Below are 57,671 nucleotides of genomic sequence, written 5' to 3' on the forward strand. Positions count from 1 at the left end.
AAAACACTAATCAAGCTTAATGATTAAGATGAATGACACTTTAAAGACAGGTTAATATCACCATGATAACAAACAAGTTTGCATTTCCCGCAGCCATTACATTTTGCGTCATCAACAGAAGGTTGATTCTGTTGATTAAAAAATATTGCCGTGCGCGGACAGGCAATTTCGCACATTCGGCACAAGTCATCCAACCGTCCCAGACACTGGGACAAAATAACCGGACGCAAACCAGTATCCATTGGCACACACTGATCCAGCGCCTCTCTTTCGCAAGCCTGCGTACAAGCACCGCAAAAGTCACATTCAGCATAATCGATAGCCAGCGAAGCCTTTCCTCCCTGGATGCTTATAATGCCGACCGGGCACGCCTGTGCGCAACGTCCGCATCCATCACATTGTTGCTGAAACACCGGTTCGGCAATGGCCTGAGGCGGACGGGCAATCACGCGCGCCAGCAAGTTCGCAGAAGGCTGTGCCGCCTGTTCAATTGCCTGTTTGCCCGGTGACAGCAAGCCGCGGAATAACCCACGGCGGCTGACCGTTCTGCTGCTCATCCAGGCACGATAGTATCTGGCGTCGCGGGAATCGCTCATCAGAAATACAGATCCACGACGGGCGCTTCCAGACTACGTTGTTGTTTCCAGCCCTGTAGTGTGGATTCTGCCAGTACGGCCACTCCGAGATAAAACGGGTGTTCTGCTTTCTGACGGAGTAATTCGAAATAGCGTCCGGCCCACGGCAATAAATGCTCTGTCAGAAATTCATCCAGCAAAGAAGGTGAATTCTCGGCTAACCATGCAGACATCATCAGCAGCAAACCGATGTGATCTTCCGGCTCTGCCTGCTCCAGATGGGGTTCAATACCGTTTTCACGCATCCACTGGCGCAATGCCAGCGTTGAATCGCCAAACAGCACTGATTCTTTGTCCAGATACACCGAGCCCCAAGGTGGCGCGGGTAACGAATAAGGGCCGATAAAAAGACGCTGATACGCGTCATCCAGACTTTCAGACGCGGCCGTAATCTGGCTGAATGTTTCTCCCGCCTGAGTTTTAGCCTCGTCACTCGCACATGGCCATGACTCGGTCCAGACGCTGCTTTCAAGTAACGTAATTAAGATGCTAACTTCAGGAGAGCTCGGCGGATAAAACAGCATCGCGCCTAATACTTTACCGGTTAAACTAATTGATTCTGCTGACATAATTAACTCATTTTGCAGAGGCACATCCTTACTGGCGACGTGCCTCCTGATAAACCTGACTACCTGAAATTAGCCGCCCACTGCCATTCCCACTGTCATATGCAGACCGTAGAAAATCGCCCGACCAATCAGTTCTCCGGCAAACACCAGCACAAAGGCCAGTATCATTGAGGCCAGTGCAGGTCGTTTACGCAGTATAAGCGGACAGAACCAGCAGCCCAGTCCAAGAACAACCAGCACCAGCCGCCACACCGACAACACACCGTATTGTGGGATAAGCGCTGACGCAGCCTGAACGGAACTGCTGATGCCTGCCAGACTGGCGCTTTGCATAACAACAACAGCCATACTCACGACCAGTGACACAAAGCTGATGACCGGCAGCAGACGTAGCGCACAACCATTAATATTAGCACCACGCAGCAGCAGGTAGCCCAGAACCGGTCCGCCAATCAGTACCGTCAGGCCAAAATGAAACGCGGTATACGCATTGTCCCAGGTTGGCACAGTATTGATTGCATACACACGACACATCGCGAAGACGAATCCAACACCTGCCAGCATGGTCACGATTAACCAGATTTTAGCGAGCACGCGTGGCATCTTGTTGATCATCGCCAGCAGCCAGTAAATCCCGCCCAGCGCAAAGAAGAGCGAGCCGCTGCCAATTTCGTTGCTCAGCGGCGACGCGCCCAGCCGGTTAAGCGAATTGAATGCCCGCAGCGGTGACCCCAGATGCAGAACCGAGGCGATGAAAGCGATCGCCATCAACACCCACAAAAAGAACATCGAGAGATGGATCTGGCGGTATTCTTCCCTACTGCGCTGAGTCAGCAACGCAATGGCAAGCACAATAAATGCGCCAACGACACATTGCCCCAGAACCGTAAAGACCATCAAAGGCCATTCATGCCATCCGTTTCCCATCTCAAACCTCCTTCGGGTTAGCCAGATAACCCGTGGTATCGCCTACAGGACGGCAATTCGCATTGGGTTTAATGACGATATTTGGGTGAGTGAAATGTGAAGCCGGCAACGGTGCCACTTCAGCCAGTTCACCGTATTTCGCACGCAGTTCTTCGATTGGCGCCATATCCAACGCACGCAGCGGGCAGGATTCAACACAAATCGGTTTTTTACCTTCAGCAATGCGTTCGTAGCATCCGTCACATTTGGTCATGTGACCTTTGGCTTCATTGTATTGCGGCGCGCCATACGGACACGCCATATGGCAATAACGACAGCCAATACAGATATCTTCGTTTACGACCACAAAACCGTCTTCACGCTTATGCATCGCGCCACTCGGACAGACCTTGGTGCAGGCGGGATCCGCACAATGGTTACAGGAAATTGACAAATAATAGGCGAAGACATTCTGATGCCAGCCATCTCCGTCTTTTTGCCAGTCGCCGCCAGCATATTCATAGATACGGCGGAAACTCACGTCCGGGGTTAAATTTTTGAAGTCCTTGCATGCCAGTTCACAGGTTTTGCACCCTGTGCAGCGGCTTGAGTCAATATAAAAACCATATTGAGTTGTCATGATTTACTCCGTTAAACCTTAGCCACTTGCACAAGGTTGGTATGAGAGGGGTTACCTTTCGCCAGCGGTGAAGGTCTTTGAGAAGTCAGTACATTAATGCTGCCCGCACGGTCGATTTTTTTGCTGTCAGGGGAATACCAGGCACCTTCGCCAAGTGCGACAACGCCCGGCATCATGCGCGGTGTCACTTTGGCGGCTATATGCACTTCCCCGCGATCGTTAAAGATGCGGATCATGTCGCCGTTGGTGATACCACGCTGTGCGGCATCCATCGGATTGATCCACATTTCCTGGCGACAGGCTGCTTTCAGTACATCAACATTGCCGTAAGTGGAGTGGGTACGCGCTTTGTAGTGGAAACCCGTCATCTGTAACGGATATTTACTGGCCAGCGGGTCGTCATAGTTTTCGAAACCGGCGGCATACACCGGTAATGGATCAATAACGTCCTCTTTAGAGAGTTCCCATTCAGCCGCAATCTTGGCCAGTTCAGCAGAGTAAATTTCGATTTTACCGGACGGCGTACTCAGCGGATTGGCCGCAGGATTTTCACGGAATGCTTTGTAAGCCACATGATGCTGGTCGGGGTCACGTTTTTTGAATATGCCCTGTTTGCGGAAGGTCTCGAAATCTGGCAGTTCTGGCAGCGCTTCACGTGACTGCTGATACAGATGACGCAACCATTCTTCCTGCGTACGGCCTTCGGTGAACTGCTGCTCTACCCCCATGCGGCGGGAAAGCTCGCTGGTCATTTCATAGATGTTCTTGCACTGGAAACGTGGCGTAATCGCCTGATCGGCAAAAATCACATAATCCATGTTGCCGCACGAGGCATCGAGACAGAAATCCATCTGCTCAGAGGCCGTGCAGTCTGGCAGGATAATATCTGCGTATTTTGCTGACGAGGTCATGTGGTTATCAATCACCACAATCATTTCACACTGTTTGTCATCCTGCAGAATGTCATGGGTGCGGTTAATATCTGAATGCTGATTGATCAAACAGTTACCAGCGTAGTTCCAGATAAACTTAATGGGCACATCAAGTTTATCCTTGCCGCGCACGCCATCTTTCATGGCGGTCATCTGCGGGCCACGCACAATCGCATCCGTCCACAGGAACATAGAAATACTGGTCTGAACCGGATTTTCCAGCGTCGGCATACGTACAAACGGGATCTCGTAGGAACCTTCGCGGGCACCGGAATTGCCACCGTTAACGCCCACGTTGCCAGTAAGGATCGCCAGCATCGCAATTGCACGGGTTGCAATTTCTCCGTTAGCGTGACGCTGCGGGCCCCAACCCTGCGTGATAAATGCTGGTTTTGCCTGTCCGATTTCACGTCCCAGCTTGACGATTTTATCCACGGAGATGCCCGTGATTTTTGCCGCCCATTCAGGCGTTTTCGCTACACCGTCTGGCCCTTTGCCGAGAATATAAGCCTTGTAATGCGCATTCTCAGGCACACCCGCCGGTAAGGTCTTTTCGTCATACCCGACGCAATACTTATCGAGGAATGGCTGATCAACCAGATTTTCAGTGATCATGACGTGCGCCAGCGCCGCTGCCAGCGCGCCATCAGTACCCGGACGGATCGGCACCCATTCGTCTTCGCGTCCGGCACCGGTATCGGTATAGCGCGGATCCACAATGATCATACGGGCGTTCGAACGCTGGCGAGCCTGTTCGAGGTAATATGTCACCCCGCCACCGCTCATACGGGTTTCACCCGGGTTATTGCCGAACAGCACCACCAGTTTGCTGTTTTCGATATCAGACGGGCTGTTGCCGTCCGCCCAGCCGCCATAGGTATAATTAAGACCCGCTGCAATTTGCGCTGAACTGTAGTCGCCATAATGATTCAGATAACCACCGCAGCAGTTCATCAGACGAGCGATCAGTGTCTTGCCTGGCGGCCATGAACGCGTCATCGTGCCACCCAGCGTACCTGTGCCGTAATTCAGATAAATCGCTTCATTGCCATAGCGATGAATAATGTCTTTAAGGCTGCCCGCCAGGGTGTCAAAGGCTTCGTCCCAGCTGATAGGCTTGAATTTCCCTTCACCACGTTTGCCCACGCGTTTCATCGGATACTTCAGACGGTCCGGGTTATAAACACGACGACGCATTGAGCGCCCGCGCAGACAGGCACGAACCTGATGCAGTCCTTCATAATTGTCATTACCGGTATTGTCGGTCTCGACATAGCGGATCTCGTTATCAACGACGTGCATTCGCAACGGACAGCGGCTGCCGCAGTTAACAGTACAGGCACTCCAGACGATTTTCTCATCTGTAGATTTGGCCGGGGCCTGTAGCTTTTCCGCACGTATTGATTTGAACGGCAACGATATGCCGCCAACTGCGGCTGCTATACCGGCGAGTGTGGTTCCCTTAACCAGGTCACGGCGGCTGATCCCACCGCCTGAATCGGTTTTATTACTGTTTGAATCTGACATTGCTTACTCCGTAACGCCCTTATCTGAAGGACGAAAATTTAACAACCCTGTCATCGGGCCCTGGCTCGTGGCTCGTGGCTTCTTTAGACTTTTTCTATTTGAATCAAATTTGTATGCTGAGGATTACCCTTCGCTAACGGTGAGGGGCGTTGGGTTGTCAGCGTGTTCATACAGGCACCATGGTCAATACGGTCACCACCCATATTGGCCTGATGCCATGCGCCCTGCCCCATAGCCACAACGCCGGGTATGATGCGCGGGGTGACTTTTGCCGCTACACGCACTTCACCGCGGTCATTAAAGACTTTCACTTTGTCACCGTTTTCAATGCCACGGGTTTTGGCATCGATCGGGTTAATCCAGACTTCCTGCCGGCAGGACGCCTGCAAAACATCGATATTGCCGTATGTGGAATGGGTGCGGGCTTTGTAGTGGAAGCCGAACATCTGCAACGGAAACTGGCTACGTTTCGGATCGTCCCAGCCTTCAAAGGTTGAGGCATATACCGGCAGCGGACTAATGGTTTCATCTTTTTTCAGCTCCCATTCGCCGGCAATTTTCGCCAGAGCAGAGGAGTAAATTTCGATTTTACCGGAAGGTGTTTTCAGCGGATTGGCCTGGGGATCCTGACGGAATTTTTTATAAGCCACAAAATGCCCGGCAGGATCCTTACGCTTATATATCCCCATTAGCCGTAGTTCTTCATAAGCAGGCAATGCCGGGTCTTTCGCCAGCATTTTGGCATACAGATATTGCAACCACTCCCGCTGGGTACGGCCTTCGGTGAACTTGTTATAAACATCCGGGCCAAGACGACGCGCGACTTCGCTCATCATCTCGTAGATGCCTTTACGTTCGAACTTAGCGGACGTTGCGGGCTGGATGAAAATCAGATACCCCATATTTCCGGCGTAGTCATTTGGAATAATATCTTCCTGCTCGACGGTCATAAGGTCAGGCAGCAGGATGTCGGCGTACTTCGCCGAGGAGGTCATGAAGTTTTCCAGCACGACGATCATCTCGCACTGCGTGTCATCCTGCAGAATATCGTGGGTTTTATTGATGTCGGAATGCTGGTTGGTGATGGTATTACCGGCATAGTTCCAGATGAATTTGATCGGCACATCCAGTTTGTCTTTGCCGCGCACGCCATCTTTCGTGGCAGTCATCTGCGGGCCACGGGCAATGGCGTCAGTCCAGCTAAAACAGGAAATCTGTGTTTTGACCGGATTTTCCAGCACGGGCATGCGTTCAATGGTGATGGTATAGGTGGATTCACGTGCGCCACTATTGCCGCCATTAATGCCAACATTGCCGGTTAAAATCGGCAACATAGCGATGGCTCTGGACGTCAGTTCACCGTTGGCCTGACGCTGTGGGCCCCAGCCCTGAGAAATATAGGCGGGTTTTGCCTGACCGATTTCGCGAGCCAGTTTGACAATACGATTGGCCGGAATACCGGTAATGCGGGACGCCCATTCAGGTGTCTTTGCCGTCGCATCTTCGCCCAGGCCGAGAATATAGGCTTTGTAATGACTGTTGGCCGGTGCATCCGCAGGCAGGGTTTTTTCGTCGTAGCCCACACAATACGAATCAAGGAAAGGTTGGTCGACCATGTTCTCAGTGATCAGCACATGCGCAAGGCCAGCCACCAGTGCGGCATCCGTCCCCGGACGGATAGGGATCCACTCGTCCTCCCGACCTGCAGCAGTATCCGTATAACGCGGGTCGATCACGATCATACGGGCATTGGAACGCTGGCGTGCCTGTTCGAGGTAATAGGTGATGCCGCCGCCACTCATGCGCGTTTCAGCCGGATTGTTACCGAACAGGACGACCAGCTTGCTGTTTTCAATATCTGACGTACTGTTGCCCTCGTTACTGCCATACGTGTATGGCATGGCGCAGGCGATTTGCGCGGTACTGTAAGTGCCGTAATGACTGAGAAAACCGCCATAGCAGTTCATCAGGCGGGCAACCAGCGAAGCGTAAGGAGAAGAACGGGTGATGTTGCCGCCTACAATGCCGGACGTGTAATTGATATATACCGCTTCATTGCCGTATTTCGCGACAATACGCTTCAGGTTATTGGCAATTTCATCGAACGCCTCTTCCCAGCTAATGCGTTTAAACTTACCTTCACCGCGCTTGCCGACGCGCTTCATCGGATAATTCAGGCGCTCCGGATGATTCATGCGGCGGCGGATAGAACGCCCGCGCAGGCAGGCGCGCACCTGATGATCACCGTAAATATCCTGCCCGGTATTGTCTGTTTCGACCCAGTACACCTCATCATCACGTACATGCAAACGTAACGCACAACGGCTACCGCAGTTGACTGAACAGGCGCCCCACACCACTTTATCTTCGGAGACTAAATGCTTCGCCTCACCCACTCCCTGGGCCAGTGCTTTACGGCTAAAAGGAAGGAATACGCCATCCGCAGCAACGGCCAGCCCTGCCAGCGTTGATGTTTTGATCAGTGTCCGGCGGCTGATACCACTTTTTAGCGTGGTGATTTCTGATTTGATTTCCGACATTTTTCGCTCCGGTAATGAGGCAATACCCACTCAAACAGCATGGATACTACTTATTAGGGGGTACGAAACCTTGTCTGCTATCAAAAAAGGCGGGGTTGAAGAGAAAGAAATACGGAATTCGTAACGTAACGCATGATTTCATGCATAAAAAAAAGCGCCCTAAGGCGCTTTTCGCTATGTTAGTGCAGATATAACGGGATTAACCGATATATTCTAAACCGCCCATGTACGGACGTAATACTTCCGGCACTTCGATACGGCCATCAGCTTGTTGGTAGTTTTCCAGCACGGCGACCAGTGTACGGCCTACAGCCAAACCAGAACCATTCAGGGTATGAACCAGACGTGGTTTTTTATCGGTTTTGTTGCGGCAACGCGCCTGCATACGACGGGCCTGGAAATCACCCATGTTGGAGCATGAGGAGATTTCACGGTATGTATCCTGCGCTGGCAACCAAACTTCCAGATCGTAGGTTTTGCAAGAGCCAAAGCCCATATCGCCGGTACACAACAAAACTTTGCGGTATGGCAAATTCAGCAGCTGAAGCACCTTTTCTGCATGGCCGGTCAGTTCTTCCAGTGCGTCCATTGAATCTTCAGGACGAACGATTTGCACCATCTCAACTTTGTCAAACTGGTGCATGCGGATCAGACCACGGGTATCACGACCATACGAACCGGCTTCTGAACGGAAACATGGCGTATGCGCTGTCATCTTCAGTGGCAGAGATTCTTCTTCAAGAATTTCATCACGGGTCAGGTTGGTCAGCGGCACTTCCGCCGTCGGGATCAGCGCATAGTTACTGCTGCCCGCCTCTTCATCCAGGGGTTTGGTATGGAACAGGTCTTCGCCAAACTTAGGCAACTGACCGGTACCGTACAACGTTTCCTGATTGACCAGATAGGGAACATAGGTTTCCAGATAACCGTGTTGCTCTGTGTGCAGATCGAGCATGAACTGCGACAGCGCGCGATGCATACGGGCGATTTGCCCTTTCATCACGACAAAACGCGCACCCGTCAGTTTAACGGCAGCGGCAAAATCCAGGCCGCCAGCCATTTCGCCCAGCGATACGTGATCGCGCACGGTGAAATCGTACTGACGCGGCGTGCCCCAGCGGCTCACTTCCTGGTTATCGTTCTCATCTTTACCGGCAGGCACGGAGTCATCAGGCATGTTTGGAATAGCAGAAGCGATATCGCGGATGTCATTTTGCAATGCATCCAGTTCAGCTTTCGCTGCATCCAGCTTCTCACCCAGCGTATTCACTTCCAGACGCAGGGGTTCGATGTCTTCGCCACGGGCTTTTGCCTGACCGATAGATTTCGATCGGGAGTTACGTTCAGCCTGTAGAGTTTCCGTTTCTACCTGCAAGACTTTGCGGCGTTCTTCCTGAGAACGCAGCGTTTCCACATCGAGTTTAAAACCTCTGCGAGCGAGTTTTTCTGCAACTGCGTCTAGCTCATTACGCAGCAGATTGGGATCCAGCATGCTAATCCTGTACGTGTCGTTATTGAATGTTAATTTGATGATGCACGCTGTCTGAAATGGCAGCGTGTCAAAGAGTTATCACGGTAACCTTACCGCAACGATAAAATTAGCGGTAGCGTTTTGTCGGGCTATTTTGATCTTGTTCGGCAAGCCATGCCAACTTTTCGCCGATCTTGCCTTCAAGCCCGCGTGATGTCGGGTAATAATACTGCGTACGGGCCATTTCAGGCGGGAAATAATCCTCTCCCGCCGCATATGCATTCGGTTCGTCATGCGCATAACGATACTCAGCACCAAGCCCCATTTCTTTCATCAGTTTGGTAGGCGCATTACGCAAATGTTCCGGCACATCAAAATCTGCCATTTCGCGTGCATCACGCATGGCAGATTTGAATGCGGTGTATACAGCATTACTTTTCGGTGCACAGGCCAGATACACAATCGCCTGGGCAATCGCACGCTCACCTTCAGCCGGGCCAACACGGGTAAAACAATCCCAGGCAGCGAGCGCCACCTGCATGCCCCGTGGATCGGCATTCCCGACATCTTCTGAAGCAATCGCCAACAAACGTCGGGCGACATACAACGGATCACCACCGGCGGTGATGATTCGGGCATACCAGTAAAGTGCCGCATCAGGCGAAGAACCCCGCACTGATTTATGCAATGCAGAGATTAAATCGTAAAAACGATCGCCTTTATTGTCGAAGCGCGCACTGCGTTCACCGGCAATCTCAGTGAGTAATTCCGGCGTGAGTGTCCTGTAACCATTGGCGTCGATTTCCGCCATATCGGCCATCATTTCAATACTGTTCAGCGCCCGGCGCGCGTCGCCATTCACCAGCTCCGAAAGCATCCGGCGGGTTTCCGGCGGAACACGGATTTTCTCATTGGCGTAACCGCGCTCAGAATTACTCAGTGCCTGATCAATCACTTTCTCGATATCTTCAGCCGTCAGTGATTTAAGTAAATACACACGAGCGCGAGACAGCAATGCGGAATTGAGTTCGAAAGAAGGGTTTTCGGTGGTCGCACCAATAAATGTAATGGTGCCATCTTCAATGTGCGGCAGGAAAGCGTCCTGCTGACTTTTGTTAAATCGATGGACTTCATCAACGAACAAAATGGTACGACGCCCGGCATCGCGATTCTGCCGGGCTCGCTCAATCGCTTCCCGAATATCTTTAACACCGGATGTGACCGCAGATATACGCTCAACATCGGCGTTTGCATACCGGCCAATCAGTTCTGCCAGCGTCGTTTTCCCGGTACCCGGCGGCCCCCACAAAATCATCGAATGCAATTGCCCTGCTTCAATGGCCCGCGGCAGAGGTTTGCCCGGCGCTAACAGATGCTGCTGTCCGATATATTCTGCAAGGGTGACTGGCCGCATTCTGGCGGCCAGTGGCTGGAATTCATTTTGGGAAAAATCGAGTGACAGATTACTCAAACTAACCTCACTGACGCTGGTCGTCCACCGTCACACCCTGCGGCGGAGTAAATTTAAACTTGGCATCATCAACAGACGCATTTTGCTCACCTTTCAGGGTATAAGCACTTTTCTGCCCGTCCTGTTCAACGGCAGTGAAGCTTTTGATAGTGCCTGAAGGGGTCACATTGATCGCAAATTGTTTCAGATTACCGGTCGCAGCTTTCGGCGTTAATTCAAAGTCATCGCCTTTCTGTTTCACGTTATATTTTGCCCAGTCACTGCTATCATTACGCGTGATCAGCATGAACGGCGTGTTGCCGGTGGCATTTTTAAGCCAGGTTGCCGTGACTTGTTCAACGAACGGGTTATAGAACCATAGGGTTTTACCGTCGGAAACTAAAATGCTCTCATCCGGCGTAGTCATATGCCAGTTAAACAGGTTTGGACGTTTCACCCACAACTGACCTTCGCCCTGCTGAACGGCTGCACCATCATCGCTGGTTACCGTCTGCGTGAAGCTGGCATGGAAAGTATTGAGCTTACCCAGACGAGATTTGAGATCACTGCTGGCATCCGCTAAAACGGAAGCAGAGGTAAATGCGGTCAGTAAACACCCTACCATTAACAATTTTTTCATTCTTATACTTACCTCAGAAATCCATAAACTTCAGACGATGCCTTTTACACAGGCAAAAGACGTATGGTGCGAACTCTATCCGAGGCTGCGCCCCGGCGGTAGCTCATTCATCTGAAAAACAATAGTTTTACGCATCTTTGCACAAGGGTCGCATTCGCGACCCTTCTTAACAAATGCAGGCAAACCGGCTGGGTTTACTCGTGTGACGGTGGTGCCAACACTTCGCGGTTACCGTTATGACCCGGCGTACTGACAATGCCCTGCGCTTCCATTTGCTCAACAATGCGCGCCGCACGGTTGTAACCGATACGGAACTGACGCTGAACACCCGAAATCGACGCACGGCGTTTATCGACTACGAACGCAACCGCCTGATCAAACAGCGCATCGAGCTCTTCATCACCGTCCAGCCCTAAACCGCCACCCTCACCATCTTCACCACCGGAAACAATGCTTTCGATGTATTTTGGACGACCGCGCGCTTTCCAGTCCTGAACCACCGCATGCACTTCCTGATCGCGGACAAAAGCACCGTGAACACGCACCGGAATCGAGGAGTTTGGTGCCATATACAGCATGTCCCCCATCCCCAGCAGTGATTCTGCGCCGCCCTGATCCAGAATGGTGCGGGAGTCAATTTTACTCGAAACTGTAAAGGCAATTCGGGTCGGAATGTTGGCTTTAATCAGACCGGTAATAACATCGACAGAAGGACGCTGAGTCGCCAGAACCAGGTGAATACCTGCCGCACGGGCTTTCTGGGCCAGGCGCGCAATCAGCTCTTCAACTTTTTTACCGACAGTCATCATCAGGTCAGCAAACTCATCGACCAGCACCACGATAAACGGTTCTTTCTGCAGATACGGCGGCTCAGCAGCCATGCCATCGCCCGGCTTCCAGAACGGATCAGGAATGGGACGTCCCATCGCCTCCGCTTCCAGAACACGTTCATTGTAACCGGCAAGGTTACGCACACCCAGCGCCGACATCAGTTTATAGCGACGTTCCATTTCACCGACACACCAGCGCAGCGCATTGGCTGCATCTTTCATGTCAGTAACGACTTCGGTCAGCAGATGTGGAATACCTTCATACACCGACAATTCGAGCATTTTCGGGTCGATCATAATGAAGCGCACATCTTCAGGTTTAGACTTGTACAGCATACTCAGGATCATGGCGTTAACGCCGACGGACTTACCGGAACCGGTCGTACCGGCCACCAGCAAGTGAGGCATTTTCGCCAGATCGGCGATAACCGGCTCACCTGAAATATCTTTACCCAGCACAATTGTCAGCGGCGACGTACTTTCTTTAAATTTCGCACAGTCCAGCACTTCGCGCAGATATACCGTCTGGCGCTTCTTGTTTGGTAATTCCAGGCCGACATACGGTTTGCCCGGGATCACTTCCACAACACGCACCGCAACCGCAGACAATGAACGGGCAAGGTCACGCGAAAGGTTAGAAATACGTGCAGCTTTCACGCCCGGCGCCAGATCCAGTTCGAAACGGGTAATCACCGGCCCCGGCAATTTCCCCACGACATCGGCTTTAATGCGGTAATCATTCAGACGCGCTTCGATCAAATTTCCCATCTGTTCCAGCGCGAACTCATCCACAGGCTCAGCTTCAGCCGGCGGTGAGGTCAGCAAATCCAGTGATGGCAGCGGTGTGGTCGGTTTCACCAGCGGCTGTTCATTACGCATAAGGAACGGATGGATCAGGCTATCCATATCAGGCTGCGCCGATGGCGAAGACTGTCGTGGAGCCTCATATTCCTGCGCATGCTGTACGGGCTCAGAAGACGTAGCGCGCTGATAAGGTTGTTGTGCAAACGTTGCAGCCTGCGGTTCTTCTTCCACTTGTGCCGGCAATGTAAACAGCGGTTCAGAAGGCGTATCGTCCACCAGGTCAGCCATTGGTGAGAAGCTGAATGCATCATGCTGGCTGAGTTTCATGGCCGCAGCGGCAAAATCATCAGCAACAGCCGGTAATTCAGTCTGCTGATTTTGTGAATGGTGATGCTGTACCACGCCGCTTAGCGGTTCGACATCCTGCTGATAGCGGGCCTGCTCACGCGCAGCAAACGCATTGCGCAATTCGGCTTCCTGCAAGGCAGTTTCTTCATCAGGTTCATTTTCAGTGACCGCATCGCCATAGCGCTCTTGTTGCTGAGCGGCAAACGCCTGCTGCAATGCTGCTTCCTGTAGCGCTTCTACGTCTGCCTGGATCTGTGGATCGCTATGCGTCGCAGACTGTGCCTGTTCCTGCTGTTCTGCCATACGCTGAGAAGGCAGCTTGATGCCATACGAGGCCAGCTCACGGCGTGTAGGTATACGCACCGGATTAGGACGCGGCAACTCAGGGCCAAAGCCTTTTTTCACCTGTGGATTTTCATCGCTCACAGCACTGAAGGCTGGCATAAAGGTGTTACCAGCGGAAGATGCCGTGGACTGCCCTGCCTGTGCAAGGCCGGTCGCCAGTGCTGCGGTGGCCGCCACGCTGGCCGCCTGAGCGGCATCAGGCACTGCTGAACTGAAATCAAACGGAGAACGGGAATGCTCCACGGCAGTTTGCCAGTTGCCCAGACTCGGACCATCTTCCTCTCTGCGCTCAACTGGCGCTGGTGAAGGCGATTGCTGAACGGGCTGCGGATGGCGCGGAACTGGTGTTTCTTCCGGGATCTCGAAATTGTATAACGGCGGAATGGCCGTTGCCGGTGCTGGCTGCGGTGAAATATTAGCAACCGGCGGCTCAGCAGCATAAGGATCCGCTGCCTGTACCGGTTCAGCAACAGCCGCGCTCGCAGCAGGTGCGGTAGCCTCAGAAGAGGCCTGCGCCACAGGTTCATTCACCGAAGGCGCAGAGAACAGCACGTCATCTTCATCAGCTTCGGAAGCGGCGGCAGTTGCAGGAGCCGCTGCAGCAGCGACGGCCGGCGCGACTTTAGCAGCCGGTTTTGCGTCATCGTCTTCCAGTAGCGGAGCGTCCTCCTCGTCGTAATCATAATCATCGTCACGACGGGACCGGTTGGTCACGATATTCGTTACACCCAGCACGGCACCACCGATCTTTTCGGCGATCGTCAACCAGGACCAGCCGGTAAATAAGGTCAGGCCCGCAGCCCAGACGCATAACAGCACCAGAGTCGCCCCCACATTATTAAAGTAAGGTGTCATTGCGGTACTGAGCAAACTGCCGATTACACCGCCGGAAGCGAAGTAATACAGGTCATCAACATTGACGGCAGCAAGACCACAAGACGTGACAATGAGCGCCAGCGTGCCAATAAGGCGCAGCGAAAGGGCAAAATAATCGACGAAATCCTGTTTATCCCGCTGACGGAAAGCCGCCCAGCAGAGACACAGAATAATAGGTGGAATAGCGTAACCAAATACGCCAAAGATGAAGAACAGCGTGTCGGCCATCCATGCACCTACACCACCGCCCCAGTTATGAATTGGCCCATGCCAGGCTGTCTGAGACCAGCTTGGATCAGAGGGGTTAAAACTCACCAATGCCGCCATTAAATAAGCAGCAAAAATCGCTACCACAACCAGCAAAGCCTCCAGAAGACGGCGGCCATTGCTCAGTTTTTTCAGGGTAACTTCTTTATCTTCTGTATATTCCTGGCTCAAGAAAGGCTCTCCAGGTTCCTGTGAACTGAGAAAAAGCAACAGCGCCGAGACTCCCCGGCGCCATAGCTGTATAGATACACAGGAGTGTAGCTAAAATGACAAGGTTTTGCACCAGAACAATTACCGGGTCTTAATGACCAGGCGATTTGTCTGTTTCACTTCTTCCATCACCACGTAGGTGCGGGTGTCGTTAACACCTGGCAGACGAAGTAAAGTCTCACCTAACAGCTTACGGTAAGCAGACATATCAGGTACGCGGGTTTTCAACAGGTAGTCGAAGTCCCCTGAAACCAGATGACACTCCTGAATATCTTCGAGTTTTTGTACTGCCGCATTGAACTGTTCAAACACATCCGGGGCGCCGCGATTGAGGGTAATCTCAACAAATACCAGCAACGATGCGTCCAGATAATGCGGGTTGAGCAATGCAGTATAACCATTGATGAAGCCCTGACGTTCAAGACGACGAACGCGCTCCAGACATGGAGTTGGAGATAATCCCACACGTTTGGAAAGCTCGACGTTTGAAATCCGGCCATCCTTTTGCAATTCGTTGAGGATGTTACGGTCAATACGGTCGAGATCTTTTCCCGGACGTTTTTTGTTGTCTACCATTATTATTGTCTCTCTGCTGTCCTTCCCTGCACCTGCCATACCCCAGCCAACTTCAATGTCTAAGGGTTGTCCCAAGCGAAGACCCGATGATTAAGGTTTACGCATCCAAAAGCCGCGTTGATCCCCTGTCAAAAGGAACACGGCCATAAAACGGATACTCAAAAGAAATAACCTTGTGAAATTAATAGATTGAAAACCACCAACCTGATTCACTAAACCCTGCTGCGACATAAAAACCAAAAAGCAATACCAGGACGGGTCCGTAGCAGCCAATTGCATAAATTCAAGTCACAGACAGGCAGTTAATTTCTTCTTCCCCTGATGTTTTCGCAAATGCACAGCGGATTGTCAAAGTAAAAGAAGCAAAATCAGAAGAACGTGCCAGATTGAAAAGCGGACGCCCCCTTTTTAGCTGTCTTTTATCTATGAACAATAACAACGCATCTCACCCATTATTTCGGCCAAATCCCTACAAACAATCCTGAATTGTGGCTAAATTAACGCGTTCTGATGAACAACGTTCACAACGATCGGTCGCCGGAATGCTGGTTTTTCATCCTATCCATCAAACAGTTATCTGCCTCATCAATATTGGCGAAATCCTTTTTACGCGGGTTACGCAGTAAAAACTATCAGACAAATCGTTAACAACATCTGAGTTTACTTTTTTTACTGCGCCGTTTTCCCTACAATCGGTTTATCGCTTGTCGCCATCGCGGAGATGAATTACGCATGAGTACGGTTAAACACAGTAAGTTATTGATCTTGGGTTCCGGTCCGGCGGGTTATACCGCAGCGGTTTATGCTGCGCGTGCAAACCTCAATCCGGTATTAATTACCGGTGTGGAAAAAGGCGGTCAGCTGACCACCACTACCGAAGTGGAAAACTGGCCAGGTGATCCGGAGGGCCTGACCGGTCCGGGCTTAATGGAACGTATGCATGAGCATGCCACCAAATTTAATACTGAGATCATTTTCGACCACATCAACAAAGTCGATTTGCAGAACCGTCCGTTCCGCCTGACTGGTGACAGCGGTGAATACACCTGTGACGCGCTGATCATCGCAACCGGCGCTTCAGCACGTTATATCGGTCTGCCTTCTGAAGAAGCTTTTAAAGGTCGCGGCGTGTCAGCCTGCGCAACCTGTGATGGCTTCTTCTATCGCAACCAGAAAGTCGCGGTTGTCGGCGGTGGCAACACCGCTGTTGAAGAAGCTCTTTATCTGGCCAATATTGCCTCTGAAGTGCATCTGATTCACCGTCGTGACAACTTCCGTGCAGAAAAAATTCTGGTGGATCGTCTGAATGACAAAGTGGCCAGCGGCAATATCGTTCTGCATACCCATAAGACCCTGAATGAAGTGGTCGGCGATCAGATGGGTGTGACAGGCGCGAGCCTGCTCGACGTGCGCACTGATGAGAAATCGCAAGTGGATGTGGCGGGCGTGTTCATTGCTATCGGCCACAGCCCGAATACCGGCATTTTTGAAGGCCAGCTGGAACTGAAAGATGGCTACATCAAAGTGCAGTCCGGCTCTCATGGCAACGCCACCCAGACCAGTATTCCGGGCGTCTTCGCAGCGGGCGATGTTATGGATCATATCTACCGTCAGGCGATCACTTCTGCCGGAACCGGTTGTATGGCCGCACTGGATGCAGAACGCTATCTGGACGGTTTATCTCAAGCCCCGGATTTATAATTACGCCTGCGGCTAGTTATCGGACCAAGAGTCCATACAAAGAGTAACGAATAAGGCGGCTTAATTGCCGCCTTATTGTTTTCAGTGTTGAGCCAAGCATGTAACATGAGCGCCCTCCCATCCGGATTGCTGCACAGACTGATGCCTGATGAATAAAACACGACAACAAGAACTTATCCGCTGGTTAAAACAACAAAGCTCACGCGCCAAAGGCTGGATCCGTCTGTCTATGATGCTGGGTTTACTTTCCGGTTTGCTGATCCTCGCGCAAGCCTGGCTGATGGCCGGATTACTGCACAGCCTGATCATTGACCACACACCGCGTGATGCCCTGCTGCAAAGTTTCCTGTTAATGGCGCTGACGTTTGTTCTGCGCGCTGTGGTCACCTGGCTGCGTGAACAGGTGGGCTTTATTTGCGGACGTGTTATCCGTCAGGAAATGCGCAAGCTGGTGCTGGATCGTCTCGAGAAGCTGGGACCTGCCTGGATCCAGGGAAAACCGGCGGGCAGTTGGGCCAGCATTATTCTTGAACAAATCGAAGATATGCAGGATTACTATTCCCGTTATCTGCCGCAGATCGCTCTCGCAGGTATTATTCCCCTCCTCATCCTGGTCAGTATTTTCCCGATTAACTGGGCCGCCGGGCTTATTTTGCTGGTGACAGCGCCGCTGATCCCGCTGTTTATGGCACTGGTCGGTATGGGGGCCGCTGATGCGAACCGTCGTAACTTTGTCGCGCTGGCGCGTCTGAGTGGGAATTTTCTCGACAGCCTGCGCGGTCTTGATACGCTTCGCCTTTTCCATCGCGGCACAGCGGAAATCGACCAGATTAAGCGTTCAACTGAAAACTTCCGCGCCCGCACGATGGACGTTCTGCGTCTGGCCTTTTTATCTTCCGCTGTACTCGAATTCTTCGCCTCTATTTCTATCGCCGTTGTCGCGGTTTACTTCGGCTTCTCCTATCTCGGTGAACTCAATTTTGGCAGTTACGGCACGCCTGTGACCCTGTTCGCTGGCTTTCTGGTACTGATACTTGCCCCTGAGTTTTTCCAGCCTCTGCGTGATCTGGGCGCGTTTTACCACGCCAAAGCGCAAGCCATCGGCGCAGCAGAAAGTTTAGTCACGTTTCTGAGCGCAGAAAGTGCCGATATGGGTGACGGCGAGCAACCCTGGCCAGCCGGGCAGACAGTGGCACTGGCAGCCCGCGACGTCATTATTCAGTCACCGCAAGGCAAAACGCTGGCCGGTCCGTTAACGTTTAGCATTCAGACCGGACAACGTATCGCGATTGTCGGCCTGAGCGGCGCGGGGAAAAGCTCCCTGCTCAACGCCCTGCTGGGCTTCCTGCCTTACCAGGGTTCCCTTACTGCCAGCGGTATTGAACTGAAATCATTGCGTAGTGACGAATGGCGTAAACAGCTGAGCTGGGTGGGCCAGAACCCGTATCTGCCCGAACTTACCCTGCGCGCCAACATTCTGCTTAATCAGCCGGAGGTCAGTGACGAACAGCTTCAGTCCGCCATTGAACGTGCGTATGTGAATGAATTTCTACCCTTGTTACCGCTGGGGCTGGAAACTGAACTGGGTGACAGTGCTGCGCGGTTATCTATCGGACAGGCGCAACGCGTCGCCGTTGCCCGCGCCCTGCTCTCACCATGCAGTTTGTTACTTCTCGATGAGCCGACCGCCAGCCTGGATGCGCACAGCGAAAAACGTGTAATGAGCGCGCTGAGCGAAGCCTCAAAAGCGCAGACTTCACTGCTTGTAACGCATCAACTGGAAGATACCCGTGACTACGACGAAATCTGGGTGATGGAGAAAGGCCTGATCGCTGAGCGTGGCACCTTCGCGCAACTGGTGACTCAGAACGGTTTATTCGCCAGTCTGCTTTCCCGGCGGAATAAGGAGCTTTAATGATGAAAACCCTTCTGCCTTATCTCGCCCTGTACCGCCGCCACGGGTTCCGTCTGTCACTGGGTGTCATTCTGGCCATCGTCACCTTACTGGCGAGCATCGGTCTGCTGACGCTCTCTGGCTGGTTCCTGGCAGCCTCGGCAGTGGCCGGTGTCGCCGGTTTATACAGCTTCAACTATATGCTGCCCGCAGCCGGTGTGCGCGGTGCTGCGATATTTCGTACCGCAGGCCGCTATGCTGAACGTCTGGTCAGCCACGACGCGACCTTCCGTGTGCTGGCGCATTTGCGGGTGTTTACATTCACAAAAATTCTGCCGCTGTCACCGGGGGGGATTGCACATTTCCGTCAGGCTGACCTGCTTAACCGCCTGGTCGCCGATGTCGATACGCTCGATCACTTATATCTGCGGGTCATTTCTCCGTTGGTGAGTGCGCTGGTGGTGATCATTCTGGTGACCTTCGGCCTGAGCTTCCTCGACGTGAAACTGGCGCTGACGCTGGGCGCGATTATGCTGGTGCTGATGCTGCTCCTGCCGGTGATTTTCTACCGCGCGGGAAAACCTGCCGGACGTGAACTGACGGCGCTGCGCAGTAGCTACCGGATGCAACTGACATCGTGGTTACAGGGGCAGTCTGAACTGGTGGTTTTCGGCGCTCAGTCGCGGTTCCGCCAGCAACTCAATGATATCGAACAGCGTTGGATGTTGCGCCAGCAGCAGCAGGCAAAACTCACGGGCCTCTCTCAGGCAATGGTGATCGCAGCGGCCGGTCTGACCGTTACACTGATGCTATGGCTGGCTGCCGGTGGTATCAACCAGTTCCCGCAACCGGGCGCACTGATCGCACTGTTTGTCTTCACCCCGCTGGCGGCATTCGAAGCGCTGGGACCTGTAGCCGCCGCATTCCAGCATCTCGGGCAGGTTATCGCCTCAGCTCAGCGCGTCAGCCAGATCATCGACCAGCCCGCAGATGTGACCTTCCCGTCTCAGGGCCCGCTGGCCGGTGAACGGGTTAGTCTGTCGCTGAAAAATGTGACTTTCAGCTATCCGGGGCAACCCTTGCCGGTGCTGAAAAATATCAATCTGGATGTCCGTGCCGGTGAGCACATCGCCCTGCTTGGTCAGACCGGTTGTGGCAAATCCACCCTGCTGCAACTGCTGACTCGCGCCTGGGATATCAGCAACGGTACGTTGGAAATCAACGGTCATCCGGTTGCTGATTATGATGAAGCGACACTGCGCAAAATGATCACCGTCGTCAGCCAGCGTGCGCACGTCTTTAACACCACGCTGCGCGAAAACCTGCGCATGGCATCGCCGCAGAGCACCGACGAACAAATCGCCGATGCTCTGAAACAAGTTGATTTACATGTCCTGCTGGAAAACGAAGGCCTGAATGCCTGGCTCGGTGAAGGCGGACGTCAGCTTTCCGGCGGCGAACAGCGTCGTATCGGGCTGGCGCGAGCTTTGTTACATGACGCGCCACTGTGGTTGCTGGATGAACCCACGGAAGGGCTGGATGCAGAAACGGAACAACACATTTTGGCACTGCTGCACAAGCATTGTCAGAATAAGACGCTACTCTTAGTGACGCACCGTTTGCACGGTCTGGAAGCCCTCGACAGGATATGTGTTATGGAAGAGGGGCAGATTGTGGAACAAGGCGATCACCAGACGTTAACCGCGGCACAAAGTCGTTATGCAAGGTTCCTTGCCCGCGCCTGACGGGGTTGTTTGTGGTTTTACGGCGGACGTGTCCGCCGGATAAGGAGATCTATGCGGTTAGTTAAGCTTGAGGCCAATTCATTGAATTTCCCGGAACCTGAAACCGCATTGCAGGAGCCGAATGGCCTGCTGGCTATCGGGGGCGATCTTACCGCTCCCCGCCTGCTTTCCGCGTACCAGCATGGCATTTTCCCCTGGTTCGAGCCGGGGGAAATGATCCTCTGGTGGTCACCTGACCCCCGCGCAATTTTGGTCCCGGGAGAACGCCACGCCAGCCGCAGTCTGAAACGTTTTATGCGCAAGATGCCGTTTCGTTTCACCCTCAACCAGCAATTTGAGCAGGTGATCCATGCGTGCGCCATGCAGCGTGAAGATGGCACCTGGATCGGGCCGCTGGTGCAGCGTGGTTATCAGGAATTGCATGAAGCCGGACGCGCGCACTCGGTTGAAGTCTGGGAAGGTGATGAACTGGTTGGCGGTTTGTACGGCGTTTCTGTCGGCGGATTATTTTGCGGTGAGTCGATGTTCAGCCGGCGGGAGAATGCCTCTAAGTGCGCGCTTATGCTTTTTTGCCAACATTTTTCCCGCAATGGAGGAGAACTGATTGACTGTCAGGTGCTCAACCCTCACACTGCGTCGCTGGGTGCGAGAGAGATCCCCCGCCGCCAATTTTTGCAGCAGTTATCCGCACTTTCGCAACGCGCGTTAGCACCGGATTGCTGGTTGCCACAAGACTTATCCCCACATGATGAAGACCTGCCGGTGTTCCCGAAGGATAGGGAATAGGTGCGGTCATGGACCATACTTCTTTACATAATGTGGGTTTTTCGGCATTATCTTGCCGGTTAAAAACTATGGTAGTTAGACCTAGAGGATTCGATGGCCAAAGAAGACAACATTGAAATGCAAGGCACCGTACTGGATACGCTGCCAAACACTATGTTCCGTGTAGAATTAGAAAACGGACACGTAGTTACCGCTCACATCTCCGGTAAAATGCGTAAGAACTACATCCGCATCCTGACGGGCGACAAAGTCACTGTAGAGCTGACCCCGTACGACCTGAGCAAAGGCCGCATTGTCTTCCGTAGCCGTTAATAAGCGGCTCACTCATCGCTGATTTTCCGGCGATACCTGAGGATACCCTTTTCGCCCTTCCTGCTGTTGCAAGGGCGTTTTGTGGTATCCGCAATCCGGCGTTTTGTTCCATTATCCTTTCTGAAATCCCTCACTAATTACTGCAATTAAATAAAGAATTTCAGAAAGAAAAAAGGCGATGTTTTCACATCGCCTTTTGTTTTTTCATGCTTTATGAAAAATTAATGCACCGCACCTTCCGGTTTTTTCTTCTGCGCACTCATAAAGTGATAAGTGAGCTTGTCAGCCGCCTTATCCAGTGCCACAGAGACGGAACCGCCATCCACCAGTGAACCAAACAGCAGCTCGTTAGCGAGTGGTTTTTTCAGGTTTTCCTGAACGGTACGGGTCATCGGACGCGCACCCATCGCACGGTCATAGCCTTTCACTGTCAGCCAGTCGCGAGCCTCGTCGCTGACTTCCAGAGAAACGCCTTTCGCATCCAGTTGCGCCTGCAGTTCGACGATAAACTTGTCGACAACCTGCTGGATAACTTCCGTAGACAAATGGTTGAACCAGATAACGTTGTCCAGACGGTTACGGAATTCCGGCGTAAAGGTCCGTTTGATCTCTTCCATCGCATCCGGGCTGTTATCCTGATGCACCAGACCAATCGATTTACGTTCCGTTTCACGCACACCGGCGTTAGTGGTCATCACCAAAATCACGTTACGGAAATCTGCTTTGCGACCGTTGTTATCGGTCAGCGTACCGTTGTCCATTACCTGCAGCAGCAGGTTGAAGACATCCGGATGCGCCTTCTCTATTTCATCAAGCAGCACGACGGCGTGCGGATGTTTAATCACCGCATCCGTCAGCAAACCGCCCTGATCAAAACCGACATATCCCGGAGGCGCACCGATCAGACGGCTGACCGTATGACGTTCCATGTATTCGGACATATCAAAACGCAGCAGTTCGATATCCATCGCTTTCGCCAACTGAACCGTCACTTCGGTTTTCCCCACCCCGGTTGGACCGGCGAACAGGAACGAACCGACAGGCTTGTGATCCTGACCCAGACCGGCGCGGCTCATCTTGATCGCTTCGGTCAGTGCTTCAATGGCCGGATCTTGTCCGAAGACCAGCATTTTCAGGCGGTCGCCCAGACTTTTCAGGACATCACGGTCTGTCGCAGACACAGTTTTTTCCGGAATGCGGGCAATACGCGCTACGACACTTTCGATATCGCTGACATTCACGGTTTTCTTGCGTTTGCTGACCGGCATTAACCGGCTACGTGCGCCCGCTTCGTCAATCACGTCGATGGCTTTGTCCGGCAGATGACGGTCATTAATGTATTTGACCGACAGCTCGACCGCCGCACGCACCGCTTTCGCGGTGTAGCGCACATCGTGATGCGCTTCGTATTTGGTTTTCAGGCCGTTAATAATCTGGACGGTTTCTTCAACGCTTGGCTCAGTAATATCAATTTTCTGGAAACGCCGTGCCAGAGCGCGATCTTTCTCAAAGATATTGCTGAATTCCTGATAGGTCGTCGAACCAATCACGCGGATTTTGCCGCTCGACAGCAACGGTTTGATGAGGTTTGCCGCATCCACCTGACCACCTGACGCCGCACCGGCACCGATAATCGTGTGGATTTCATCAATAAACAGAATGCTGTTTTTATCCTGCTCCAGCTGTTTCAGCAGAGATTTGAAACGTTTCTCGAAATCACCGCGGTATTTGGTACCCGCCAGCAACGAACCAATATCCAGAGAATACAGGGTGCAATCCGCCATTACTTCCGGCACATCGCCCTGCTCGATTCGCCATGCCAGCCCTTCGGCAATGGCCGTTTTACCTACGCCGGATTCGCCCACCAGCAGCGGGTTGTTTTTACGGCGACGGCAGAGCACCTGAATGGCGCGCTCCAGTTCTTTGTCACGGCCAATCAGCGGATCGATACCACCTACGCGCGCTAACTGGTTAAGATTAGTGGTGAAGTTCTCCATACGATCTTCCCCCGCCGACTGTTCTTCGTTAACTGGGTTTTCCGCATTGTTTTGCGCCTGGCTACCCGATTCATCTTTACGGGTGCCGTGCGAGATAAAGTTCACCACATCAAGGCGGCTGACATCATGTTTACGCAGTAAGTAGGCAGCCTGAGATTCCTGTTCGCTGAAAATCGCGACCAGAACGTTGGCGCCGGACACTTCACTGCGGCCAGAAGATTGCACGTGGAATACCGCACGTTGCAGAACGCGCTGGAAACTCAGCGTAGGCTGGGTGTCACGTTCCTCTTCACTGGCAGGTAAGGTGGGTGTGGTTTGCTCGATGAAGGCTTCCAGTTCCTGGCGCAGGGCCACTAAATCAACTGTACAAGCTTCGAGCGCTTCACGGGCAGCAGGGTTGCTGAGCAACGCCAGCAACAGGTGCTCCACGGTCATAAACTCATGCCGGTGCTCACGGGCTCTTGCGAAAGCCATGTTGAGACTGAGTTCAAGTTCTTGATTGAGCATAGGCACCTCCCAAATAGATTGCCTTAATCAGGCTTTTTCCAGCGTACACAGCAACGGATGCTCATTCTCCTTGGCGTACTCATTTACGTGTGCGACCTTGGTTTCCGCGACTTCGGCAGTATAAACGCCGCATATCGCTTTACCTCTGTAGTGCACCTGGAGCATCAGTTGCGTTGCACGTTCAATATCATAAGAAAAGAACTTTTGCAGAACGTCAATCACAAATTCCATTGGAGTGTAATCGTCGTTGTTTAATATAACTTTATACATAGATGGCGGTTTTACCTCATCCTTTTGCTTATCCGCCGCCAAATGTTCAAAATTTAGCCAGTCTTGATTATTACCCATTGCCTGTTCATCACCTGTGAAGATCGTATTGGAAGCCAAATACACAAACGGGAAGACTTTCTGCAGAGCCTCGCGCTGTTATTACCGTATTTTACCATCTCTGGCCTCACCTTGCCGCTGCACAAAATGTCTACGTACGTCAGACAACGCCGGGCAAAACTTAACAAAATATGTCAATAGCGTTACCTGCTTCAAACTTTGGTTATCTGCTCCCCCGCGACAAATGCCGTTTCCTTGACGTCTAACTCTATTCCACTAGAGTGTAAATTCGTGAGCTGAACGGAGTTTAAACCGGCCTGAACAGACGCTTATCCGCCGTGTTCCGGCCTTCGGGCTCACTCAACTGGCTTTATCTATTTACTACCAGACTAGTCATGAGAGGGATGTAGAAGCATGCAGACGGGTACTGTTAAATGGTTCAATAATGCTAAAGGCTTTGGCTTCATTTGCCCGCAAAATGGCGGTGAAGACATCTTCGCTCACTACTCCACAATCCAGATGGAGGGTTACCGGACTCTGAAAGCCGGCCAGCAGGTCAATTTCGACGTTCATGAAGGCCCAAAGGGGAATCATGCCAGTCTCATTATTCCAGTGGAAAGTGAAGTGGTCGCCTGACCGGTTCAGCATCACGCATCAGATAACGCTTCAACTGCAAATGCCGGTCACTTACTGACTGGCATTTTTATTTATGGGGGAGAATGCTTCCGGCTTCAAGTCCTGAGCGTGAAAAAAAGTACATTTTTTAGACACAAATTGCTAAGACACATCATATGAGGATGTAAATCTAAACATCATCTCAACAAATTACATGCAATTTCTCCATAATTCCCACCGTTGTATACCTGTTTATTCTTGGCCTGATGAAATAGCCACCACAAAACTCTGGCTCACGACAACAGGTATTTCCATGACTACTTTCAGCTACCCTTCTGTAGAAAAGGCGCCACTTACCGGCCTTCAGTTAATGAAGGCATTGCTCACCCGTCAGATAACGCCGGGGCCATCATGGGAATTACCACGCTATCGCCTCAAATTCCTCTTCCGCACGCTGGCGCACCCGCGCAGAACGCTTGGGATGCTTGATTATCTGGCACAGCATCCGCAGCGCGACGAAATCCTGACCGCCATGCCCAGCCTGCCTTGTAAGCTGCACAGGGCGTATCAGTCGGCAAATATCACGCCGCAACAGGCGATGAAACGCATCACTGATCACTACGATATGATTGGTCATTGCCTGCCCGACGCTATTAATCACGGTTATCTGAATAAAAAGCCGATGGCGATCGCCACGCTGACAGGCAAAGAGGGGCAACATTTTTTTGTCGCCTTTAATGCCATCAGCCGTCTCGATAAAGAAGGCGAAGCCACCCTGACATTTAATACTCCGCAGGGTGAACCGATTGCGATCGTGACGTTTTCGTTTATTGAATATCAGGGGCGTCCTACGCTGTTTATCGGCGCGTTACAGGGGCCACGCGCGCACGTGGATCATCTGGAGATACAAACAGCGACCAAAGCCTGCCACGGTTTATTCCCTAAACGTCTGGTGATTGAAGCGCTGACCACACTCGCAGACGTCACCGGCATGCAGCAAATCGTGGCGGTGGGAAATCACACCCATATTTATGAAAACCCGCGCTACAAAAAACGCAAAGGCATGGTGTTTGCCGATTACGACAGTTTTTGGGAAACGCTGGATGCTAAACCGGGCGATGACGGTTATTTCCATTTACCTTCACAGATTGCCCATCGCCCGCTGGAAGAAATCGCCAGTAAACGACGCTCGGAATACCGTCGCCGTTACCAGCTGTTAGACGATCTGGAAACGCAGATCCGTCGCACTTTTTCCAGCGGACATGGCAACCCCGTGATAACCGAAAACAGCCACGCCGCTTAATCCGCCCTGCCGCGTGCCAGCCATGCCACGCGGGAAAACATTTGCCGCAGCAGCGGAGGAATAGACGAGGTTCCCCGCAACGAGGCCGCAAGTGCCACATCAATCGCCAGATCTGGCTTCGAACTGCGGTGAATGGCTTTATCGATAATTCTTCTCGGCGACATCGGCACATTGTCCGGTATCGCCGCATTCTTGCGGTAAACGTCTTCAAAACCCTCGCGATACAAAAAGTGTTCGATATCCTGCGACGGCAACGCCGTCAGGCGATATCGCAGCGTATCATTGTGGTTTTCCACGTTCGCAATCACTGTCGCAGCATATTTGCGACCGGCTTCGTCACCGTCGACCAGCGCATGCCATTCGATGCCCATTTGCCGCGCAAAACGCAGCAGAGGCTTCAGGCCACATTGTGCAAACTCAATAACCTTTATCCCTTCCGATTCAAAATGATAACCACACTGACGCGCCAGCTGGTTCAGCAACCAGACTTCGGTCTCGCCTTCCACCAGCAGCCAGCAGCGGGCGAATAAAGACGAGGGACGGTTAAAACGGATATGGAAAGCGATGCGGCGGCTGTCTTCCATACTCAGCCCTTCAGGACCGATGGCGTAAGCCGCGACGCGGCCGGACTCACGCACCAGTCTGCATATTTGCTCAACGGGCACCAGCGACAACAAATCGCCGGAGTTGGTGGTGGTGATACGCTGCAACGGCAACTGATCCAGTAATCCCCAGGCCACCGATAGCATGATCGGATGCAAACGGGTTTCGGGGTCTTCAATGAGTAACAGTGGCCGGGCATCCGGATGCAGCACCACCGAGCCTTTCGCCTGTAACAATGTCGAGAACATGCCAAGCAGCATCACCCGCATACTGCGGCTGTTGGGTTCGGCAATCATGCGATTGATGTTATCCAGCGAACGCCATGCGCGGCGGCTCTCCGCCCGGCCATGACGCTTTTGCTGCCAGGGTGCGCTGCTGGACGTCCCCTGCTCGGCAAAATAGTGTTCCAGCAACTGTCGCATCGCCGACAGGCCACTGCGCAGTTCACTGTTTTTCAGCGTCTGCGGGCTGTGAACCAATTCGCGCGTCAGTTCATCAAGCTGTTTTGCCAGCTCTTCATTATTGACTGCCAGCCGCGGCGCCAGTGTTTCGCTGCGCAGACGGCGAATAAAGCGCGCATCGCGTAAGCGTAATACCGGGTTCAGGCGGATCAACGCCTGCGCAAGCGGATCAATCGTCGTCAGATTTAAAGGCTGACCGTTGGACGACAGAAAACTGCGCAGCGTCATCACGCTGCCATCGTCGTCCAGCTCTCCTTCAAGACGATAATAGATACGGTTCAGTTTATCGGCACATTTCACCCAAAGCGGTGAGAGCGGATTAAAGCGCGGCGACATATGATGACCGGCCTGGTTCTCGCAAAATGTAAACACCACGTGCAGGTACTGTGATTTGGCCTCCTCTTCGCCTGCCGGGAAATAGAAATCCTCCTCTTTAAAGCAGTACAATTTAGATTCGGGGGAAAGCAGCAGAGTTAACGCATCGAGCAGGCTGGATTTCCCCCAGGCGTTCTCGCCGATTAACACGGTGTTGGTCAGAAAGGATTCGGCCTGCCCCTGATGGGCAGAACCGGTAATCGATGCGCCACGTTGCGCGGGCTGCGTCAGCGTCAAAGACAGGCGGTTAATCCCGCGAAAACCGACAATATCAACACGTTCCAGATACATCAGACGCCTCCTGTGTGCTCAAAACTTTCCTGAGCATGGCGTTAAAAATCGGTTCAGGTCAAGCTCGCAGAGATATCTCTGCGTGCCGAAGCTGCTTTACAGTCAGATAACTTTTCGTTAGCGTGGCGGGCGGCATTTTATGTGCTGCGCGCCACTCATGGGATCTTACTTTTCAGGGACTTTTGCATCATGTACTCCGGGCTGTTAATTATTCTTTTGCCGCTGATTGCCGGCTACCTTATTCCGCTCAAAAACCGTGCCCTGTTGCATCTTGTTAACCAGTTACTGAGCTGGATGGTGTACGTCATCCTGTTCATTATGGGCATCAGTCTGGCTTTCCTGGACAATCTCAGCACCAATTTGCTGCTGATTTTCAAATATGCCGCCGTCTGTTTCCTGTGCATCTTCGTGATGAACTACGCCGCGCTGTGGTTGCTGGAACGCCGCAAGCCCTGGAAAACGCAGTATAAACAGGAAAAATTGCCGTCCCGCATTCACATGGCACTGGAATCACTGAAACTGTGCGGCGTGGTGGTCGGGGGTTTTGCGCTGGGTCTGACACAATGGCACTGGCTTACCTTCGCGTCGCAGGCCAGCGAAATCGCGTTGTTATTCCTGCTGGCGCTGGTCGGTCTGCAACTGCGCAACAGCAGCATGACCCTGCGCCAGATTATCCTGAACCGTCGCGGCATGATGGTAGCAATCGTGGTGGCCCTCAGCGCCCTGATTGGCGGTGCACTTGCCGCACTGCTGCTGGGTTTACCGCTGAAAACCGGGCTGGCCATCGCCTCCGGTTATGGCTGGTATTCGCTTTCAGGCATCGTTCTGACAGATTCTTTCGGACCGGTGATTGGCAGCGCGGCCTTCTTTAACGATCTTGCCCGCGAACTCTGCGCCATCATGCTGATTCCGACACTGGTGCGCAGCAGCCGTTCGACGGCTCTCGGCCTGTGCGGCGCGACATCCATGGACTTTACCCTGCCGGTGTTACAGCGCAGCGGCGGACTGGATATGGTGCCTCCGGCCGTGGTGCACGGCTTTATCCTCAGCCTGATTGCCCCGGTCTTAATGGCCTTTTTTTCTGCCTGATCCCTGCCCGTCCCGCTGCCATCCCGCAGCGGGAACCGCCCGGCAAAACTTGCGGTAAATCAACTCCGCGTCACTTTGTCTTAAAAATCCCTTCATTTCTGTCTCAGCCAGCTCTAGGCTTGCATCAAAACAAGCATTTCAAATGCAACTTTAAAAGGACCTCATTATGTTTTGTGTGCAATGTGAACAAACAGTCCGTACCCCGGTGGGCAATGGTTGCGCGTATGCGCAAGGTATGTGTGGCAAAACAGCCGAAACTTCTGATTTACAAGACTTACTGGTCGCGGTGTTAGAAGGTTTATCTGCCTGGGCACTGACCGCACGCGGGTATGGCATCATTGATGAAGAGATCGACAGCTTCGCACCCCGCGCCTTTTTCTCCACGCTGACCAACGTAAACTTCGATTCTGAGCGTATCGTCGGTTATGCCCGTGAAGCCGTTCTTTATCGCGAATCGCTGGCTACCCGCTGCCGTCTGATGGATGCGGAAATCACCATTAACCATCCGCTGGCCGCACTGGAACTGGTGAGCGATAATCTCAGCGAGCTGCAACAGCAGGCACAGCAATTTGCGCTCAACGGTGACAAAGCGCAGATCGGTGATGACATTCACGGCCTGCGTATGCTGTGCCTGTATGGCCTGAAAGGTGCAGCGGCGTATATGGAGCACGCGCATGTTCTGGGCCAGTCTGATAGCGCCATTTACGCCGAATATCATCGCCTGATGGCGTGGCTGGGCACGCAACCGTCCGACATGGGCGAGCTGCTCGCGAACGCGATGGCAATCGGCAAAATGAACTTTGGCGTGATGGCCATTCTGGACAAAGGCGAAACCGATGCTTACGGACATCCGCAACCGACGGCGGTCAATGTCCGTCCGCTGGCAGGTAAAGCGATTCTGATTTCCGGTCACGACCTGAAAGATTTGCAGATGCTGCTCGAGCAAACCGTCGGCACCGGTATCAATATTTACACCCACGGCGAAATGCTGCCGGCGCACGGTTATCCCGAACTGAAAAAATTCCCGCATCTGGCCGGTAACTACGGCAGCGGCTGGCAAAATCAGCAGGTGGAGTTCGCCAAATTCCCCGGCCCTGTCGTCATGACCTCGAACTGTATTATTGACCCGAATGTCGGGAATTATGGTGACCGCATCTGGACCCGCAGCATTGTCGGCTGGCCGGGTGTGCAACATCTGGAAGGCGAAGATTTTGCGCCGGTGATTGCGCAGGCATTGCAGCTTCCGGGCTTCCGCTACAGCGAGATTGAACAGGAAATTACCGTCGGATTCGGCCGCCAGACGTTACTCAGCGCAGCAGACACCGTCATCGATCTGGTTGCCGCAAAAAAACTGCGCCACATCTTCCTGATCGGCGGGTGTGACGGCAGTCGCGGAGAACGCAGCTACTTCACCGATCTGGCGCTTAGCGTACCGCAGGACTGCCTGATCATGACGCTGGCCTGCGGCAAATACCGCTTCAACAAACTGGATTTCGGTACGCTTGAAGGCCTGCCTCGTCTGCTGGACGTCGGCCAGTGTAACGACGCCTATTCCGCCATTATTCTGGCCGTGAATCTGGCTGAGAAATTAGGCTGCGGTGTGAATGATTTACCGCTGAGTCTGGTGCTGTCGTGGTTTGAACAGAAAGCGATCGTGATCCTGCTGACCCTGCTGTCGCTTGGCGTAAAAAATATCGCCACCGGCCCGACGGCACCGGCCTTCCTCACCGATAACCTGCTGGCGATCCTGAATGAAAAATTTGGCCTGCGCGCAATCACCTCGGTTGAGCAGGATCTGAAAACCATGCTGCCGGAGTAAGCTGAAATGAATTTTCCCTTATTTCCCGATCAGCCGACCGCGTTGTGCCAGAACCGCATGCAGGTGTATTCCGTCACACAGGAAACGCCGGATGTCCGCACGCTGTCGCTGATTAATCACGATGTGTATTCGTACCGTCCCGGCCAGTTTGCTCTGGTGAATATTGGCCAGAGTGGTGACGTACAGCGTGCCTATACACTGTCTTCCACACCGGGCAATAGCCGCTTTATTCAGCTGACGGTGCGCCGCATCGGGGGCGGCGTAGGTTCGCCATGGCTGACGCAGCAGGTGAAAGCCGGTGATTATCTCTGGCTGAGCGATGCGCTGGGGGAATTCACCTGCGATACGCCACAGCCTTTGTTGTTGCTGGCGGCTGGCTGTGGCGTGACGCCGGTTATGTCGATCACGCGCGATATTCTGGCGCATCATCCGGCGCAAAGCGTGCAGGTGTTTTACAGCGTGCGCAGCCCGCAGGACATCATTTTTGCCGAAGAATGGCAGCAACTGGCCGCAGCGTATCCGCAGCTTAATCTGATTCTTCTTGTGGAACAGGATGCAAAACCCGGCCAAATCGCCGGTCGCCTGAGCCAGGATCTACTGCAAAGTCAGGTGCCGGATATCCGTGAACGTCGGGTAATGATTTGCGGCCCTGCGCCTTATATGCAACTGGCCGGAGAATGGGTGAAACAACTGGGCGCAACGGCAGAGAATATCGTCAAAGAGCAGTTTCAGGCACAGCAAACTGAAGTGTCTGCCGACCAGCAACTGACGCTGACCCACCTGACACCGTTACAGAATTACCGCGTACCGGTGGGAACGACATTGCTGGCAGCCATGGAACAGCACAGTTTGCCGGTCACCGCAGCCTGCCGTGCAGGCGTCTGCGGCAGTTGTAAAACCCGGATACTTTCCGGTGATTACCAGACCACCAGCCGCATGACACTGACCGACGAAGAGGTCGCTCAGGGTTATGTGCTGGCCTGTAGCTGTCAGCTCCAGGGCGACGTCACCCTCGCCTGATCTCCCGCAGTAACTCACTGCCCGCTCATGACTTTTTACAGTCTGCGCGGGCAGATTTACAATTCTTCACCTCCCTCCTCCGCATATTTTTGTATGGTTTAAGGCTGAACATTCAAGGATGTAATCAGTGGACTATGCTTAATCCACTTATTTGAAAATTAGCCCTAAATCATTCGAGTTGGATCAAGGCGGCAACTGAGTGAATCGCCGGGAGCATACATAAGTATGTGACCGGGTTCGCGAAAGCAGCCAACGCAGAGGCAGCTCGAAGGATGACGGGCGCACCGGAGGGACTATGAAACAAAGCGTAGCAGCATACCTGGCGAAAACTCTCGAGGCAGCAGGCGTAAAAAGGATCTGGGGCGTCACCGGCGATTCCCTGAACGGGTTAAGCGACAGCCTGAACCGCATGGGTACCATCGAATGGCTGGGTACGCGCCATGAGGAAGTGGCCGCATTCGCCGCCGGAGCCGAAGCACAAATCACCGGCGAACTGGCGGTGTGCGCCGGTTCTTGTGGCCCGGGCAACCTGCATCTGATCAACGGCCTGTTCGATTGCCATCGCAATCATGTGCCGGTTGTCGCGATTGCCGCGCATATCCCGTCGAGTGAAATCGGCAGCGGTTACTTTCAGGAAACCCACCCGACCGAATTATTCCGTGAATGCAGCCATTACTGCGAACTGATCAGCAATCCCGAGCAACTCCCTCAGGTACTGGCGATCGCCATGCGCAAAGCCATTCTCAACCGTGGCGTATCAGTGATTGTGCTGCCGGGTGATGTGGCGCTCAAGCCTGCGCCGGAAGATGCTAAAGTCAGCTGGTATCCGCCTGTGCTGCCAAAAGTCACGCCACAGCCTACAGAACTGGAAAAGCTGGCGGAACTGCTGAACGGCGCGACCAACATTACGATGATGTGTGGCAGCGGCTGCGCGGGTGCGCACGATGAAGTGATCAGACTGGCTGAAACCCTGAAAGCGCCGGTGGTGCATGCACTTCGCGGCAAAGAACATATCGAATGGGATAACCCGTACAGCGTCGGTATGACCGGGCTGATCGGCTTCTCTTCCGGTTATCATGCCATGCTCAATGCCGACACGCTGATCCTGCTCGGCACGCAATTCCCGTATCGCGCGTTTTATCCAACCGATGCCAAAATCATTCAGATTGATATCAATCCGGGCAGCATCGGTGCACATTGCCATGTGGATATGGCGCTGGTCGGCGACATAAAATCCACCCTGACCGCCCTTCTGCCGCAGTTGCAGGTAAAAAATGAACGCAAGTTCCTCGACAAGGCGCTGAAGCATTACGAGGAAGCGCGCAAAGATCTCGACGGGCTGGCGACGCCGAACGACAAGCAACCGATCCACCCGCAATATCTGGCGCAGCAGATTAGCCGCTTTGCCGCTGCCGATGCGATTTTCACCTGCGACGTCGGCACGCCGACCGTCTGGGCGTGTCGTTATCTGCAAATGAACGGCCAGCGCCGTTTGCTCGGCTCGTTCAACCACGGCTCGATGGCCAACGCCATGCCGCAGGCGATTGGTGCGCAGGCCATTGACCGCTCACGTCAGGTTGTGGCGCTGTGCGGCGACGGCGGATTTGCCATGCTGATGGGGGATTTCCTGACGCTGGCGCAGCAAAAGCTGCCGGTGAAAATCATTATTTTCAATAACAGCGTACTGGGCTTTGTCGCAATGGAAATGAAATCCGGCGGTTATCTGACGGATGGCACCGAGCTGAAAAACCCGGATTTCGCCGCTATCGCTGAAGCTGCTGGCATCAAAGGTATTCGGGTTGAAAAATCCTCCGATATCAACACCGCCTTGCAGGATGCGTTCGCCTACGAGGGGCCGGTGCTGATCGATGTGATCACCGCCACTGAAGAACTGGCGATGCCACCGCAGATAAAATTCGAACAGGCAAAAGGCTTCAGCCTGTACATGCTGCGCGCGGTGATCAGCGGCCGGGGCGACGAAGTGGTCGAACTGGCAAAAACCAACTGGCTGCGATAACCCCGACAGGGCTATAGTGCATGATTAAATAATCATACCTGCCCCCTTAAGGGGCATTCACCCAGAAGGAAGCCACGTTGATCGATTTACGCAGTGATACCGTAACCCGCCCCAGTGAAGCTATGCGTCAGGCCATGGCCCGCGCTGAAGTCGGCGATGATGTCTACGGCGATGACCCAACGGTAAATGCTTTACAGGACATGGCGGCAAAGTTGTGTGGCAAAGACGCGGCGCTGTTTTTACCAACCGGTACGCAGGCCAATCTGGTGGCGTTGCTGACGCACTGCCAGCGTGGCGAAGAATATATTGTTGGTCAGAAAGCTCACAATTATATGTATGAAGCAGGTGGAGCCGCGGTGCTCGGCAGTATCCAGCCTCAGCCGCTGGACATGGATGCTGACGGTTCTATCCCGCTGGATAAGATCGCGGCAGCCATCAAGCCCGATGATATCCATTTTGCCCGGACCCGTCTGCTGAGCCTGGAAAACACCCACAGTGGCAAAGTGCTTCCGCTGGATTATCTGCAAAAGGCGTTCGCCTTCACCCGTGAAAAAGGGCTGGCACTGCACATTGATGGCGCGCGTATCATGAATGCGGCAGTGGCACTGAACGTGGAATTACGTGAGATCACTCAGTATTGCGACACGCTGACCATCTGCCTGTCGAAAGGTCTGGGCTCACCGATTGGTTCCCTTCTGGTCGGCAGCAAAGATTACATCCAGCGTGCTAACCGCTGGCGCAAAATGACCGGTGGTGGTATGCGCCAGTCCGGTATTCTGGCCGCAGCAGCAATTTACGCGCTGGAAAATAACGTTTCACGTCTGCAAGATGACCACGACAATGCACAGTGGCTGGCACAGGAACTGCGCAAAATCGGCGTAGAAATCGCTGAACCCGGTGCCCAAACCAATGTGCTGTACATTAAACAAAGCGCGGAACTGGCAGCCAAAATGGGGCCGTGGATGCAGGAGCGCGGTGTGATCATCAGTGCGGGGCCGGTCACACGCGTGCTGACGCATATCAATATCAGTCGTGAAGATCTGCAAAAAGTCGTGGCGCTGTGGCAGGAATTCCTGCATCAGCACGCCTGACAATCCGGTTGACGGCGATAGCCTGCGCGGGTATCGCCGTACTTTCTGCTTTATCTCCCTTACACTGACCGAGCAAATGGAAATGCCAATCACGACACACACTGGCCGGATCGTCGTTCTCGGTGCCAGCGGGTATATCGGACAACATCTGACGGCGCATCTGAGCCAGCAAGGTTTCAAGGTCACGGCCGCCGCACGCCGTATCGAATGGCTGCAACAGCAAAAATGGCCAAACGTCCGCTGCTGCTTCGCGGATGTCTATCAGAGTAAAACGTTGGCTGCCGCCTTTGAAGGCGCTGACGTGCTGGTGTATCTGGTTCACGCCATGGCAGAAGATGATGATTTACTGGAAAAAGAACGGCAGGCGGCGCAGCACACTCTGCTGGCACTGAAAGATTCCTCCATTAAGCACATTGTTTATCTCGGCTCAATGCAGCCGGAAGGCAATCATTCAGCGCATTTGCAGGCGAGAAAACTCACCGGCGATTTGCTGCGCATGAGTACTATTCCGGTGACGGAAATGCGCACCGGCATCGTGATTGGTGCCGGTTCTGCCGCGTTCGAAGTGATGCGTGACATGGTGTACAACCTGCCGGTGCTGACGCCGCCGCGCTGGGTTCGCTCAAAGTCGTCGCCCATTGCACTGGAAAATCTGCTTAATTATTTACAGGGGCTGGTGACACTGCCCGCCACTGAAAATCAGATTCTGGAGGCTGCGGGGCCGGAATACATCAGCTATCAGACGCTGTTTAAACGCTTTATCGCGATGAGCGGTAAACGCCGCTGGCTGCTCCCCGTTCCCCTGCCAACATCTTTTGTTTCGGTATATTTTCTCAGCCTGATCACCTCCGTGCCGACGTCACTGGCAAAAGCGCTGATCCAGGGGCTGAACCACGATTTACCGGCCGACAGTGAGAAACTGCAAAAGCTGATCCCGCAAACACTGATCCCCATTGATGAGGCGATCCGCAGTACGCTGGAAAAAGAACAGCAACAGATCATGGATTCACCGGACTGGGGATACGATCCTGACGCCCGTGCGCGCTGGCGTCCAGGCTACGGTTATTATCCGAAACAGGCGGGTTTCACGTTGGAAACGTCGGCGTCAAAAGCCGCATTATGGAAAGTCATTCAGCAGCTTGGGGGCGCTGAAGGGTATTTCTATGCCAACGGTTTGTGGAAAACGCGGGCACGGATCGACGATTTACTCGGCGGCGGCGTGAAATACGGCCGTCCGGATCGTGATTTCCTGAAACCTGGCGATAAAATTGATGGCTGGAAAGTGATCGGCCTGAAACCTCAGCGCGAACTGGCGCTGTTATTCGGCATGAAAGCGCCGGGGCTCGGTCGTTTAACGTTCACGATTACCGACCACGGTGAAAGCCGCAGCCTGGATGTGCGCGCCTGGTGGCATCCGGCAGGGTTCAGCGGCCTGCTTTACTGGTTCAGTATGATGCCCGCTCATCAGTTTATTTTTCGTGGTATGGCAAAACGCATCGCCAGCCTTGCCCGGCAGAAAGACCGTTGCGGACGCTAAAGAGGGTCATTTAATCTGCTTTCAGACACAGCTTTCCCCCTTTCCCATTGCAACCCGCACAATTTCACGAAAGAATGGCACCCTTATTGCTGAGGGGTGCCAGAACCCCGACGCTGACAACAATTTTTCTCTATTTATGAAGGCATTGGCCTGTATATGAAGGTTTTGGTTACCGGTGCGAGCGGCGGTCTTGGAAGAAATGCCGTTGAGTTTCTGCGAAATAAAGGCATCAAAGTCAGGGCGACGGGACGGAATGCCGCCATGGGATCGCTTTTGCAGAAAATGGGCGCAGAATTTATTCACGCCGATCTCACCACGCTGGTGTCTGCTCAGGCCAAAGCCCTGCTGGCAGATATCGATACCGTCTGGCACTGCTCAGGGCTGATGTCGCCGTGGGGCAGTGAACAGGAATTCGAGCTGGCGAATGTGCGCGCCACACGGCGTCTGGGCGAATGGTCCGCGGCATATGGTGTGGAAAACTTCGTGCATATTTCGTCACCGGCGATCTACTTCGATTTTCACCATCACCGTGATATTCAGGAAGACTTTCGCCCGCACCGTTTCGCCAACTCCTTTGCACGCAGCAAAGCCGCCGGTGAACAGGTGATCCACACGCTGGCATTGTCGAATCCACAAACGCATTTCACCATTTTGCGACCGCAGGGCATTTTCGGCCCGCACGACAACGTCATGATGCCGCGTTTGCTGCAAATGCTGAAATATGGCGGAACACTGATGCTGCCACGCGGCGGAGAAGCGCTGGTGGACATGACCTACGTTGAGAATGCCGTGCATGCAATGTGGCTGGCGACGCAGTCGCAGGCAACAGAATCAGGTCGCGCGTTCAATATTACAAATCAGCAACCGCGTCCGCTGTGTACGTTGGTGAAACAACTGATGGAAAATCTGGATATCAAATATCGCATCCGTTCGGTACCGTATCCGCTGCTGGATATGATGGCGCGGGGCATGGAGCGCATCAGCAAAAGCTCGCAGAAAGAACCGGTGCTGACGCATTACAGTGTGGCAAAACTCAATTTCGATCTCACGCTCGACACACAGCGTGCGCAGAAAGAACTCGGTTATGTGCCGGTGATTTCACTCGATCAGGGGATTATCCGCACCGCCGACTGGTTACGCGATCACGGTAAACTTCAGGGGCTGCACGGCATCGGTCCGAAACGCGACTGACCGTACAGGTCAGTCGCTGGTTTCAGTCGTTCTTCTCCGGAAACTGCTGTAACAGCGCCCGGACGATCGCTTCAGTTTCAGCATCCGCATGGCCGCGATAATCACTCTGGCGGAAATGCATCTGGAATGCCGCAATCACCCGACGCTGCTGACGCGGCGTCATATTATCTTCCACTGAATATCCGTACGCTTTCAGCAACACCAGCAACTGCGCCTGATCGACAGGCTGTTGCGGATTACGTCCCGCCAGATACTGATTCACCCGCGCCGCATCCGGCCACGCGCCAATCCCACGTTCGGCCATTTCCTGCCAGGGGAACAGCGGACCGGGGTCATCTTTGCGCTGCGGCGCGATATCGCTGTGCGCCACCACATTGCGCGGTTCTATCTGATAACGCGCGACAATCTCCTGGCTCAGATTAGCCAGTAAATCTATTTGCGCAGGCGGGAACGGATAGAATTTTTTGCCGAGCAAATAGTTGCTGTAGCCTTTGTTCTCCAGTTCGATGCCCACCGACGTATCGTTAAGATTGGTACGCCCGCGCCAGCTGCTGGCACCGGCATGCCAGGCGCGCATATTTTCAGGCACCAGTTGCCACGCCACCGGTTTACCCGCTTCAAGTGGCGGTTGCGCCGGGATCAGATAATGTGCGCTGACGTGCTCATCTGTAAGCGTATTTAATGCGTTGTCGAAATCTTCAGCGGTGTAATGGATCACCAGAAAACGGATCCGCTGATCTGCGCCCTGCGCCTGTCGCGCCGTTTCCAGCCGGAATGGCGCATCCGCGCCCTGCTGGCTGGCGTGCTGACAACCGGCCATCATGAGTAATGCGACGGTGAACAGACCCCGTTTCACACGCTGACAGATCATTTGCGATGCACAATCACTGCGGTGCCGGACACGCTGACCATCAGCATGCTGCTGTCTTTGCCCACGGTTTCATAATCGATATCAATACCGACAACCGCGTTCGCACCGCGCTCTTTCGCCTGTTCTTCCAGTTCACGGAAAGCAATTTCACGCGCCTTGCGCAGCTCTTTTTCATAAGCGCCGGAACGCCCACCGACGATATCGCGCACACCAGCAAAGAAATCACGAAAAATATTTGCCCCTAAAATCGCTTCGCCCGTCACTACGCCGCAATATTCAGCGATGGTGAAACCTTCGAGGGTCGGAGTGGTTGAAATTTGCATGCGTATTCCTTATCAGTTGTCGTCCAAATCCTGGCAATAATGTCATTAATAGCATAAACCCTGCGTGAGAGATCAAGGTATTACCTTTGACTGATTTCTCTTCGTCATGCATTAAGCCAAATCGGTTTTATACTGTATGGTAAAGAACGTCATGGTGAAAATGTTCAATCTTTCAGTAAGGAATACAATGAAAAAGAAAACCCTTGTCGCCGCCATCCCGCTGGTACTGATGTTAAGTGCCTGCACCACGGTAGAACCTGCATATAAGGACATTGGCAGCCGCACCGCACCCTGTGTCGATGGCGGCCCTGACAGCGTTGCTCAGCAATTCTATGATTTTCGCATTAAACAAGGCGGCAGCGGATTACCCAATTCCAGCCAACTGGCCGCATACCGACCTTATCTGAGCACCGCATTGTATGATGCGCTGCTGAAAGCGCAGTCACATCCGAAAGTCGATATCGCCGCCTCACCGAACGAGAAAACGGGTGCTGGTTCAGGCGATGGTGACATTTTCTCCAGCCTGTTTGATGGACCGACGTCTGCCTCCGTAGACAGCGCCTCCACCATACCGAACACCGACGCCAGTAACATTCCCCTGCGCGTCACCTTCACACATGAGAAAGACAAAGGCGCATCGACAAGCTGGAAAGATGAAGTGCTGATGGTGCGTGAAGGCCAATGCTGGACGGTTGATGATGTGCGTTATATGGCAAACCTCGATTTCGCTTCAAGTGGCACACTGCGCCAGGTTTTAGAACACCAGTAAGCCATTCCTTTCTCTAAAATAGCGGCTGCATAATGTGGGTCAGTGATGAATTATCGTCATTGACCAACATCCCCGTCACAGCGGTTTAACAATATGATGTGCTACACTTTTGCATTCCTGCGGTAACACATAATTTTTAAGCCGCGATCGTTGCATAACTATGCTGCGGAAGTTACCATCTGCGGCATCAATGGCTATTCACTATTTGCGCATGAGTATTCAACTTAATAGCATCAACTGCTTCTACGGCGTGCATCAGGCGCTTTTTGACATTCAGCTCGACTGCCCTGCCGGTGAAACTCTGGTTTTACTCGGCCCAAGTGGTGCAGGCAAAAGCTCCCTGTTACGTGTTCTGAACCTGCTGGAAATGCCGCGTTCAGGCACTTTGCAGATCGCCGGTAATACCTTCGATTTCACCCGCAAACCGGATGAAAAAGCCGTTCGCGAATTGCGTCAGAACGTCGGCATGGTTTTCCAGCAATACAATCTGTGGCCGCACCGCACGGTGCTCGACAACTTACTGGAAGCGCCTATGCGAGTGCTGGGGCTGACCAAAGACGTTGCGCTCGCGCGTGCCCAGAAATTGCTGACCCGTCTGCGTCTGACCGATTACGCCGATCGTTTTCCGTTGCATCTTTCCGGTGGCCAGCAACAGCGTGTGGCGATTGCCCGTGCGCTGATGATGGAGCCTCAGGTTCTGCTGTTTGATGAACCTACCGCCGCGCTTGACCCGGAAATCACCGCCCAGATCGTCAGCATTATTCGCGAACTGGCCGGCACCGGCATTACTCAGGTTATCGTGACCCACGAAGTTGAAGTTGCGCGTAAGACCGCCAGCCGCGTGGTGTACATGGAAAATGGCCGCATTGTCGAGCAAGGCGATGCCTCCGTTTTCGCACAGCCGCAAACCAAAGAGTTTGCCAGCTACCTTTCCCACTAAACTGTATTTCTATCAATACATTGATTGATGTTTCTACGGAGTTTGCGATGAAAAAATTAGTAATTGCCGCGGTTCTGGCTACCGTCAGTTTGTCTGCCAGCGCTGCTGATACCATCCGTTTCGCGATGGAAGCGTCTTATCCTCCGTTTGAGTTTGTAGACTCCAGCAATCAGATCCAGGGCTTTGACGTCGATCTGGCGAACGCCATGTGTAAAGAGATGCAGGCAACCTGTACGTTCACCAATCAGGCGTTCGACAGCCTGATCCCGAGCCTGAAATTCCGCCGTTTTGACGCGGTGATTTCCGGTATGGACATCACGCCTGAACGTCAGAAACAAGTGGCTTTCACCAACCCGTACTACGATAACTCTGCTATTTTCATCGCCCATTCTGGTCAGTTCACTGACGTTGCTGCGCTGAAAGGCAAACGTGTCGGTATGCAAAACGGCACGACTCATCAGAAATACCTGATGGATAAGCACCCTGAAATCACCGCCGTACCTTACGACAGCTATCAGAATGCCGTACTGGACCTGAAAAACGGTCGTCTGGATGCCGTATTCGGTGACACCGCCGTGGTGAATGAATGGCTTAAACAGAACAAAAATCTGGCCGCTGTGGGTGACAAAATCACTGACCCGACTTACTTCGGTACCGGCCTGGGTGTTGCGGTTCGTCAGAACAATACCGAATTGCTGACTAAACTGAATGATGCTCTGGCAAAAGTGAAAGCAGACGGCACTTACAAAACGCTGTATTCAAAATGGTTCCAGCAATAAGTTTGCCTATCAATGACTGAATTCCAACCTTTAGCAAGCGCCGCCGGGATGACCGTCGGCCTTGCCGTTTGTGCGCTGATCCTCGGCCTGGTGCTGGCGATGATTTTCGCAGTCTGGGAATCCGCGCCGTGGAAGCCGCTTAGCTGGCTGGGCACCGCGTGGGTTACCGTGCTGCGCGGTCTGCCGGAAATCCTGGTGGTACTGTTCATCTATTTTGGTTCCTCACAGCTGCTGATGGTGCTGGCCGATGGCTTCAGCATCAATCTTGGCCTGTTCGCCATACCGATCAAGTTGCCGATTGAGAACTTCGAAGTCAGCCCGTTTGTGTGTGGTGTGATCGCCCTTTCCCTGCTGTATTCGGCTTATGCATCGCAGACATTGCGCGGCGCACTGAAAGCCGTGCCGCAAGGGCAATGGGAGTCCGGTCAGGTGTTGGGCATGAAAAAGTCGGCGATTTTCTTCCGCCTGATCATGCCGCAGATGTGGCGTCATGCGTTGCCGGGGCTGAGTAATCAGTGGCTGGTGCTGCTGAAAGATACCGCACTGGTATCCCTTATCAGCGTGAACGACCTGATGCTGCAAACCAAAAGCATTGCGACCCGTACGCAGGAGCCATTTACCTGGTATGTGATTGCGGCGTGTATCTATCTGCTTGTTACCCTGTTCAGCCAGTTCGTGATTAAACGTATCGAACTGCGTACCACACGCTTTGAACGGAGTGCATCCTGATGTGGGAATATTTACCTGAAGTCCTGAAAGGATTGCACACCAGCCTGACACTGACCGTGGCGGCACTGATTGTTGCACTGTTACTGGCGATGATTTTCACCGTCGTTCTGACGCTGAAAGTGCCGGTTGCCAGCCAGATCGTTAAAGGTTACATCACGCTGTTTACCGGCACACCGTTGCTGGTGCAAATCTTCCTGATTTACTACGGACCGGGCCAGTTTCCGTCGATCCGCGAAATTCCGTGGTTATGGGAAGTCCTGTCGCAGCCGTGGCTTTGCGCGATGTTTGCATTGGCGCTGAACAGCGCGGCATATACCACACAGTTGTTTACCGGTGCGGTACGCGCTATTCCGTCCGGCCAGTGGCAGTCGTGCGAAGCACTTGGCATGTCGAAGCCGCAAACCTTGCGCATTCTGTTGCCGTACGCCTTTAAACGCGCGCTGTCATCGTATTCCAACGAAGTGGTGCTGGTGTTTAAAAGTACCTCGCTGGCCTACACCATTACGCTGATGGATGTGATGGGTCACAGCCAGCTGATGTACGGTCGTACGTATGACGTGATGGTATTTGGTGCGGCCGGTGTGGTTTATCTGTGCGTGAACGGGTTGCTGACCCTGATGATGCGCCTGATTGAGCGTCGTGCACTGGCATTTGAACGCCGTAACTGATAGCCAGAGAAGAATCTGAAGGGACGAGAAATCGTCCCTTTTTTTGTGCCGGAAAAAACATCCCCCTGTTTCAATTTATAATTTTTTAATCAAATTTATTGCATATAAATTCATTTAGTGGCACTTTGTTCTCAGGTTTCACTTCCTGCCAGTTACCCGATTAAATTAATAAAATCAGTAAACTGTACCATGAAGGGAATGTCATTTTTTGAACAGGAATGTATTGCATGAAAAAGCTGATCCTCGCCGCCCTCTTGTCTGCCACGGTTTTCACTGCCACCGCTGCGGACACCATTCGTTTCGGCACATCCGCCACGTATCCGCCGTTTGAATCTATCGGCGCTGACAACCAGATTATTGGTTTTGATATCGACCTGGCGAACGCGCTGTGTAAGCAAATGCAGGAAACCTGTACCTTCACCAATCAGCCGTTTGATGGTCTGATCCCGGCACTGAAATTCCGTCGTTTCGATGTGATTATTTCCGGTATGGATATCACGGAAGAGCGCAGTAAACAGGTGACGTTCACCCAGCCTTACTACGCTAACACGGCGATGATTATCGGGCCGAAAGGCAAGTTTGCTTCTATTGCGGATCTGAAAGGTAAGCGTGTTGGCCTGGAAAATGGCACCACGCACCAGAAATACCTGATGGAAAAGCATCCTGAAATCACTACCGTCGGTTACGACAGCTATCAGAATGCGATTCTGGATCTGAAAAGTGGTCGTCTGGACGGGCTGTTAGGCGACACCGCCGTGCTGAACGGCTGGCTGAAATCCAACCCGAATCTGGGTGAAGTCGGCGAGCTGATTAAAGATCCGCAATACTTTGGTACCGGCGTCGGCATGGCGGTGCGTCCTGATAATAAGGAACTGCTGGCGAAGCTGAACACAGCGCTGGAAGGGATCAAAGCTAACGGCGAATTTAAAAAGATCAATGACAAGTGGTTCCCGGCTCACTGATTCCCCGTCATCCTTTTTTAACAGCCGTCTGGAAAGGCGGCTGTTCTGCGTAACATCTCCCAAATATGCAACGAAGCAGAACTTATTACATCGAAAAAGTGACATTCATCACACTACATTCATGGAATGACTTTTACACTGTTCAACCGTAATCACTGCGAGATCGAATGTTTATGCACGCACGTTTTCACACCGCCTTTGCGGCACTCCCTGAAAATTTATCCTCCGCGCTTGAGCCGTTTTTGCGTCATGATGACTTCCCGGCAATGCTCACTGCGGCTGATGTTGCGCAGATAAAACAGGCGACCGGACTGGACGATGACGCGCTGGCATTTGCCCTGCTGCCTCTGGCCGCAGCCTGTTCCGTTACGCCTATCTCTCATTTCAATGTCGGTGCGGTTGCACGCGGAATTTCAGGCAATTTGTATTTCGGTGCCAACATGGAATTCGCCGGTGCGCCGATGCAACAAACGGTTCACGCTGAGCAATCCGCAGTCACGCACGCCTGGCTGCGTGGTGAAACCCGTCTGGCCTCCATCACCGTGAATTACACCCCTTGCGGGCATTGTCGTCAGTTTATGAATGAGCTGACCAGCGGCACAGCGCTGGATATCCATCTGCCCGATCGTGATGTAGCAACACTTGGCGATTATCTGCCGCACTCCTTCGGCCCAAAGGATCTGGACATCACCACCCTGCTGATGGACCAAGTGAATCACGGTTACACACTGGAAAGCACCGACTCCCTGGCACTCATGGCACTGGATGCCTGCAATCAAAGTCATGCGCCTTACAGTAAGTCGCACAGTGGTGTGGCGCTGGAAACCCATAACGGCAAACAGTTCGGTGGCCGTTACGCCGAAAACGCCGCATTCAATCCGAGCCTGCCTCCTTTGCAGGCCGCGTTAATCCTGCTGAATATGTCAGGTGAAGATTGCCTGAAAGTGCGCCGTGCAGTACTGGTCGAGCAAAAAGATGCGTTGATCACGCAAAACGATGCCACGCGTGCCACGTTAAAAGCACTGGGCTGCAAAGATATCACCACGCTGACCTGCTGATAGTGTGAGCCGGTTAACACTAAAGACTCTGTTTCCGGAGTCTTTAGTTACATAACATTGTCATTACATTTGTCATTTGAAATCCTTATTTCCTCTCTGTTACCCTCACCGCTCCGAAATATAAAAAACAACATTCTGAAAACCGGAAGAGTAAAACGATGGAACTTGAATACGAAAGTAAACGCCCCCTGTACATTCCCCACGCTGGCCCGATCCTGTTAGAGTTTCCGTTACTGAATAAAGGCAGCGCTTTTACTGAAGAAGAGCGCAGCAACTTTAACCTTCACGGTTTACTGCCGGAAGCGGTGGAAACCATCGAAGAACAGGCTGACCGTGCCTACCGCCAGTTTCAGAATTTCAAAACCGACATCGATAAACACATCTATTTGAGAAACATTCAGGACACCAATGAGACGCTGTTCTACCGTCTGCTGGACAACCATCTCAGCGAAATGATGCCGGTGATTTATACCCCGACCGTCGGCGAGGCCTGCGAACACTTTTCAGATATCTACCGCCGCGCCCGTGGCCTGTTCATCTCTTATCCGAACCGCGCCCACATCGATGACATGCTGCAAAACGCCACCAAACAACACGTAAAAGTGGTGGTGGTGACTGACGGCGAACGCATTCTCGGTCTGGGCGACCAGGGCATCGGCGGCATGGGCATTCCGATCGGTAAGCTTTCCCTGTATACCGCCTGTGGCGGCATCAGCCCGGCGTATACCTTGCCGGTGGTTCTGGACGCCGGTACCAACAATCCGCAGTTACTCAACGACCCGCTGTACATGGGCTGGCGTCATCCGCGCATTACGGGTGAAGAATATGAAGCGTTTGTTGATCAGTTCATTCAGGCCGTAAAAATCCGCTGGCCAAACGTGCTGCTGCAGTTTGAAGATTTCGCACAGAAGAATGCCATGCCGATCCTCGAACGCTACCGTGATGAACTGTGCTGCTTTAACGACGATATTCAGGGCACAGCGTCCGTGGCGCTGGGTAGCCTGATTGCCGCCAGTAAAGCCGCCGGGGGCAAACTGAGCGATCAGACAGTCGCCTTCCTCGGTGCGGGTTCTGCCGGTTGTGGTATCGCAGAACAAATCGTTGCGCAGATGAAATCTGAAGGTCTGAGCGAAGAAGAAGCCCGCGCCAAAGTCTTTATGGTCGACCGCTTTGGTTTGCTCACCGATAAACTGCCTAACCTGCTGGATTTCCAGAGCAAACTGGTGCAGAAAAGCAGCGCACTGGCCAGCTGGGGCATGGAAAGCGACAGCGTTTCCCTGCTGGATGTGGTGCGTAACGCCAGGCCAACCGTGCTGATCGGCGTTTCCGGCCAGCCGGTGCTGTTCACCGAAGAAATCATCCGCGAAATGCACAAACACTGCGCACGTCCGGTGGTGATGCCCCTGAGCAATCCGACGTCCCGCGTGGAAGCCACACCTGCCGATATCCTGAACTGGACCGACGGCGCCGCGCTGGTCGCCACCGGCAGCCCGTTTGCACCGGTGAGCCACAAAGGCAAGCTCTACCCTATCGCACAGTGCAACAACTCCTTCATCTTCCCGGGGATCGGGCTGGGTGTGATTGCCTCGGGCGCCACCCGCGTTACCGACGGTATGCTGATGGCCGCCAGCAGAACACTGGCAGAGTGTTCGCCGCTGGCCACAGAAGGCACAGGCTCGCTGCTGCCGGACGTTGACGATATTCAGGGCGTGTCTAAATGCATCGCGATGGCCGTCGGTAAGGCCGCGCAGTTGCAGGGCGTGGCGATGGTAACGTCAGAAGATTCTCTGTCGAAAGCCATTGAGCATAACTTCTGGGCACCGCAGTACCGAAGTTATAAGCGCACGTCTTTCTGATCCGACGGTAGTAAAAGAAGTCCGGCTATGATCCAGACCAATGCCTTAAGCATTGGTCTTTTTTTTCGTCCAAATTGCAGTACGTCGCGCAGATTAAGAAGTAATTCACTGAAAAGTGCTGAAAAAAGCTGCGAAGCCTGTGGATGCAGAGTCCAACGTATTGCGAACCCCGAACAGGTAAAGTAGCCTTGGATCCGATTTCCATCCGGTCATAACAGGGATACCTATGATTAAGCGACTTATAGCTGGCGTTTTCGGCATCATTATTCTGATGCTGGCTGTCGCTATTGGGCTTGATCAGTGGATAAGCTTACGTACCCAGCCCTACATTTATGACGAAGTACAAACCCTGCCGCACCGTCAGGTCGGCGTGGTGCTCGGAACAGCGAAGTATTACCGCACCGGCGTCATTAATCAGTATTACCTGTACCGGATTCAGGGCGCGATTAATGCCTACAACAGCGGCAAGGTGAAATATCTGCTGCTGAGCGGTGACAATGCACAGCAAAGTTATAACGAGCCGAGCACCATGCGCCGCGACCTGATTGCCGCCGGTATTCCCGCCAGCGATATCGTGCTCGACTACGCCGGATTCCGTACGCTCGACTCCATCGTGCGTACCCGCAAAGTCTTCGACACTAACGATTTCATCATTATCACCCAGCGTTTCCACTGCGAGCGGGCGCTGTTTATCGCGCTGCACATGGGCATTCAGGCACAATGTTTCGCCGTACCATCGCCAAAAAATATGCTCAGCGTGCGCAGCCGCGAGATCTTCGCCCGCCTCGGCGCGCTGACGGATTTGTATCTGCTTAAACGCGAACCCCGCTTCCTTGGCCCGCTGATCCCTATTCCTGCGGTACACACCATTCCGGACGATGCCCAGGGCTACCCGGCGGTAACACCGGAACAACTGCTGGCATTACAACAGCAACTTGAAGCCGAGAAGAAAGCCGCTATCGCCAAAGCCGCGGCAGATAAGGCAGCAGCGGATAAAGCTGCTGCGGAAAAAGCGGCCGCAGACGAAGCGGCCAGAGTCAAAGCGGAGCAGGAAGCCAATGACGCCGCTCAGGATGAAACCGAGGATGCCGCACCGGCACCGCAACCTGAACCACCGAAACCGGTGGGCAGAAATCCTTTCCAGCAGTAAGAACCGGACTGCGCCTCCCCTGCGAAGGGGAGGGTTGGGGTGGGGTATTAAGGTCAAAAGCAAGATTTAAAGTGAGCTTTGACAAAGAGTTAGCCTTTAAAACCCCCTCCCAACCTCCCCCTTCGCAGGGGGAGGAGCAAAGACCACTCCCTCCCCTTCGCAGGGGAGGGAGTTGATCGAGCCCCGAATTTAATACAGCAAAAAGGCCGCATAAGCGGCCTTTTATTTGTCTTTCCGATCACTTATTTCTTCTTGGCGTATTTCAAAGAGTCCAGCGCCACCGCAAAGATGATGATGCTGCCCTTGATAATGTACTGCCAGTAAGGGTTCACGCCGATGTAGGTCAGGCCGTAGTTGATGACGGTGAAAATCAGCACCCCTGTCACCACCCCTGCCACAGAACCCACACCACCGGCGAATGACACGCCGCCGACCACACAGGCTGCGATGGCATCGAGTTCATACATAAAGCCGAGGTTGTTGGTCGCACTGCCGATACGCCCCGCTTCGAGCAAACCGCCGAACGCGTAGAACACACCAGACAATGCATAAATCATAATCAGGTTTAACGGGACGTTAACGCCGGAAACTTTCGCAGCTTCAGGGTTACCCCCGATAGCAAAGATGTTTTTACCGAAGCGGGTTTTGTTCCACAACACCCAGACAAAGGCGATCGCAATCAGCGCGTAGAACGTAATGTAGGAAAGCTTCAGACCACCTAAATGGATAAAGCCTTGTGCAAACTGGGAGAAGCCCGGGTCAAAGCCTGCCACCGGTGAAGAACCAACATAATCGTAATACAGGGAGTTAATCCCGTAGACGATAATCATTGTGCCCAGCGTGGTAATAAACGGCGTTACGTTCAGGTAAGCGATAATAATACCGTTCAGCAAACCAATTAATGCACCAACAATACACACGGTCAGAATAACCAGCGGAATGGGCACCACTTCCAGATTCGGGAATACTTTGTTGACGTTGTCCATCGCCTGCAACATGGTGGCCGCAACAACCGCTGCTAACCCGACCTGACGCCCGGCTGACAGGTCAGTACCCTGGGTGACGATAAGCCCTGCCACGCCCAGTGCGATAATAACGCGCACAGATGACTGAGTCAGAATGTTACTTAAGTTGACGAGACTGAGGAAGCTCGGATCCTGGATGATAATAATGGCCAGTAAGACCAGCAGGACCACATAAATCCCGCCCTCTTTTAAATAAGTGAGCACACTTTTCTTATTTAATGCTTTCATAATAAGAACCCTTAAAAATTAGAGATGCAAGGAAGCCAGGCGTAATATTTCGTTCTGCGAGGTATTTTTAGTTTCAACAATACCCGCAACCTGTCCATTACTCATAACCAATATTCTGTCAGTAATACCCAGCAACTCCGGCATTTCAGAGGAGATAATAATGATCCCCTTCTCTTTTTTCGCCAACTCGGTGATTAACTGGTAAATTTCAAACTTAGCGCCAACATCAATGCCGCGCGTCGGTTCGTCCAGCATTAATATCTCAGGGTTGGTTAATAACCAGCGCCCGATAATAACTTTTTGCTGATTACCGCCCGACAATGAACCAATGCTGGTTTTATGTCCCGGCGTTTTCACCCGCATGGAATCGATAACCCATTGGGTATCGCTTTTCATCCGGGCAGTGTCGAGTAAACCGGCTTTATTTTTATATTGACGAATATTAGAAATCAGCGAGTTAAAGCCGATGTCCAGATATGCATAAATACCGGTGGAACGACGTTCTTCCGTCACCAGTGCAAAACCATGGTTAATGGCTTCATTGGCACTGTGATTATTAATTTTTTTGCCGTGTAATTTAATGGTTCCGGCGACTTTCTCGCGGATACCAAATAACGTCTCGACGATATCTGTACGTTTTGCACCGACTAAACCGGCAATTCCGAGGATTTCCCCTTTGTGTAAATCAAAGGAAATATCACGAATGGAAGGCTGGCGCAGCGAGGTCAGATTACGGACTTCGAGGATAACTTCACCCGGTACGTTCTGGCGGTCAGGGAAACGCTGGCTCAGTGAGCGGCCGACCATCATGGAAATGATTTTATCCATGTCCAGGCCTTCCAGCGGCTGAGTAATAATCCACTGACCGTCGCGCAGAATGGTTATCTCATCGCACAGCTGGAAGATTTCTTCCATCTTATGCGAGATATACACAATGCCGCAGCCACGATCTTTCAGCTTACGGATGATGGTGAACAGATGGTTCACTTCCTTTTCCGTCAGCGAGGACGTCGGTTCGTCCATAATGACGATTTTTGCATTGTAGGAAAACGCCTTAGCGATTTCGATCATCTGCATCTGCGAAACGGACAACTTACCGACCTTGTCGCGCGGGTCGATATCAATATCCAGTTCGTCGAAAATCGCCTTGGTGTCTTTGTACATTTTGTCCTGATCGACAAATAGTCCTTTGGTCGGATAACGTCCCAGCCACATGTTGTCCATGACCGTACGTTGCAACACCAGGTTTAATTCCTGATGGACCATCGACACGCCTTGTTCCAGCGCTTCTTTCGAACTTTTAAAATTAACTTCCTGTCCCTGAAAAAGAATGGTACCGGAATCTTTGCTGTATATCCCGAAAAGGCATTTTAATAATGTGGATTTACCGGCGCCATTTTCACCCATCAGGGCGTGAATAGAATGAGGACGCACTTTTAAATTCACATTATCTAACGCCCTGACGCCAGGAAATGATTTATTGATACCACTCATTTCCAGAAGGAATTCGTCCGGTTTTGATGTTGTGTCAGATAACGTATTATCGGCCATAGTTATACCTGGCTAAAGATAAAAATAAACGGGTGTATTAATACCTGATGTCAGCCCTGCGTATGGCCGGTATACGCACCACACGCAGAGCGACATGACGTCCTGTCAGATAAGCATTAACGTCTAATCATACTTAGTCTTTATTTACGGCTTAACCGCAATTATTTTTGCCACTGCTTAGCTTTGTTTTTTATTGCTGTCTGTCTTTACTGCTGCCGCTGCATTCTTATTTCACGAAGGAAGACAGGTTGTCTTTATCCACAGCGACGTAAGGAATACGCACGACTTTGTTTTCGATTTTCCAGTTAGTCCCTTCGGCCGCTGGTTTACCGTCAGCCAGATTTCTCGCCAGATCAAACGTGGCTTTCGCCTGATTGTTTGCATCGTTCAACACGGTACCGGCCATTGCGCCAGATTTCACCAGTGCCAGCGCTTCTGACAGGGCATCCACACCAAATACCGGAATGCTGGTTTTGTTATGGGATTTCAGCGCTTCTACAGCACCCATTGCCATCGCATCGTTGTTGGCGATAACCACTTCGATTTTGTTAGCGTTAGGACCGGATAACCACGCATCCATCTTGTCTTTCGCCTGTGCGGTATCCCACATGGCGGTATCAAGCTGCAGTTGTTGAGTTTTCAGGCCTTCTTTGCCATTCAGGGTGCTAATGACGTACTTAGTACGCGCTTCAGCGTCCGGATGGCCCGGCTCGCCTTTGATCAGCACGTATTGGATCACGCCGTCTTTGTTCAGATCCCAGGCCGGGTTAGCTTTCCAGTGTTTAGCAATCAGCTCACCCTGGATCACGCCGGATTCTTTAGAATCAGTCCCGACATAATAGGCTTTGTCGTAGCTGTCTAAATCTTTACGGGAAGGTTCTTTGTTATAGAAAACGACAGGAATGCCAGCACCGCGGGCTTTTTCAATGATGACCGGGGCAGCAGCCGGGTCAACCAGGTTAATGGCCAACGCTTTAACACCCTTCGCCAGCATAACGTCAACCTGGTCGTTCTGGGTAGACTGGCTGTTTTGCGAGTCATTCATCAGCAGTTGCACATCTGGAGTGGCTTTCGCATCTTTCTCAATGGCTTTACGAACTTCGGACATGAAGTTGTCGTCATATTTGTAGATGGTGACACCGATTTTAGTATCAGCAGCATGTGCGGCAAAACCAAACATCATGCTTGCAGCCAGAGTCGCCAGGGTGAAGACCTTCTTATTCATTTGTATCTCCGGTTATGTAGGGTGTTACAGAATTTGGCACCGGAAATCCCTGCGGGAGCAGTACAGCTCCACGTCACGATTGTGGGTGCCTGCCATCCTTGACTTATAACGTCCTGACTCGCTGTGAAACAAGTCCGGTAAACCGGACCCAAATTGAATCATATTGAAAACGAATGAATCATAATGCGCCCGATGTTAATAAACTGTGAAAGTTCTCACAGATTGAAAACGGTTACATCGCGTTATTTGATCAATAAGTGACGGGTGCCACATTTTGCCAGGGAGCTACCGAGTGGCGTCTGACCAGCGTAGGCATGAAGCAATGCGAAACGCCCGTAGCTAACTGTTCTGCCGCACCTTTTAAAGCCAGTTCAGTGGCAAGCGTCGCCATGGAAACGATCGGATAACGCACGGTGGTCATTTTCGGGCTGGTATAGCGGGCAATCGGAATGTCATCAAAACCGATCAGCGAAAAGTCATCGGGAATGTTAATTCCGTTTTCTTTCAACACGGCCATCGCCCCCGCAGCCATCGAATCGTTGTAGGCGAACACCGCGCTGAGGTGCAGATTACGCCCGAGCAGTTCCACCATCGCCGCTTCCCCGCCCTGCAGATCCGGCGAACTTTGCGCCCGCCATGCAGCAGGTGGCGCATCTCCGCTCTGATGTGCCTGCGTCATTGCCTGCGAATAGCCCTGGTAGCGCTGCAAATCGTCTTCGATACCATGACTTGAACCGATGTAACCAATGCGCTGGTGCCCCTGGGACAGCAACAGGCGGGTTGCCATTTCCGCGCCACTGACGTTGTTAAGCCAGACACAGCGGTGCTCGTAGCCCGGAATGACACGGTTAATCAGCACCATGCCCGACACCTGATCCATAAATCGCGAAAGCTCGTCATCCCCCAGCGCCTTGGAATGCACAATGAGTGCGTTACAGCGCTGACGAATCAGGACTTCAATGGCGTACCTTTCTTTTTCAGCAATATGATAGCTGTTGCCTATCAGGACGTATTTCTGATGCTGCTGCGCGACGGTATCAACGGCTTTCACCAGCGCGCCAAAGAACGGGTCTGAAACATCCATCACCACCACGCCGATGGTATCGCTGCTTTGCGTCGCCAGTGCCTGCGCATTGGCATTGGGCCGGTATCCCAGCGTGGCGACGGCCTGTAACACCTGCTCGCGCGCTTCTTTGCTGGCAATAGACGGATTGTTCAGAACACGTGACACGGTGGCGACAGAAACCCCCGCCAGCCGGGCGACATCACGAATTGTGACCATGCGTCGCTCCGTGATCAGTCAGGGAATGGTACGGAGGAATACGGAAATTTTTGACCCAGGAGGTAAAGAAACCAGACAAAGAGAAGCGAGGTGAAGTGCGCATGGCGTTTCCTTTTTTAGTGTAGTGGTCATCGGAGAGGCACGACCGCTATCCTAAACATTTTGCGAAAACGCCTGCGTGAATCTCGTCACAGGAAAGAAAACGTTTACATACAAATATGCAACCTTCATCCCAAATCCATCATTTAGGATGATATATCAACGTCAGGTTCAGGCAGCTTTTAGTTCTTCACCCGCTGCTTTCGCCGTCAGTTGACGCCAGAGCCACTCCACCGGCCCCTGGCGGAAATGACGCAGCCACAGCAATGTCACCAGCACATTGCACACCCAGACCAGCGGCACCAGTGCGACCAGTTGCAGGCGGTCAAAGTGCTGATAGAAGCCGAAAACATTGAAGAAGGTGATGCAGATGAGCGTCTGTAACAGGTAATTGGTCAGTGCCATGCGGCCAGTCTGCGAAATCCAGTGCGTTATGCGCCAGCGGGAAATCAGCGGCCAGAAGCCGTAGCACAGCGCCAGATAGCTCACCGCCTGCATCAGCGAGCCAATTTCACGCGGCACCTGCAACAGAAAACCGCTCCAGCGGTAGTCCCAGCCGGTACGGTATTGCAGATAAATCGCCGGGATCTGAATCAGCAATGAAAGCGGTAACAGTACGGCTGCGACCTTGCGGTAATGCGAGACGCGAAACGCACCTTTGAGCCATCCGCTGCGCATCAGGCCGGAGCCAATCAGCATGGCGCCCGCCAGTTCCCAGCCGTATTGCGCGCCAATCGCCAGCAAACTGGATGACAGTAAATCGAGCCGGTTGCGGATAGCTTCCCAACCCCCTTTCAGCCGCCAGTATTGTTCATACTGAATTTCCGCCGGTTCCGGAAGCCAGAAACTACCGGGCTTTGGCGAGGTAATAAATCCCAGCATCGCCAGCACGGCCACACCGATCAGATACAAAATGATGCCCGTTGAAATCAGCGACTGACTGCTGCGCCCTTCCCGCACCATCCTCCAGCACACCAGACCAATCAGCCCGTATGACAGCAAAATATCACCGTCCCACATCAGGGTGGCATGAAGAAAACCGCACAGTAATAAAATCGACAGCCGGGCCTGGATCCAGTGTTTGCCGCGCGGCAGCAATAAAAACAGACCGCCGCCAAACAGCATGGCGAACATCATCAGGAATTTGCCTTGCGCCAGCGCGTCGAGCACCGCCCAGGTCCAGGTATCAGAAGCTGAAGGCGTTCCGGCAAATGCCGGATTCAGGTAAGCGGCTTTCGGTAAACCGAAGGCGCTGATATTGAGCAGAAGAATGCCAAAAATGGCGAGACCACGGGCAAAGTCGAGCGTGGCAATACGTGAGCGCACCCTGACATTCCTTTTGAAGATTATTGAGATATTTAAGAATAAGGGAAGAAAATCAGGGTGGCTACCATCCAAGTAAATGAAGTTGCAGCATGGCAGCCAGCGAGAAGAGCCCGATGAGCTGACTGATGTCAGTGATTCGGGTCTCCGAACGCAGCGAACACCGCTGCGGCTTTAGTTACGACGGATGGCGGACGGTTCTTAAAAATTCTTGTCGCGTATTCTGGCTGGATTTGAAAAGACCACCGAGCGAAGTCGTCGTTGTTGCGCTGGTCGCGTCACGCACACCGCGCGCTTTCACGCAGTAATGCACCGCATCAATGGAAACCGCGACATTGGTGGTGCCGAGCAGGGTTTGCAGGGCAACCAGTATCTGCTGGGTCAGACGCTCCTGAACCTGCGGGCGCTGTGAGAAGAACTGCACGATGCGGTTGATTTTCGACAGGCCGATTACGGTGTCTTTCGGGATATACGCCACAGTCGCTTTGCCGTCGATGGTCACGAAATGGTGTTCGCAGGTGCTGGTCAGGGTGATATCGCGCACGGTGACCATTTCATCCACTTTCATCTTATTTTCGATGACGGTGATTTTCGGGAAGTTGGCGTAATCAAGTCCGGAGAAGATTTCATCCACATACATCTTGGCGATGCGGTGCGGCGTTTCCGCCAGACTGTCATCGGAAAGATCCAGATTGAGAAGCTGCATGATGCCGGTCATATGTTCCTGGATCCGCTGCTTGCGCGTTTCATTGTCGATCGGCAAAGCTTCACGCAGAGGGGTTTCCAGACCACGGGCTAACAGGGCCTCGTGAACCAAAATGGCTTCTTTACTCAGGATTGGCATTCTTTCTTCTCCGGCAGATGTAATCACTTTGACGCAGATCACGCTAAAATGAGGTGGCTTACTGTAGTGGAGAGCCGGTTCAGAATCCAGTGAATGTGCTTCATGATGGATGAAATAGCTGCAACTTATCGTTTATGCCGGAAGACCAGCGCACCCGCAATAATGAAACCGGCCAGCGCGACATACAGCGCAGGCTCCAGACGATGGGTCAGCGCGGTAGAAATCGCCGACAGAACCGGTCCGAATAACTGGCCAACAGCGTAACCGGTCGTCAGCAATCCGGCCATATAACGGCTGTGATTGGGTGCAAGCTCGCGGCTGTATTGTAAGGCCAATTGCACCACGCTGAGGAAACCGCCGCCGGTCAGTAGCGCGCCAAGCACCAGACCACTGACGCCCGGCACCACTTCCGCGCACAAAATCCCCAGCCCCTGAATCCATAGTGTCAGCGCCAGGCGGGTATGCGTAGTCAGACAATGGCGGGTAAGAATACCGATGATGATGCCGATAACCGCAGCGCCGCCAAACACCGGCCAGACAAACTGCGCGAACAGACTGTCAGGAAAACGTGCACTCGCCATCTGAGATAAAAACGTCGCGGGCAGGATATAGCCAAAGCCCGCCAGACTGTAACTCCACACCAGACGTTTCAGCGCAGGCGTCATCACCAGCGGCTCAGTCGCCATGTGCGAACGGTGCAGGTCGCCTTTGCGCGGCAGATTCGGCGTGATAATTGCCACGAAAATCAGCGCCAGCACGCCGTAAACACACCAGGCCTGCGCTGAGGTGAGCTGCAAACTGTGAATACCCACCGCTAGCATGCCGCTGAGGAAAATCCCCGCGCCCGGCCCGGCAAACACCGCGGCACTCATTGCCGGACGGCCATAATGCGCCAGCCGTTCGTTACACCACGCTGATACCATGACCATCGCCCAGCCGCTGGTCCAGCCGATCAGGAAGCGCACAATACTGTGCAGCACTTCGCCGGAAATTACCGCCGACAGCAATGTCAGGATCACGCCGCCCCACACGCCCAGCCACAAACGGCGTTCAAGATGTTTGCTGGCACGCATGCCATCAAACGCACCACACAGATAACCGAGATAGTTGAACGCGGCGACCAGCCCCGCGCCGGTCAGGCTGAACTGATGTTCAGCTATCATTAAAGGAACCTGCGGCGTAAAGGCAAAACGCCCGATACCCATCGCGACGACAAAAGCCAGAAAACCACTTAGCGCAATACGAAAAGCCATAACTGCTCCGTCAAAAGAAACCGCAATGCAACATATTAGAAACAGTGAGTAAACATACTCAAACCTGTCGCCGAAAACAGCAGATTTCTTAAAAGAAAGTTAATTGGAAGTTGTCGCTATGATGCCTTATGAGTACAATCACGGAAACTGAATAATACAAACCAACTTGTTTACGATTAGAGAACACAGGAACCCATCATGGATCTCACTCAGTTACGGATGTTTTGCTGCGTAGCGGAAACCGGTTCGCTGGCGCGTGCGGCAGAGCAACTGCATCGTGTCCCGTCGAACCTGACCACCCGCCTGCGCCAGCTCGAACTCGAACTGGGCACCGATCTGTTTATCCGCGAGAAGCAACGCATCCGCCTGTCCGCCATGGGCCATAACTTCCTCAACTATGCCGAGCGCATTCTGGCGCTGAGCGACGAAGCGATGAGCATCATGCATGCCGGTGAACCGGCCGGGAATTTCGCGCTGGGGTCGATGGAA

The 57,671-nt window shown here is 52.9% G+C and carries 47 protein-coding genes (1 of these 47 only partly in view); 24 read left to right on the forward strand and 23 right to left on the reverse strand.

Annotated elements, in window-relative coordinates; all coding sequences use genetic code 11:
• Nucleotides 1–23 precede the first annotated feature (23 nt).
• The 11 genes from napF to lrp all read right to left on the reverse strand — a co-directional run bounded on the left by napF (nucleotide 24) and on the right by lrp (nucleotide 15,566).
• Entirely contained in the window at nucleotides 24–596 is a 573-nt protein-coding gene (gene napF, locus DXU84_RS05875; protein WP_112151144.1) for a ferredoxin-type protein NapF, read from the reverse strand.
• The gene (gene dmsD, locus DXU84_RS05880; RefSeq protein WP_013574784.1) at nucleotides 596–1,204 is read right to left on the reverse strand and encodes a Tat proofreading chaperone DmsD; all 609 of its coding nucleotides are present in this window, start codon (nucleotides 1,202–1,204) and stop codon (nucleotides 596–598) included. The genes napF and dmsD overlap by 1 nt, the downstream gene beginning before the upstream one ends.
• Nucleotides 1,205–1,273: 69 nt before the next feature.
• On the reverse strand, nucleotides 1,274–2,131 hold the full coding sequence (locus DXU84_RS05885; RefSeq protein ID WP_013574783.1) for a dimethyl sulfoxide reductase anchor subunit family protein: 858 nt from the start codon (nucleotides 2,129–2,131) through the stop codon (nucleotides 1,274–1,276).
• 1 nt (nucleotide 2,132) lies between these two features.
• Nucleotides 2,133–2,750 (reverse strand): DMSO/selenate family reductase complex B subunit, encoded by a 618-nt coding sequence (locus DXU84_RS05890; protein ID WP_013574782.1) that lies wholly within the window; start codon nucleotides 2,748–2,750, stop codon nucleotides 2,133–2,135.
• An 11-nt stretch (nucleotides 2,751–2,761) separates the two neighbouring features.
• Nucleotides 2,762–5,209, reverse strand: coding sequence for a dimethylsulfoxide reductase subunit A (dmsA, locus tag DXU84_RS05895; RefSeq protein WP_112198016.1), 2,448 nt, complete (start codon nucleotides 5,207–5,209; stop codon nucleotides 2,762–2,764).
• Between the two features lie 83 nt (nucleotides 5,210–5,292).
• Nucleotides 5,293–7,749: a selenate/tellurate reductase subunit YnfE gene (ynfE, locus tag DXU84_RS05900; RefSeq protein ID WP_153375081.1), complete on the reverse strand. Its 2,457-nt coding sequence runs from the start codon at nucleotides 7,747–7,749 to the stop codon at nucleotides 5,293–5,295.
• Between the two features lie 199 nt (nucleotides 7,750–7,948).
• Entirely contained in the window at nucleotides 7,949–9,241 is a 1,293-nt protein-coding gene (gene serS, locus DXU84_RS05905; RefSeq protein WP_013574779.1) for a serine--tRNA ligase, read from the reverse strand.
• Between the two features lie 106 nt (nucleotides 9,242–9,347).
• Nucleotides 9,348–10,691: a replication-associated recombination protein A gene (locus DXU84_RS05910; protein WP_013574778.1), complete on the reverse strand. Its 1,344-nt coding sequence runs from the start codon at nucleotides 10,689–10,691 to the stop codon at nucleotides 9,348–9,350.
• A 7-nt stretch (nucleotides 10,692–10,698) separates the two neighbouring features.
• Nucleotides 10,699–11,310, reverse strand: coding sequence for an outer membrane lipoprotein chaperone LolA (gene lolA, locus DXU84_RS05915; RefSeq protein WP_013574777.1), 612 nt, complete (start codon nucleotides 11,308–11,310; stop codon nucleotides 10,699–10,701).
• A gap of 194 nt (nucleotides 11,311–11,504) precedes the next feature.
• Entirely contained in the window at nucleotides 11,505–14,951 is a 3,447-nt protein-coding gene (locus DXU84_RS05920; RefSeq protein ID WP_013574776.1) for a DNA translocase FtsK, read from the reverse strand.
• Nucleotides 14,952–15,071: 120 nt separating this feature from the next.
• Nucleotides 15,072–15,566 (reverse strand): leucine-responsive transcriptional regulator Lrp, encoded by a 495-nt coding sequence (lrp, locus tag DXU84_RS05925; protein ID WP_013574775.1) that lies wholly within the window; start codon nucleotides 15,564–15,566, stop codon nucleotides 15,072–15,074.
• 732 nt (nucleotides 15,567–16,298) lie between these two features.
• Between lrp and trxB the strand changes: the two genes are divergently transcribed.
• The 5 genes from trxB to infA all read left to right on the forward strand — a co-directional run bounded on the left by trxB (nucleotide 16,299) and on the right by infA (nucleotide 22,004).
• Complete coding sequence (gene trxB, locus DXU84_RS05930; RefSeq protein ID WP_015689578.1) at nucleotides 16,299–17,267, forward strand: thioredoxin-disulfide reductase; 969 nt, start codon at nucleotides 16,299–16,301, stop codon at nucleotides 17,265–17,267.
• A 148-nt stretch (nucleotides 17,268–17,415) separates the two neighbouring features.
• A complete protein-coding gene (gene cydD, locus DXU84_RS05935) occupies nucleotides 17,416–19,182 on the forward strand; it encodes a cysteine/glutathione ABC transporter permease/ATP-binding protein CydD (protein WP_013574773.1) in 1,767 nt (588 codons plus the stop codon).
• Between the two features lie 2 nt (nucleotides 19,183–19,184).
• The gene (gene cydC / locus DXU84_RS05940; RefSeq protein WP_041689066.1) at nucleotides 19,185–20,906 is read left to right on the forward strand and encodes a cysteine/glutathione ABC transporter ATP-binding protein/permease CydC; all 1,722 of its coding nucleotides are present in this window, start codon (nucleotides 19,185–19,187) and stop codon (nucleotides 20,904–20,906) included.
• Nucleotides 20,907–20,957: 51 nt separating this feature from the next.
• Nucleotides 20,958–21,692: a leucyl/phenylalanyl-tRNA--protein transferase gene (gene aat / locus DXU84_RS05945; protein WP_013574771.1), complete on the forward strand. Its 735-nt coding sequence runs from the start codon at nucleotides 20,958–20,960 to the stop codon at nucleotides 21,690–21,692.
• 93 nt (nucleotides 21,693–21,785) lie between these two features.
• Complete coding sequence (gene infA / locus DXU84_RS05950) at nucleotides 21,786–22,004, forward strand: translation initiation factor IF-1 (protein WP_002211347.1); 219 nt, start codon at nucleotides 21,786–21,788, stop codon at nucleotides 22,002–22,004.
• A gap of 221 nt (nucleotides 22,005–22,225) precedes the next feature.
• On the opposite strand, the gene clpA is transcribed toward infA, so the two are convergent.
• On the reverse strand, nucleotides 22,226–24,508 hold the full coding sequence (gene clpA, locus DXU84_RS05955) for an ATP-dependent Clp protease ATP-binding subunit ClpA (protein ID WP_013574770.1): 2,283 nt from the start codon (nucleotides 24,506–24,508) through the stop codon (nucleotides 22,226–22,228).
• A gap of 27 nt (nucleotides 24,509–24,535) precedes the next feature.
• Nucleotides 24,536–24,856, reverse strand: a complete 321-nt coding sequence (gene clpS, locus DXU84_RS05960; RefSeq protein ID WP_013574769.1) for an ATP-dependent Clp protease adapter ClpS — start codon at nucleotides 24,854–24,856, stop codon at nucleotides 24,536–24,538.
• A gap of 393 nt (nucleotides 24,857–25,249) precedes the next feature.
• Between clpS and cspD the strand changes: the two genes are divergently transcribed.
• On the forward strand, nucleotides 25,250–25,471 hold the full coding sequence (gene cspD / locus DXU84_RS05965; protein ID WP_013574768.1) for a cold shock-like protein CspD: 222 nt from the start codon (nucleotides 25,250–25,252) through the stop codon (nucleotides 25,469–25,471).
• Nucleotides 25,472–25,763: 292 nt separating this feature from the next.
• The gene (locus DXU84_RS05970) at nucleotides 25,764–26,753 is read left to right on the forward strand and encodes a VirK/YbjX family protein (RefSeq protein WP_153375083.1); all 990 of its coding nucleotides are present in this window, start codon (nucleotides 25,764–25,766) and stop codon (nucleotides 26,751–26,753) included.
• Here DXU84_RS05970 and DXU84_RS05975 read toward each other — a convergent pair.
• Nucleotides 26,750–28,483, reverse strand: a complete 1,734-nt coding sequence (locus DXU84_RS05975; RefSeq protein ID WP_013574766.1) for an ATP-dependent endonuclease — start codon at nucleotides 28,481–28,483, stop codon at nucleotides 26,750–26,752. The two genes, DXU84_RS05970 and DXU84_RS05975, sit on opposite strands and share 4 nt — an antisense overlap.
• A gap of 189 nt (nucleotides 28,484–28,672) precedes the next feature.
• Between DXU84_RS05975 and DXU84_RS05980 the strand changes: the two genes are divergently transcribed.
• From DXU84_RS05980 to DXU84_RS06010, 7 genes are all read left to right on the forward strand, one after another.
• Nucleotides 28,673–29,572: a lysine exporter LysO family protein gene (locus tag DXU84_RS05980; RefSeq protein ID WP_013574765.1), complete on the forward strand. Its 900-nt coding sequence runs from the start codon at nucleotides 28,673–28,675 to the stop codon at nucleotides 29,570–29,572.
• A gap of 166 nt (nucleotides 29,573–29,738) precedes the next feature.
• Nucleotides 29,739–31,391, forward strand: coding sequence for a hydroxylamine reductase (gene hcp / locus DXU84_RS05985; RefSeq protein ID WP_112151151.1), 1,653 nt, complete (start codon nucleotides 29,739–29,741; stop codon nucleotides 31,389–31,391).
• Between the two features lie 6 nt (nucleotides 31,392–31,397).
• Nucleotides 31,398–32,411, forward strand: coding sequence for an NADH oxidoreductase (hcr, locus tag DXU84_RS05990; protein ID WP_153375085.1), 1,014 nt, complete (start codon nucleotides 31,398–31,400; stop codon nucleotides 32,409–32,411).
• Between the two features lie 295 nt (nucleotides 32,412–32,706).
• Nucleotides 32,707–34,428, forward strand: coding sequence for a ubiquinone-dependent pyruvate dehydrogenase (gene poxB / locus DXU84_RS05995; protein ID WP_153375087.1), 1,722 nt, complete (start codon nucleotides 32,707–32,709; stop codon nucleotides 34,426–34,428).
• Between the two features lie 77 nt (nucleotides 34,429–34,505).
• Nucleotides 34,506–35,519: a low-specificity L-threonine aldolase gene (gene ltaE, locus DXU84_RS06000; RefSeq protein ID WP_153375089.1), complete on the forward strand. Its 1,014-nt coding sequence runs from the start codon at nucleotides 34,506–34,508 to the stop codon at nucleotides 35,517–35,519.
• An 82-nt stretch (nucleotides 35,520–35,601) separates the two neighbouring features.
• Nucleotides 35,602–37,056, forward strand: coding sequence for a DUF2867 domain-containing protein (locus DXU84_RS06005; RefSeq protein WP_112151154.1), 1,455 nt, complete (start codon nucleotides 35,602–35,604; stop codon nucleotides 37,054–37,056).
• Nucleotides 37,057–37,212: 156 nt separating this feature from the next.
• A complete protein-coding gene (locus DXU84_RS06010) occupies nucleotides 37,213–38,247 on the forward strand; it encodes an NAD(P)-dependent oxidoreductase (protein WP_013574759.1) in 1,035 nt (344 codons plus the stop codon).
• Between the two features lie 22 nt (nucleotides 38,248–38,269).
• On the opposite strand, the gene DXU84_RS06015 is transcribed toward DXU84_RS06010, so the two are convergent.
• Nucleotides 38,270–39,118 carry an N-acetylmuramoyl-L-alanine amidase gene (locus tag DXU84_RS06015; RefSeq protein WP_153375091.1) on the reverse strand — a complete coding sequence of 283 codons (849 nt, stop codon included), beginning with the start codon at nucleotides 39,116–39,118 and terminating at the stop codon, nucleotides 38,270–38,272.
• The gene (locus tag DXU84_RS06020; RefSeq protein ID WP_013574757.1) at nucleotides 39,115–39,441 is read right to left on the reverse strand and encodes a heavy metal-binding domain-containing protein; all 327 of its coding nucleotides are present in this window, start codon (nucleotides 39,439–39,441) and stop codon (nucleotides 39,115–39,117) included. The genes DXU84_RS06015 and DXU84_RS06020 overlap by 4 nt, the downstream gene beginning before the upstream one ends.
• Nucleotides 39,442–39,628: 187 nt before the next feature.
• Between DXU84_RS06020 and DXU84_RS06025 the strand changes: the two genes are divergently transcribed.
• From DXU84_RS06025 to sanA, 9 genes are all read left to right on the forward strand, one after another.
• The gene (locus tag DXU84_RS06025) at nucleotides 39,629–40,210 is read left to right on the forward strand and encodes a lipoprotein (RefSeq protein WP_153375093.1); all 582 of its coding nucleotides are present in this window, start codon (nucleotides 39,629–39,631) and stop codon (nucleotides 40,208–40,210) included.
• A 211-nt stretch (nucleotides 40,211–40,421) separates the two neighbouring features.
• A complete protein-coding gene (gene artP, locus DXU84_RS06030) occupies nucleotides 40,422–41,150 on the forward strand; it encodes an arginine ABC transporter ATP-binding protein ArtP (protein WP_015689572.1) in 729 nt (242 codons plus the stop codon).
• Nucleotides 41,151–41,197: 47 nt separating this feature from the next.
• A complete protein-coding gene (gene artJ, locus DXU84_RS06035) occupies nucleotides 41,198–41,929 on the forward strand; it encodes an arginine ABC transporter substrate-binding protein (protein ID WP_013574754.1) in 732 nt (243 codons plus the stop codon).
• Nucleotides 41,930–41,941: 12 nt separating this feature from the next.
• Nucleotides 41,942–42,658 carry an arginine ABC transporter permease ArtQ gene (gene artQ / locus DXU84_RS06040; RefSeq protein ID WP_013574753.1) on the forward strand — a complete coding sequence of 239 codons (717 nt, stop codon included), beginning with the start codon at nucleotides 41,942–41,944 and terminating at the stop codon, nucleotides 42,656–42,658.
• Complete coding sequence (gene artM / locus DXU84_RS06045) at nucleotides 42,658–43,326, forward strand: arginine ABC transporter permease ArtM (protein ID WP_112151156.1); 669 nt, start codon at nucleotides 42,658–42,660, stop codon at nucleotides 43,324–43,326. The genes artQ and artM overlap by 1 nt, the downstream gene beginning before the upstream one ends.
• Nucleotides 43,327–43,553: 227 nt before the next feature.
• Nucleotides 43,554–44,288 (forward strand): arginine ABC transporter substrate-binding protein, encoded by a 735-nt coding sequence (locus DXU84_RS06050; RefSeq protein ID WP_013574751.1) that lies wholly within the window; start codon nucleotides 43,554–43,556, stop codon nucleotides 44,286–44,288.
• A gap of 173 nt (nucleotides 44,289–44,461) precedes the next feature.
• Entirely contained in the window at nucleotides 44,462–45,346 is an 885-nt protein-coding gene (gene cdd / locus DXU84_RS06055) for a cytidine deaminase (RefSeq protein WP_015689569.1), read from the forward strand.
• A 158-nt stretch (nucleotides 45,347–45,504) separates the two neighbouring features.
• Nucleotides 45,505–47,202 carry an NAD-dependent malic enzyme gene (locus DXU84_RS06060; protein ID WP_153375095.1) on the forward strand — a complete coding sequence of 566 codons (1,698 nt, stop codon included), beginning with the start codon at nucleotides 45,505–45,507 and terminating at the stop codon, nucleotides 47,200–47,202.
• Nucleotides 47,203–47,428: 226 nt separating this feature from the next.
• Nucleotides 47,429–48,352 carry an outer membrane permeability protein SanA gene (gene sanA, locus DXU84_RS06065; RefSeq protein ID WP_013574748.1) on the forward strand — a complete coding sequence of 308 codons (924 nt, stop codon included), beginning with the start codon at nucleotides 47,429–47,431 and terminating at the stop codon, nucleotides 48,350–48,352.
• A 242-nt stretch (nucleotides 48,353–48,594) separates the two neighbouring features.
• On the opposite strand, the gene mglC is transcribed toward sanA, so the two are convergent.
• The 7 genes from mglC to DXU84_RS06100 all read right to left on the reverse strand — a co-directional run bounded on the left by mglC (nucleotide 48,595) and on the right by DXU84_RS06100 (nucleotide 57,182).
• The gene (gene mglC, locus DXU84_RS06070; protein ID WP_013574747.1) at nucleotides 48,595–49,605 is read right to left on the reverse strand and encodes a galactose/methyl galactoside ABC transporter permease MglC; all 1,011 of its coding nucleotides are present in this window, start codon (nucleotides 49,603–49,605) and stop codon (nucleotides 48,595–48,597) included.
• A gap of 18 nt (nucleotides 49,606–49,623) precedes the next feature.
• The gene (gene mglA / locus DXU84_RS06075) at nucleotides 49,624–51,156 is read right to left on the reverse strand and encodes a galactose/methyl galactoside ABC transporter ATP-binding protein MglA (RefSeq protein WP_112151158.1); all 1,533 of its coding nucleotides are present in this window, start codon (nucleotides 51,154–51,156) and stop codon (nucleotides 49,624–49,626) included.
• A gap of 226 nt (nucleotides 51,157–51,382) precedes the next feature.
• Nucleotides 51,383–52,381 (reverse strand): galactose/glucose ABC transporter substrate-binding protein MglB, encoded by a 999-nt coding sequence (gene mglB / locus DXU84_RS06080; protein ID WP_013574745.1) that lies wholly within the window; start codon nucleotides 52,379–52,381, stop codon nucleotides 51,383–51,385.
• 250 nt (nucleotides 52,382–52,631) lie between these two features.
• Nucleotides 52,632–53,663: an HTH-type transcriptional regulator GalS gene (gene galS, locus DXU84_RS06085; RefSeq protein WP_015689566.1), complete on the reverse strand. Its 1,032-nt coding sequence runs from the start codon at nucleotides 53,661–53,663 to the stop codon at nucleotides 52,632–52,634.
• Nucleotides 53,664–53,933: 270 nt separating this feature from the next.
• Complete coding sequence (gene yeiB, locus DXU84_RS06090; RefSeq protein WP_370461734.1) at nucleotides 53,934–55,088, reverse strand: DUF418 domain-containing protein YeiB; 1,155 nt, start codon at nucleotides 55,086–55,088, stop codon at nucleotides 53,934–53,936.
• Between the two features lie 175 nt (nucleotides 55,089–55,263).
• Nucleotides 55,264–55,929 carry a GTP cyclohydrolase I FolE gene (gene folE / locus DXU84_RS06095; protein WP_013574741.1) on the reverse strand — a complete coding sequence of 222 codons (666 nt, stop codon included), beginning with the start codon at nucleotides 55,927–55,929 and terminating at the stop codon, nucleotides 55,264–55,266.
• Between the two features lie 125 nt (nucleotides 55,930–56,054).
• Nucleotides 56,055–57,182 (reverse strand): YbfB/YjiJ family MFS transporter, encoded by a 1,128-nt coding sequence (locus DXU84_RS06100; protein WP_013574740.1) that lies wholly within the window; start codon nucleotides 57,180–57,182, stop codon nucleotides 56,055–56,057.
• Nucleotides 57,183–57,380: 198 nt separating this feature from the next.
• On the opposite strand from DXU84_RS06100, the gene DXU84_RS06105 reads away from it, so the two are divergent.
• A protein-coding gene (locus DXU84_RS06105) for a LysR family transcriptional regulator (RefSeq protein ID WP_013574739.1) crosses the window boundary here: on the forward strand, nucleotides 57,381–57,671 show its 5' portion. The gene runs 639 nt beyond the window's last position; only the first 291 of its 930 coding nucleotides appear in the window; it begins with the start codon at nucleotides 57,381–57,383; its stop codon lies beyond the right edge, outside the window.

The sequence above is a fragment of the Rahnella sp. RcJ3 genome, from assembly GCF_009498575.1.
Classification (GTDB): Bacteria; Pseudomonadota; Gammaproteobacteria; order Enterobacterales; family Enterobacteriaceae; genus Rahnella; species Rahnella aceris.

Bases quoted from the DNA above. Each gene is read 5' to 3' on its own strand.
- napF (WP_112151144.1), bottom strand. From the start codon at position 596: ATGAGCGATTCCCGCGACGCCAGATACTATCGTGCCTGGATGAGCAGC.
- dmsD (WP_013574784.1), bottom strand. From the start codon at position 1,204: ATGTCAGCAGAATCAATTAGTTTAACCGGTAAAGTATTAGGCGCGATG.
- DXU84_RS05885 (WP_013574783.1), bottom strand. From the start codon at position 2,131: ATGGGAAACGGATGGCATGAATGGCCTTTGATGGTCTTTACGGTTCTG.
- DXU84_RS05890 (WP_013574782.1), bottom strand. From the start codon at position 2,750: ATGACAACTCAATATGGTTTTTATATTGACTCAAGCCGCTGCACAGGG.
- dmsA (WP_112198016.1), bottom strand. From the start codon at position 5,209: ATGTCAGATTCAAACAGTAATAAAACCGATTCAGGCGGTGGGATCAGC.
- ynfE (WP_153375081.1), bottom strand. From the start codon at position 7,749: ATGTCGGAAATCAAATCAGAAATCACCACGCTAAAAAGTGGTATCAGC.
- serS (WP_013574779.1), bottom strand. From the start codon at position 9,241: ATGCTGGATCCCAATCTGCTGCGTAATGAGCTAGACGCAGTTGCAGAA.
- lolA (WP_013574777.1), bottom strand. From the start codon at position 11,310: ATGAAAAAATTGTTAATGGTAGGGTGTTTACTGACCGCATTTACCTCT.
- lrp (WP_013574775.1), bottom strand. From the start codon at position 15,566: ATGGTAGACAACAAAAAACGTCCGGGAAAAGATCTCGACCGTATTGAC.
- trxB (WP_015689578.1), top strand. From the start codon at position 16,299: ATGAGTACGGTTAAACACAGTAAGTTATTGATCTTGGGTTCCGGTCCG.
- cydD (WP_013574773.1), top strand. From the start codon at position 17,416: ATGAATAAAACACGACAACAAGAACTTATCCGCTGGTTAAAACAACAA.
- cydC (WP_041689066.1), top strand. From the start codon at position 19,185: ATGAAAACCCTTCTGCCTTATCTCGCCCTGTACCGCCGCCACGGGTTC.
- aat (WP_013574771.1), top strand. From the start codon at position 20,958: ATGCGGTTAGTTAAGCTTGAGGCCAATTCATTGAATTTCCCGGAACCT.
- infA (WP_002211347.1), top strand. From the start codon at position 21,786: ATGGCCAAAGAAGACAACATTGAAATGCAAGGCACCGTACTGGATACG.
- clpA (WP_013574770.1), bottom strand. From the start codon at position 24,508: ATGCTCAATCAAGAACTTGAACTCAGTCTCAACATGGCTTTCGCAAGA.
- clpS (WP_013574769.1), bottom strand. From the start codon at position 24,856: ATGGGTAATAATCAAGACTGGCTAAATTTTGAACATTTGGCGGCGGAT.
- cspD (WP_013574768.1), top strand. From the start codon at position 25,250: ATGCAGACGGGTACTGTTAAATGGTTCAATAATGCTAAAGGCTTTGGC.
- DXU84_RS05970 (WP_153375083.1), top strand. From the start codon at position 25,764: ATGACTACTTTCAGCTACCCTTCTGTAGAAAAGGCGCCACTTACCGGC.
- DXU84_RS05975 (WP_013574766.1), bottom strand. From the start codon at position 28,483: ATGTATCTGGAACGTGTTGATATTGTCGGTTTTCGCGGGATTAACCGC.
- DXU84_RS05980 (WP_013574765.1), top strand. From the start codon at position 28,673: ATGTACTCCGGGCTGTTAATTATTCTTTTGCCGCTGATTGCCGGCTAC.
- hcp (WP_112151151.1), top strand. From the start codon at position 29,739: ATGTTTTGTGTGCAATGTGAACAAACAGTCCGTACCCCGGTGGGCAAT.
- hcr (WP_153375085.1), top strand. From the start codon at position 31,398: ATGAATTTTCCCTTATTTCCCGATCAGCCGACCGCGTTGTGCCAGAAC.
- poxB (WP_153375087.1), top strand. From the start codon at position 32,707: ATGAAACAAAGCGTAGCAGCATACCTGGCGAAAACTCTCGAGGCAGCA.
- DXU84_RS06005 (WP_112151154.1), top strand. From the start codon at position 35,602: ATGCCAATCACGACACACACTGGCCGGATCGTCGTTCTCGGTGCCAGC.
- DXU84_RS06010 (WP_013574759.1), top strand. From the start codon at position 37,213: ATGAAGGTTTTGGTTACCGGTGCGAGCGGCGGTCTTGGAAGAAATGCC.
- DXU84_RS06015 (WP_153375091.1), bottom strand. From the start codon at position 39,118: ATGATCTGTCAGCGTGTGAAACGGGGTCTGTTCACCGTCGCATTACTC.
- DXU84_RS06020 (WP_013574757.1), bottom strand. From the start codon at position 39,441: ATGCAAATTTCAACCACTCCGACCCTCGAAGGTTTCACCATCGCTGAA.
- DXU84_RS06025 (WP_153375093.1), top strand. From the start codon at position 39,629: ATGAAAAAGAAAACCCTTGTCGCCGCCATCCCGCTGGTACTGATGTTA.
- artP (WP_015689572.1), top strand. From the start codon at position 40,422: ATGAGTATTCAACTTAATAGCATCAACTGCTTCTACGGCGTGCATCAG.
- artJ (WP_013574754.1), top strand. From the start codon at position 41,198: ATGAAAAAATTAGTAATTGCCGCGGTTCTGGCTACCGTCAGTTTGTCT.
- artQ (WP_013574753.1), top strand. From the start codon at position 41,942: ATGACTGAATTCCAACCTTTAGCAAGCGCCGCCGGGATGACCGTCGGC.
- artM (WP_112151156.1), top strand. From the start codon at position 42,658: ATGTGGGAATATTTACCTGAAGTCCTGAAAGGATTGCACACCAGCCTG.
- DXU84_RS06050 (WP_013574751.1), top strand. From the start codon at position 43,554: ATGAAAAAGCTGATCCTCGCCGCCCTCTTGTCTGCCACGGTTTTCACT.
- cdd (WP_015689569.1), top strand. From the start codon at position 44,462: ATGCACGCACGTTTTCACACCGCCTTTGCGGCACTCCCTGAAAATTTA.
- DXU84_RS06060 (WP_153375095.1), top strand. From the start codon at position 45,505: ATGGAACTTGAATACGAAAGTAAACGCCCCCTGTACATTCCCCACGCT.
- sanA (WP_013574748.1), top strand. From the start codon at position 47,429: ATGATTAAGCGACTTATAGCTGGCGTTTTCGGCATCATTATTCTGATG.
- mglC (WP_013574747.1), bottom strand. From the start codon at position 49,605: ATGAAAGCATTAAATAAGAAAAGTGTGCTCACTTATTTAAAAGAGGGC.
- mglA (WP_112151158.1), bottom strand. From the start codon at position 51,156: ATGGCCGATAATACGTTATCTGACACAACATCAAAACCGGACGAATTC.
- mglB (WP_013574745.1), bottom strand. From the start codon at position 52,381: ATGAATAAGAAGGTCTTCACCCTGGCGACTCTGGCTGCAAGCATGATG.
- galS (WP_015689566.1), bottom strand. From the start codon at position 53,663: ATGGTCACAATTCGTGATGTCGCCCGGCTGGCGGGGGTTTCTGTCGCC.
- folE (WP_013574741.1), bottom strand. From the start codon at position 55,929: ATGCCAATCCTGAGTAAAGAAGCCATTTTGGTTCACGAGGCCCTGTTA.
- DXU84_RS06100 (WP_013574740.1), bottom strand. From the start codon at position 57,182: ATGGCTTTTCGTATTGCGCTAAGTGGTTTTCTGGCTTTTGTCGTCGCG.